At 63.5% G+C, this 54,692-nt stretch carries 57 protein-coding genes and 1 pseudogene (2 of these 58 cut by a window edge); 34 read left to right on the top strand and 24 right to left on the bottom strand.

Annotated elements, in window-relative coordinates:
• Positions 1 to 163, bottom strand: partial view of a glycosyltransferase family 2 protein gene (locus JXQ94_RS10320; RefSeq protein ID WP_421923692.1) — the beginning only. 1,451 nt of this gene lie to the left of the window's left edge; 163 of the gene's 1,614 nt are visible here — the first part of the coding sequence; it begins with the start codon at positions 161 to 163; its stop codon lies off the left edge, out of view.
• 71 nt (positions 164 to 234) lie between these two features.
• Positions 235 to 723 carry a SixA phosphatase family protein gene (locus JXQ94_RS10315; RefSeq protein WP_295691470.1) on the bottom strand — a complete coding sequence of 163 codons (489 nt, stop codon included), beginning with the start codon at positions 721 to 723 and terminating at the stop codon, positions 235 to 237.
• Positions 724 to 858: 135 nt separating this feature from the next.
• On the opposite strand from JXQ94_RS10315, the gene JXQ94_RS10310 reads away from it, so the two are divergent.
• From JXQ94_RS10310 to JXQ94_RS10290, 5 genes are all read left to right on the top strand, one after another.
• Positions 859 to 1,512 carry a peroxiredoxin gene (locus tag JXQ94_RS10310; RefSeq protein ID WP_421923690.1) on the top strand — a complete coding sequence of 218 codons (654 nt, stop codon included), beginning with the start codon at positions 859 to 861 and terminating at the stop codon, positions 1,510 to 1,512.
• A gap of 140 nt (positions 1,513 to 1,652) precedes the next feature.
• A complete protein-coding gene (locus JXQ94_RS10305) occupies positions 1,653 to 1,919 on the top strand; it encodes a hypothetical protein (protein WP_421923689.1) in 267 nt (88 codons plus the stop codon).
• Entirely contained in the window at positions 1,916 to 2,326 is a 411-nt protein-coding gene (locus tag JXQ94_RS10300; protein WP_421923688.1) for a hypothetical protein, read from the top strand. Before JXQ94_RS10305 ends, JXQ94_RS10300 begins: the two co-directional genes overlap by 4 nt.
• A complete protein-coding gene (locus JXQ94_RS10295) occupies positions 2,323 to 2,523 on the top strand; it encodes a helix-turn-helix transcriptional regulator (protein WP_421923687.1) in 201 nt (66 codons plus the stop codon). Before JXQ94_RS10300 ends, JXQ94_RS10295 begins: the two co-directional genes overlap by 4 nt.
• 248 nt (positions 2,524 to 2,771) lie before the next feature.
• Positions 2,772 to 3,224 (top strand): ABA4-like family protein, encoded by a 453-nt coding sequence (locus tag JXQ94_RS10290; RefSeq protein ID WP_421923686.1) that lies wholly within the window; start codon positions 2,772 to 2,774, stop codon positions 3,222 to 3,224.
• Here the strand turns inward: JXQ94_RS10290 and JXQ94_RS10285 are convergent.
• Positions 3,221 to 3,703 carry a hypothetical protein gene (locus JXQ94_RS10285; RefSeq protein ID WP_421923685.1) on the bottom strand — a complete coding sequence of 161 codons (483 nt, stop codon included), beginning with the start codon at positions 3,701 to 3,703 and terminating at the stop codon, positions 3,221 to 3,223. The genes JXQ94_RS10290 and JXQ94_RS10285 overlap by 4 nt on opposite strands.
• Before the next feature lie 50 nt (positions 3,704 to 3,753).
• Positions 3,754 to 4,965 (bottom strand): RtcB family protein, encoded by a 1,212-nt coding sequence (locus JXQ94_RS10280; RefSeq protein ID WP_421923684.1) that lies wholly within the window; start codon positions 4,963 to 4,965, stop codon positions 3,754 to 3,756.
• A 681-nt stretch (positions 4,966 to 5,646) separates the two neighbouring features.
• Here JXQ94_RS10280 and JXQ94_RS10275 point away from each other — a divergent pair.
• The 5 genes from JXQ94_RS10275 (at position 5,647) to JXQ94_RS10255 (ending at position 10,752) form a co-directional block, all read left to right on the top strand.
• Complete coding sequence (locus JXQ94_RS10275) at positions 5,647 to 7,236, top strand: lysine--tRNA ligase (RefSeq protein WP_421923683.1); 1,590 nt, start codon at positions 5,647 to 5,649, stop codon at positions 7,234 to 7,236.
• Positions 7,237 to 7,366: 130 nt separating this feature from the next.
• Complete coding sequence (locus JXQ94_RS10270; RefSeq protein ID WP_421923682.1) at positions 7,367 to 7,801, top strand: hypothetical protein; 435 nt, start codon at positions 7,367 to 7,369, stop codon at positions 7,799 to 7,801.
• 20 nt (positions 7,802 to 7,821) lie between these two features.
• Positions 7,822 to 8,235, top strand: coding sequence for a hypothetical protein (locus JXQ94_RS10265; protein ID WP_421923681.1), 414 nt, complete (start codon positions 7,822 to 7,824; stop codon positions 8,233 to 8,235).
• A gap of 2 nt (positions 8,236 to 8,237) precedes the next feature.
• Positions 8,238 to 8,456 carry a helix-turn-helix transcriptional regulator gene (locus JXQ94_RS10260; RefSeq protein ID WP_421923679.1) on the top strand — a complete coding sequence of 73 codons (219 nt, stop codon included), beginning with the start codon at positions 8,238 to 8,240 and terminating at the stop codon, positions 8,454 to 8,456.
• Positions 8,457 to 8,589: 133 nt separating this feature from the next.
• Entirely contained in the window at positions 8,590 to 10,752 is a 2,163-nt protein-coding gene (locus tag JXQ94_RS10255; RefSeq protein WP_421923678.1) for a TonB-dependent receptor plug domain-containing protein, read from the top strand.
• On the opposite strand, the gene JXQ94_RS10250 is transcribed toward JXQ94_RS10255, so the two are convergent.
• Positions 10,749 to 12,134 carry a cytochrome P450 gene (locus JXQ94_RS10250; RefSeq protein WP_421923676.1) on the bottom strand — a complete coding sequence of 462 codons (1,386 nt, stop codon included), beginning with the start codon at positions 12,132 to 12,134 and terminating at the stop codon, positions 10,749 to 10,751. The two genes, JXQ94_RS10255 and JXQ94_RS10250, sit on opposite strands and share 4 nt — an antisense overlap.
• 97 nt (positions 12,135 to 12,231) lie before the next feature.
• Between JXQ94_RS10250 and JXQ94_RS10245 the strand changes: the two genes are divergently transcribed.
• Positions 12,232 to 12,999: a hypothetical protein gene (locus tag JXQ94_RS10245; RefSeq protein WP_421923675.1), complete on the top strand. Its 768-nt coding sequence runs from the start codon at positions 12,232 to 12,234 to the stop codon at positions 12,997 to 12,999.
• Between the two features lie 6 nt (positions 13,000 to 13,005).
• Here JXQ94_RS10245 and JXQ94_RS10240 read toward each other — a convergent pair whose 3' ends face one another.
• On the bottom strand, positions 13,006 to 13,632 hold the full coding sequence (locus JXQ94_RS10240; RefSeq protein ID WP_421923674.1) for a S24 family peptidase: 627 nt from the start codon (positions 13,630 to 13,632) through the stop codon (positions 13,006 to 13,008).
• Positions 13,633 to 13,712: 80 nt separating this feature from the next.
• Between JXQ94_RS10240 and JXQ94_RS10235 the strand changes: the two genes are divergently transcribed.
• Together JXQ94_RS10235 and JXQ94_RS10230 are read left to right on the top strand one after the other, a co-directional pair.
• Positions 13,713 to 14,072 (top strand): DUF952 domain-containing protein, encoded by a 360-nt coding sequence (locus JXQ94_RS10235; RefSeq protein WP_421923673.1) that lies wholly within the window; start codon positions 13,713 to 13,715, stop codon positions 14,070 to 14,072.
• Entirely contained in the window at positions 14,069 to 15,100 is a 1,032-nt protein-coding gene (locus JXQ94_RS10230; RefSeq protein ID WP_421923672.1) for a quinone-dependent dihydroorotate dehydrogenase, read from the top strand. Before JXQ94_RS10235 ends, JXQ94_RS10230 begins: the two co-directional genes overlap by 4 nt.
• Here JXQ94_RS10230 and JXQ94_RS10225 read toward each other — a convergent pair.
• From JXQ94_RS10225 to JXQ94_RS10175, 11 genes are all read right to left on the bottom strand, one after another.
• A complete protein-coding gene (locus JXQ94_RS10225) occupies positions 15,052 to 16,419 on the bottom strand; it encodes an MATE family efflux transporter (RefSeq protein WP_421923671.1) in 1,368 nt (455 codons plus the stop codon). The genes JXQ94_RS10230 and JXQ94_RS10225 overlap by 49 nt on opposite strands.
• Before the next feature lie 78 nt (positions 16,420 to 16,497).
• A complete protein-coding gene (locus JXQ94_RS10220; protein ID WP_421923670.1) occupies positions 16,498 to 16,854 on the bottom strand; it encodes a UrcA family protein in 357 nt (118 codons plus the stop codon).
• Positions 16,855 to 16,990: 136 nt separating this feature from the next.
• Positions 16,991 to 17,371, bottom strand: a complete 381-nt coding sequence (locus JXQ94_RS10215; protein ID WP_421923668.1) for a thiol-disulfide oxidoreductase DCC family protein — start codon at positions 17,369 to 17,371, stop codon at positions 16,991 to 16,993.
• Between the two features lie 102 nt (positions 17,372 to 17,473).
• The gene (locus JXQ94_RS10210) at positions 17,474 to 17,797 is read right to left on the bottom strand and encodes a UrcA family protein (RefSeq protein ID WP_421923667.1); all 324 of its coding nucleotides are present in this window, start codon (positions 17,795 to 17,797) and stop codon (positions 17,474 to 17,476) included.
• Between the two features lie 208 nt (positions 17,798 to 18,005).
• Positions 18,006 to 18,437, bottom strand: coding sequence for a PaaI family thioesterase (locus JXQ94_RS10205; RefSeq protein ID WP_295691432.1), 432 nt, complete (start codon positions 18,435 to 18,437; stop codon positions 18,006 to 18,008).
• On the bottom strand, positions 18,434 to 18,922 hold the full coding sequence (locus JXQ94_RS10200) for a PaaI family thioesterase (protein ID WP_421923665.1): 489 nt from the start codon (positions 18,920 to 18,922) through the stop codon (positions 18,434 to 18,436). Before JXQ94_RS10200 ends, JXQ94_RS10205 begins: the two co-directional genes overlap by 4 nt.
• 60 nt (positions 18,923 to 18,982) lie before the next feature.
• A complete protein-coding gene (locus JXQ94_RS10195; RefSeq protein WP_421923664.1) occupies positions 18,983 to 19,816 on the bottom strand; it encodes a response regulator in 834 nt (277 codons plus the stop codon).
• 74 nt (positions 19,817 to 19,890) lie between these two features.
• Complete coding sequence (locus tag JXQ94_RS10190) at positions 19,891 to 20,211, bottom strand: DUF6460 domain-containing protein (RefSeq protein ID WP_295691429.1); 321 nt, start codon at positions 20,209 to 20,211, stop codon at positions 19,891 to 19,893.
• A gap of 59 nt (positions 20,212 to 20,270) precedes the next feature.
• Positions 20,271 to 21,101 (bottom strand): mechanosensitive ion channel family protein, encoded by an 831-nt coding sequence (locus JXQ94_RS10185; RefSeq protein ID WP_421923663.1) that lies wholly within the window; start codon positions 21,099 to 21,101, stop codon positions 20,271 to 20,273.
• A gap of 74 nt (positions 21,102 to 21,175) precedes the next feature.
• The gene (locus JXQ94_RS10180) at positions 21,176 to 21,895 is read right to left on the bottom strand and encodes a hypothetical protein (protein ID WP_421923662.1); all 720 of its coding nucleotides are present in this window, start codon (positions 21,893 to 21,895) and stop codon (positions 21,176 to 21,178) included.
• Positions 21,896 to 22,004: 109 nt separating this feature from the next.
• Positions 22,005 to 22,952: a hypothetical protein gene (locus tag JXQ94_RS10175; protein ID WP_421923661.1), complete on the bottom strand. Its 948-nt coding sequence runs from the start codon at positions 22,950 to 22,952 to the stop codon at positions 22,005 to 22,007.
• Positions 22,953 to 23,089: 137 nt separating this feature from the next.
• Between JXQ94_RS10175 and JXQ94_RS10170 the strand changes: the two genes are divergently transcribed.
• Positions 23,090 to 25,564, top strand: coding sequence for a ligase-associated DNA damage response DEXH box helicase (locus JXQ94_RS10170; protein ID WP_421923660.1), 2,475 nt, complete (start codon positions 23,090 to 23,092; stop codon positions 25,562 to 25,564).
• A complete protein-coding gene (gene pdeM, locus JXQ94_RS10165) occupies positions 25,557 to 26,258 on the top strand; it encodes a ligase-associated DNA damage response endonuclease PdeM (RefSeq protein WP_421923659.1) in 702 nt (233 codons plus the stop codon). The genes JXQ94_RS10170 and pdeM overlap by 8 nt, the downstream gene beginning before the upstream one ends.
• 136 nt (positions 26,259 to 26,394) lie before the next feature.
• Here the strand turns inward: pdeM and JXQ94_RS10160 are convergent, their stop codons facing one another.
• The 5 genes from JXQ94_RS10160 to JXQ94_RS10140 form a co-directional block, all read right to left on the bottom strand.
• A complete protein-coding gene (locus JXQ94_RS10160) occupies positions 26,395 to 26,871 on the bottom strand; it encodes a DUF3429 domain-containing protein (protein WP_421923658.1) in 477 nt (158 codons plus the stop codon).
• Between the two features lie 37 nt (positions 26,872 to 26,908).
• Positions 26,909 to 27,766 carry a TIGR02186 family protein gene (locus JXQ94_RS10155; RefSeq protein WP_421923657.1) on the bottom strand — a complete coding sequence of 286 codons (858 nt, stop codon included), beginning with the start codon at positions 27,764 to 27,766 and terminating at the stop codon, positions 26,909 to 26,911.
• 1 nt (position 27,767) lies between these two features.
• Positions 27,768 to 28,703, bottom strand: a complete 936-nt coding sequence (locus JXQ94_RS10150; RefSeq protein ID WP_421923656.1) for a sulfite exporter TauE/SafE family protein — start codon at positions 28,701 to 28,703, stop codon at positions 27,768 to 27,770.
• Between the two features lie 6 nt (positions 28,704 to 28,709).
• The gene (locus JXQ94_RS10145) at positions 28,710 to 31,859 is read right to left on the bottom strand and encodes a peptidoglycan-binding protein (RefSeq protein WP_421923655.1); all 3,150 of its coding nucleotides are present in this window, start codon (positions 31,857 to 31,859) and stop codon (positions 28,710 to 28,712) included.
• Positions 31,860 to 32,190: 331 nt separating this feature from the next.
• On the bottom strand, positions 32,191 to 33,825 hold the full coding sequence (locus tag JXQ94_RS10140) for a hypothetical protein (RefSeq protein WP_421923654.1): 1,635 nt from the start codon (positions 33,823 to 33,825) through the stop codon (positions 32,191 to 32,193).
• A 132-nt stretch (positions 33,826 to 33,957) separates the two neighbouring features.
• Here JXQ94_RS10140 and JXQ94_RS10135 point away from each other — a divergent pair, with 132 nt between their 5' ends.
• The 10 genes and pseudogenes from JXQ94_RS10135 to JXQ94_RS10090 all read left to right on the top strand — a co-directional run bounded on the left by JXQ94_RS10135 (position 33,958) and on the right by JXQ94_RS10090 (position 43,606).
• Positions 33,958 to 34,440, top strand: coding sequence for a MerR family transcriptional regulator (locus JXQ94_RS10135; RefSeq protein WP_295691410.1), 483 nt, complete (start codon positions 33,958 to 33,960; stop codon positions 34,438 to 34,440).
• A 69-nt stretch (positions 34,441 to 34,509) separates the two neighbouring features.
• Positions 34,510 to 36,300, top strand: a complete 1,791-nt coding sequence (locus JXQ94_RS10130; protein WP_421923653.1) for an acyl-CoA dehydrogenase C-terminal domain-containing protein — start codon at positions 34,510 to 34,512, stop codon at positions 36,298 to 36,300.
• 137 nt (positions 36,301 to 36,437) lie between these two features.
• The gene (locus JXQ94_RS10125) at positions 36,438 to 37,604 is read left to right on the top strand and encodes an acyl-CoA dehydrogenase family protein (protein ID WP_421923652.1); all 1,167 of its coding nucleotides are present in this window, start codon (positions 36,438 to 36,440) and stop codon (positions 37,602 to 37,604) included.
• 2 nt (positions 37,605 to 37,606) lie between these two features.
• The gene (locus JXQ94_RS10120) at positions 37,607 to 37,978 is read left to right on the top strand and encodes a hypothetical protein (RefSeq protein WP_421923651.1); all 372 of its coding nucleotides are present in this window, start codon (positions 37,607 to 37,609) and stop codon (positions 37,976 to 37,978) included.
• 47 nt (positions 37,979 to 38,025) lie between these two features.
• Positions 38,026 to 38,157, top strand: a pseudogene (locus JXQ94_RS10115) (acyl-CoA dehydrogenase family protein); the annotation flags it as partial.
• Between the two features lie 528 nt (positions 38,158 to 38,685).
• Positions 38,686 to 39,072 carry a hypothetical protein gene (locus JXQ94_RS10110; RefSeq protein ID WP_421923650.1) on the top strand — a complete coding sequence of 129 codons (387 nt, stop codon included), beginning with the start codon at positions 38,686 to 38,688 and terminating at the stop codon, positions 39,070 to 39,072.
• Positions 39,065 to 39,490, top strand: a complete 426-nt coding sequence (locus JXQ94_RS10105; protein WP_421923648.1) for a hypothetical protein — start codon at positions 39,065 to 39,067, stop codon at positions 39,488 to 39,490. Before JXQ94_RS10110 ends, JXQ94_RS10105 begins: the two co-directional genes overlap by 8 nt.
• On the top strand, positions 39,490 to 40,095 hold the full coding sequence (locus JXQ94_RS10100; protein ID WP_421923647.1) for an FMN-binding negative transcriptional regulator: 606 nt from the start codon (positions 39,490 to 39,492) through the stop codon (positions 40,093 to 40,095). Before JXQ94_RS10105 ends, JXQ94_RS10100 begins: the two co-directional genes overlap by 1 nt.
• A gap of 72 nt (positions 40,096 to 40,167) precedes the next feature.
• A complete protein-coding gene (locus tag JXQ94_RS10095; RefSeq protein WP_295695186.1) occupies positions 40,168 to 41,373 on the top strand; it encodes an acetyl-CoA C-acetyltransferase in 1,206 nt (401 codons plus the stop codon).
• Positions 41,374 to 41,395: 22 nt separating this feature from the next.
• Positions 41,396 to 43,606, top strand: coding sequence for a 3-hydroxyacyl-CoA dehydrogenase NAD-binding domain-containing protein (locus JXQ94_RS10090; protein WP_421923645.1), 2,211 nt, complete (start codon positions 41,396 to 41,398; stop codon positions 43,604 to 43,606).
• 994 nt (positions 43,607 to 44,600) lie between these two features.
• Here the strand turns inward: JXQ94_RS10090 and JXQ94_RS10085 are convergent.
• On the bottom strand, positions 44,601 to 44,750 hold the full coding sequence (locus tag JXQ94_RS10085; RefSeq protein WP_421923644.1) for a hypothetical protein: 150 nt from the start codon (positions 44,748 to 44,750) through the stop codon (positions 44,601 to 44,603).
• 681 nt (positions 44,751 to 45,431) lie between these two features.
• On the opposite strand from JXQ94_RS10085, the gene JXQ94_RS10080 reads away from it, so the two are divergent.
• The 9 genes from JXQ94_RS10080 (at position 45,432) to thiD (ending at position 53,862) form a co-directional block, all read left to right on the top strand.
• Positions 45,432 to 45,656 (top strand): hypothetical protein, encoded by a 225-nt coding sequence (locus JXQ94_RS10080; RefSeq protein WP_421923643.1) that lies wholly within the window; start codon positions 45,432 to 45,434, stop codon positions 45,654 to 45,656.
• A gap of 82 nt (positions 45,657 to 45,738) precedes the next feature.
• On the top strand, positions 45,739 to 46,410 hold the full coding sequence (locus JXQ94_RS10075) for a helix-turn-helix domain-containing protein (protein ID WP_421923641.1): 672 nt from the start codon (positions 45,739 to 45,741) through the stop codon (positions 46,408 to 46,410).
• An 87-nt stretch (positions 46,411 to 46,497) separates the two neighbouring features.
• On the top strand, positions 46,498 to 47,688 hold the full coding sequence (locus JXQ94_RS10070; protein ID WP_421923640.1) for a hypothetical protein: 1,191 nt from the start codon (positions 46,498 to 46,500) through the stop codon (positions 47,686 to 47,688).
• Between the two features lie 79 nt (positions 47,689 to 47,767).
• The gene (locus tag JXQ94_RS10065) at positions 47,768 to 48,883 is read left to right on the top strand and encodes a glutathione S-transferase family protein (protein ID WP_421923639.1); all 1,116 of its coding nucleotides are present in this window, start codon (positions 47,768 to 47,770) and stop codon (positions 48,881 to 48,883) included.
• Between the two features lie 67 nt (positions 48,884 to 48,950).
• Positions 48,951 to 50,012, top strand: a complete 1,062-nt coding sequence (locus JXQ94_RS10060; RefSeq protein WP_421923638.1) for an ankyrin repeat domain-containing protein — start codon at positions 48,951 to 48,953, stop codon at positions 50,010 to 50,012.
• A 109-nt stretch (positions 50,013 to 50,121) separates the two neighbouring features.
• Positions 50,122 to 51,012: a LysR substrate-binding domain-containing protein gene (locus JXQ94_RS10055; protein WP_421923637.1), complete on the top strand. Its 891-nt coding sequence runs from the start codon at positions 50,122 to 50,124 to the stop codon at positions 51,010 to 51,012.
• Between the two features lie 141 nt (positions 51,013 to 51,153).
• On the top strand, positions 51,154 to 52,002 hold the full coding sequence (locus tag JXQ94_RS10050; protein WP_421923636.1) for a hypothetical protein: 849 nt from the start codon (positions 51,154 to 51,156) through the stop codon (positions 52,000 to 52,002).
• Between the two features lie 57 nt (positions 52,003 to 52,059).
• A complete protein-coding gene (locus tag JXQ94_RS10045; RefSeq protein ID WP_421923635.1) occupies positions 52,060 to 53,019 on the top strand; it encodes a tetratricopeptide repeat protein in 960 nt (319 codons plus the stop codon).
• 33 nt (positions 53,020 to 53,052) lie between these two features.
• Positions 53,053 to 53,862, top strand: coding sequence for a bifunctional hydroxymethylpyrimidine kinase/phosphomethylpyrimidine kinase (gene thiD / locus JXQ94_RS10040; RefSeq protein ID WP_421923634.1), 810 nt, complete (start codon positions 53,053 to 53,055; stop codon positions 53,860 to 53,862).
• On the opposite strand, the gene JXQ94_RS10035 is transcribed toward thiD, so the two are convergent.
• Positions 53,859 to 54,692 carry the 3' portion of a DMT family transporter gene (locus tag JXQ94_RS10035; protein ID WP_421923633.1) on the bottom strand. 69 nt of this gene lie beyond the right edge of the window, so 834 of the gene's 903 nt are visible here — the last part of the coding sequence; the start codon falls outside the window, past its right edge — the gene reads right to left on this strand; the stop codon is at positions 53,859 to 53,861. The genes thiD and JXQ94_RS10035 overlap by 4 nt on opposite strands.

The raw sequence follows: 54,692 nt of genomic DNA, 5'->3' as shown, positions 1-54,692 counted from the left end.
GCAGGCCGAGGGCGGCCGTCTCGCTCCAAAGGTTGGCAAGACGGGGTGGCGGCTTTGCGACCCGTGTGGGGCGAAAGACCTGCCCGCCGCGCGGTCGCCAGCGGGGCGCTGTCGCGCCGTCTGCCTCTCTCACGGGCCCCATATCGCTGTCCAGCAGGGCCATGGCACACCTCTCCCTCACCCGCTATCCGGGTAGGAGAGCATAAATGCACTCATAAGGCGAGTCGGGTCGGTCTACGCCCTGGGATTGACGCAGGTCACGAAGCTGGGCTGGCCGAGATCACAGTCGGCCAGTTCGAAGACGCAGGCGGTCGCGGTCGGATAGCCCGCGGGCAATTGGCGCGTCGCCCCGCACAATTGGGCGAGCTTGTGGGCAAAGCCGCCAATGCCCGGATTATGCCCGACCAGAAGAAGCGTGCGCTTTGGCGACAGTACATCGCGCGTGGCGCGTTCCAGCATGTCGGTGGAGGCGTGATAGAGGACCATCGGGTCCTCCAATTGCGGCGCACCGAGTTGCGGCAGCAATTGGTCATAGGTTTGCCGGGTCCGCCATGCCGGAGAAACCAGGGCGATATCCGCCTTCAGCCCCGCCGCGCAGAGGGCATCGGCAGCGTCGGCAGCATCACTGCGTCCCCGCGCCGTCAGGCCACGCTGGAAATCGTCTTCGGCCTCGAGCCGGTCCACAGCCTTGGCATGTCGCATCAGAATGAGTGTGGCAGTCATGGCGTCCGTTCTCCGGATCCTTGGCCGGCTGTTTCACAGTCAGGTGCACCGGTCGCGGAGGGCTTGAACTCCCGGCTGACAAGGCGCACCTACTCCTAAGCCAGTTTCATCGCGTTTTGAACCGAGGAGAAAGACATGGGTCTGCTGTTGGGCGATATCGCCCCGAATTTCCAAGCCGAGACAAGTGACGGTCCGATCAGTTTTCACGACTGGATCGGTGATGATTGGGTGATTTTCTTCTCCCATCCTGCTGACTACACGCCGGTCTGCACGACCGAGCTGGGCTTTACCGCCAAGCTGAAGGACGAATTTGCCAAGCGCGGTGCCAAGGCGATCGCGCTCTCGGTGGATAGCGTCGAGGACCACAAGGGCTGGATCAAGGACATCGAAGAAACCCAGAATGTCCGTATGAACTTCCCGATCATCGCCGATACGGATCGTTCCGTGTCCGAGCTCTACTCGATGATCCACCCCAATGCCGATCCCAAGCTGACGGTCCGTTCGGTCTACATCATCGACCCGAACAAGAAGATCCGCGCCACCTTCACCTATCCGCCCAGCGCCGGCCGGAACTTCAATGAGGTCCTGCGCCTGATCGACAGCCTGCAGCTGACCGATGGCTACAAGGTGGCGACACCGGTCAATTGGGAAGACGGCCAGGACGTGATTGTGGTGCCGTCGATCACCGACGCCGAGGCCGATGCGCTCTTCCCGGCCGGCTACAACAAGATCAAGCCCTATCTGCGGGTCACCAAACAGCCGAACAAGGTGGATGAGCCTGCCGAGTAGGCGCATCCGACACGGTTATGGAGAGGCGTCCGGGGCAACCGGGCGCCTTTCTTTTGGGTTCGGTTGTAAAGCACGCTTGACGACAAGTTTCCTTTACTCCATATAGTCAAGGTCACTTTACAGATCTGAAGGAGGTTTTCATGACAATGCGTGAGTGGATAAAGGATTTTGGCGACGCCGGTGAGCCGCCCAGCCTGGCGTCTCTGGCGCTGTTTGCGGTGGTTTTCCTGCCAACGCTCTTCCTGGCCGGCATCATAGGCCCATCGCTCGACCTGGTGCGGGATGTCATTGGTGGCCTGTCCACGGAAATGAAAATCGCCGGCCTGACCGTCTTCATCCTCGGTCTGATGGCGATTGCCCGGATCTTCACGCTGCTGATCGGCGGCCGCGAAAAGGACGTGTCATGAGCACGGCTGAAAAACAGGCGTCGGTAACCCGTCGCTATTTCTGGCGTACATTCGTGGCGATGATCGCCTTCACGGCGATCCTCGTTGCGATCGACAAGATCGTGAATCCGTCCTTGAACGGCTGGGACGCGATCTCCGCCTGGCCGCTGGTCGCCCTGACCTGCCTGCCCTTGCTTGGCTATGGCTATGAGGTGGTCCGCTATGTGCGCTCGATCGACGAGATGCTGGCCCGCATGCAGGTCCGCGCCGCGGCGATTGCGATGCTGGCGATGCTTCTGTTCAGCGCGATCTTCGGGGTGGCCGAGATCTACGGCATCATGGAACCGCTCAACATGACCATGCTGTTTCCATTGGCCGCCGTCGTGCATTCGCTGGCTGCCGCCGTCCAGCAGGTGCAGGTGCGATGAAGAATCGGCTCAAGGAATTGCGAGGCGAGAAGGGGTGGAGTCAGCAGGCGCTGGCAGAACGCCTCGACGTCTCGCGCCAGACAGTGAACGCCCTGGAGACCGGCAAGTATGACCCGTCCCTGCCGCTGGCCTTCAAGCTCGGGCGTCTGTTCGGCGAACCGATCGAAAGTATTTTCGATGATGAAGGGGCGGGATGAGACCGTCCCCTCAATCGAGCGTCTGCCGATAGCGCAGCATGGCCACCGTCGCGATGACCGCGAAGATCACCATCAGCGGCCATATTTGCGGCCAGACATGGTCCAGCCCGGCGCCTTTCAGCATGATCGCCCGCACCGTCCGGATGAAATGGGTGGCGGGTATCGCCTGACCGAGCAGTCAGTAACAAGATGTATCCCCGAGCGTGACGAATCGGGTTGATCTCGTCAGATCAAAGCGAGGTCGAGACATGTACGATACGATGTTTACAGTCCTGAATGTCTCGGTCGTTCCGGCCTGGCTCCTGCTCATCCTCGCGCCCGGTTGGACGTGGACGCAGCGGCTGGTGCACACGGCGCTGATCCCGCTTGTCCTGTCGGCCATTTATCTGGCCTTTCTGACGCTGGGGATTGGTTTTGGTCAGTCAGACCCGGAGGCCGGCATGTCCAGCCTGGCGGCTGTGCAGGCCCTGTTCTCGCATCCGGTCGGACTGTTGACCGGTTGGGTGCATTTCCTGGCCTTTGACCTTTTCGTCGGTGCCTGGATTGCGCGGGATGCCCGGCGCATCGGACTGAGTCGATGGATCGTGACGCCGGCCCTCATCCTGACCTTCCTGTTCGGACCTGTCGGTCTGCTCATCCATCTCCTTGCCCGCAAGTTCAGCGGCAAGGCTGGCTGGTCACTGGCCGAGCCCGAAAGCTAGCGTCGCCGCACAGGCTTGCCATCGCGTCGCGGGCTTTCGCCGCGCTTGAGCTTCCAGCGTTTCAACAGGCCATCGCGCGGGTGGATGTAGAGCTCGCCGACACGCGGCTGCAAGCCCAGATAGCGCGGGGTGTTCCAGACCCATTCGCCGTCGCGACCGATGCGTGGCCGCTTGACGAAATCGAACAAATGCTCGCGCACATGCTGTTTCACCGTGTGGTCGGGCGACAGGTTTTCGCAGATTTCGGCATACACCTTGTCCCAGGGGCGGCCGACCTGTTTGTCGAGAAAGCGCTTCAACGGCGCGAGATTTTCATTCAGCCATTTGGATTGGGTGCGGTTTTCCTGTCGCTGACGCTTCAGACCCTGCTTCTTTGGAAGAGTGTCGCCAGCCTGGTTGAGCTTGCCACGGCGTAGCTTCTGGCTGCGCCAGCCCGATCGGGGCCGTTCGACGATTACCTTGAACATGTCTTCTCGCATCCTCACCTCCCTTGGTGCAGCGGGCGGCACCGAAGTCCCGCCCGCTTCACTCAGCCTTTCACACACACGACCTGTTTGAGGGTGTGGACCACTTCCACCAGGTCGGACTGCGCCGCCATGACATGGTCGATGTCCTTGTAGGCCATCGGTGTTTCGTCGATGACGCGGGCATCCTTCCGGCACTCCACTCCGTCGGTCGCTTTGCGGTGATCGGAGAGGGTGAAGCTCTGCTTGGCCCTGAACCGGGACATGGTCCGCCCGGCCCCGTGCGAGCAGGAGCAGAAGCTGTCCGCTGCGCCCTTGCCGCGCACAATGAAGGATTTCGCCCCCATCGAGCCGGGAATGATGCCGAGCTCGTCCAGCCGCGCCGAGACCGCGCCCTTCCGGGTCAGCCAGACATCGGCGCCGAAATGGTGTTCCTGCTCCACATAATTGTGGTGACAATTCACCGCGGCCTTGTCGGTCTTGAACCGGCCCAGCGTCGACCGCAGGGCGTGGAGTACCCGCTCCATCATCGCCTCACGGTTTTCCCGGGCATAGTCCTGGGCCCAGCCAACCGCTTCGACATAGTCGTCGAACAGGGGCTCGCCCTCGAGGAAGAAGGCGAGATCCTTGTCCGGCACATGGAAGCCCAGCACCCGCCGGGCGAGCTCTTCGCGGGCCCGCTCGATGAAATAGGTGCCGATCATGTTGCCAGTGCCGCGCGAGCCCGAGTGCAGCATCACCCACACCGAACCGGCCTCGTCGAGACAGAGTTCGATGAAGTGATTGCCGCCGCCCAGCGTGCCGATCTGGCCGTCCACCTTGTGCGTGCCGATCTTCCTGTGCTTGCCCTTGATCACGGCGAGCCGCTCCACGAGGCCAGAGGTTTCAAGCCGTGAATTGACCGAGGCCGGATTGATCCGGTGGTCGCCGCCCTTGCCATTCCCGACCGGCACGGCCCGCTCGATTGCGTCCCGTGTGGCCTTCAGGCTGTCAGGTAGCTGGTGGGCCTTGAGGCTGGTCCGCATCGCCATCATGCCGCAGCCGATATCAACCCCGACCGCTGCCGGGATGATCGCGCCCTTGGTCGGGATGACCGAACCAACCGTCGCGCCGCGTCCGAAATGAATATCCGGCATGGCCGCGACATGGCTGTGCACGAAGGGCAGGCCGGCGACATTGCGCAGCTGTTCGATCGCGGCATTCTCGACCGGAACGCCCTTCACCCAGGCCTTGATCAGGCCGGATGATGTCTCGATGGCTTCATACTGGGTCGACATGGGTGTCTTCTCCGCGCCGGGCGCAGAGCCTTTCTTTCTGTTCAATCGGTCATGCCAAGGAGTTCATGAACCCTTGCGGGAGGGAGCGCGTCGGGGGTCGCACTCCCTCCCTGGGATTTGTATTCCGGCCACCTTTCGGGGGGCGGGGCGGCGCAGAACACAAAAAACCCTCCTCGAGCGGGCGCTCGGGAGGGCCAACAACCGGGACTGTGGGGCCAGTCTACCGGGTGAAAGCGTCATCCTCCGCGCGCACAACCGCCGCCGGCCAATAGACCGGGCGGGAGAGGCGATATCGGGTCTGAACTGAGTTCATGATCGTCTCTTCGTGTGCGCAGGACCGGGAGAGCCGGTCCGGGGCGGGGTTAACGGGAGGCGGCTTATGACCGCCCTGGACTTCGCGTGCAAGGCGAAATCGATCCGGTGGGGTTGGATGGAACAGGGGTGTTGCCTTTCAGTAACGGTGTGGTCGTCAAGCATCGCCCGAGCTCCGTCTCCCGTGGTAGGCGGAGCCTGAGGGGCGGATGAGGGGGTTCAGATCGCCGCCACCGGGATATCCGTATCGCCCGGGCGCGTTCCAGGGGGAGAGAGAAAGGGCGCCACCAAGCCCGGCTTGCTTGACCATCTGGCGCTTCCCCTCTACCTCGCGAGCATCTGTCCTCCTGTCTGAGAAAGTTGCCCGGGATGTCTGTTTCCGATCTTGCCCAAAACGCGAAAGCCTGGCCGTTTGAACAAGCGCGCCTGCTCAAGAAGCGTCTGGACAAGCTGGGACGAAAATCCGGGCCGGTCGTGTTCGAGACCGGCTATGGCCCGTCGGGGCTTCCGCACATGGGCACGTTCGGCGAGGTGGTGCGCACCACCATGGTGCTGCGCGCCTTCGATGCGCTGACCGGCGGGGCCTATGAGCCGCAACTGATCTGTGTCTCCGATGACATGGACGGCATGCGCAAGGTGCCCGACAACCTGCCGCAGCAGGACATGCTGAACCAGCACCTGCAGGAGCCGCTGACCGTGGTGCCCGATCCGTTCGGCACACATGAGAGTTTCGGTGCGCACATGAATGCGCGCCTGCGCGGCTTTCTCGACGGCTTCGGCTTCACCTATACCTTCCAGTCGGCGACTGAGCTCTACAAGACAGGCGCCTATGACGCGATGCTCAAGCGGGCGGCCGAGCGCTATGAAGACATCATGGCGGTGATGCTGCCGACGCTGGGGGCGGAGCGCCAGGCGACCTATTCGCCCTTCCTGCCGATCTCGCCGAAGACGGGCCGGGTCCTCTATGTGCCGATGAAGGCGGTCGATGCTGAAGCGGGCACGATCACCTTTGATGACGAGGACGGCAGCGAGACCACACTGCCGGTGACCGGCGGTCATGTGAAGCTTCAGTGGAAGCCGGATTTCGGCATGCGCTGGGCGGCCCTGGGGGTCGATTTCGAGATGTTCGGCAAGGACCATCAGACCAATGCGCCAATCTATTCGCGCATCTGCAAGATCCTCGGTGCCGAGCCGCCAACGCAGTTCGTCTACGAGCTCTTCCTGGATCAGAAGGGCGAGAAGATTTCCAAGTCCAAGGGCAATGGCCTGTCGGTCGAGGACTGGCTGAAATACGCCCCGGCGGAGAGCCTGTCCTATTACAACTTCGTCAAGCCCAAGACGGCCAAGCGCTTGTATTTCGACGTCATTCCAAAGGCGGTCGACGAGTATATGCAGCATCTCGCCGCCTATCCCGGACAGACGCCGGACAAGCAGCTGGAAAACCCGGCCTGGCACATCCATGACGGCAATCCGCCAAGCGATACCTCGCCGATCTCCTTTGCGCTGATGCTCAATCTGGCGTCGGCCGCTTCGGCTCATAATAGTGAGGTCATGTGGGGCTTCATCGGGCGTTATGTCGATGGGGCCACGCCGGACAGTCATCCCTTGCTCGATCAGCTCGCCGGATTCGCGGTGCAGTATTTCCAGGACTTCGTGAAGCCGACCAAATCCTTCCGTTCGGCCACGGACATGGAGCGGGCGGCGATGGAGGACCTGCTGGTGCGCCTCAAGGCGATGGACACGGACGAGCGCGACGCCGCCAAGATCCAGGATGAGGTCTTTGCGGCCGGCAAGACACAGGAGTTCGAGAACCTGCGCAACTGGTTCCAGGCGCTCTATGAAGTCCTGCTCGGCCAGTCCCAGGGGCCGCGCTTCGGCTCCTTCGTTGCCATTTACGGCGTTGGCGAGACCATCAAGCTGATCGAGTCCGGCCTCGCCGGGGAGCTCGCAAGCGATTGATTTAACGGAAGGCTCGCTCCGGCGGGCCTTCTTTTTGCATTTTTATGTCAGAAATATTTGACATCAAGTCTGCTTGTGCTTACATGGCGTCATGTCAAGAATATCAGACATCAAGAATGGAGTGTTTGACATGAGCTTTCACGAGAAAAGCAATATCGCGATGCTGGTCCTGACGGGCGGCGTCTATGCCTGGTATTTCGCCAGCTCGGCCAGCGTGTTGCTTGGGAGTGCGGTCAGCCCGGAAGAGGCGCTCGACATGACCAATGCGAAGATGCTGGTCACGGTTGGTGCCATCATTGTCGCGTCGATCGTCGCCAATGTTGCCATTGCGGTCGCGGCCCCGTCCGAGGCCAATGACAAGGCTGATGAGCGCGACAAGCTGGTCGAGATGCGGGGCGACCAGCGCGGTGGTTTCGTGTTGGCCATATTCGCCCTTGCGGCAGTGGCCGCGGCGATGACGGCGCAGCCTTATCACCTGATCGCCAATCTTGTCCTGGCTGGCCTGGTCGCCGGCGAACTGGTCAAGGGTGTCTCCAAGCTGATCGACTATCGGAGGGGTGTGTGATGCCCGGCTTCCTCGAAAGAATGAACCGCGCGGTCGCGCTCGGTACGGTCCTGGCACTGGGCTGGTATCTGATCCGGGTCGTCCCCCAGATATTCAGTCGGCCTCTGGATGAGGTCTCCTGGAAGGGCGAGATGATGATCGCGATAGTGGTCTTCGTGGCGACACTGATTGCCGACATTGTTCGCGCCGCCATCTCCAGCCGGAACGAGCTGGACGAAGCAGGTGTCATGGATGACGAGCGTGACCATGCGGCCGAGCGGCGCGGTGATGCCTGGGGCGGACATGCCATGCATGCCGCGGCCTTTGTCGCCCTGATGCTGCTGGTCTTTGAATTCGACCCGTTCTGGGCTGCGAACGCCTTGTTCGTCGGGGCCATGCTGGCCGGCCTTACCAGCACGCTTGTCAAATTGCTGACCTATCGCGGGAGTGTTTGATCATGGCCAAATCCACCCCCATCACGAACGAGATCCGCACTCTGCGCTTTCATGCTGGCGAGATGACCCAGGCCGAGCTGGCCCGGCAGATCGGCGTGACCCGGCAGACCATCATCGCCATCGAACAGGGCAAATACTCACCCTCGCTGGAAGTCGCCTTCAAGATCGCTCGGGTGTTCAGGGTCGGTCTCGACGCGGTGTTCCAGTATCCTGATGCCTAGCGTGCACCTGGTTTTGGCAGGCAATAAGACGCTGCAAAAGATTGCAATTCACACTGGATTTTTGGTCCATTCATCGCAATTCCCTAACCAAATGCGCTGATCTTGGCGCCGAACGGTTTGGCAGGGGCATGAATTGACCACCAAGGTTGCGCAAATTCTGGCTGTGGCTACAGGGCTTTGGCTCGCAAGCCTGGTCTCGGTCGAGGCTCAGGCGAGTGACGCCGAGCCCGGCGTCGAGGTCTATACACCGGCCACTTTTGCAGAATTCCTGCCACGGACAGCCCTGGATCTTGTCCGCCAATTGCCGGGCTTTGGCCTCGATGGCGGTGACGATGTTCGCGGCTTGTCAGGCGCCCAGGGCAATGCGCTGATCAATGGCCGCCGTCCGCCGCGCGGCAGCGGCTCGCTGGAGGGGCGCATTCGGGCGATCCGCGTTGAAGACGTCATCCGCCTCGAGCTGATCGAGCCCGGCGCCCGGGATGTCGACATGCAGGGCTACCCGCTGCTGCTCAACATTGTCACCCGCTCGACCAGTGCGGCCCGGATTGATGGTCGCATCGAGATCGAACCGCGTGAAGATGGCGGCGAAGAATATCAGGGTGAGCTGACCACGGGCTGGTCGAGTGGGCCTCTGGAGCTGGAAGCCCGGATCGACCTCTATGACGAGACCCTCACGGACTATGCCGCAATCCGTAGTTCCACAGCGGATTCGCCCTTTGCGCGGGCCTCGGTCGATGAACTGGAAGGCCGGACCCGCCGCGACTGGCAGGCACTCGCCCGGCTGGCGGTGAATGCGAACAATGATCTCGAGCTGACGCTGTCCAGTGAGCGCAATGATGACTTCAGCCGTCCGACCCCGGCCTCAGCCGCGGAAGTCGGGGCCATCGAGGACGGACGCGACGAGACGCTCGAGCGCTTCGGCTCCGCGCGTTGGCGGCATGCTTTCACCGACCGTATCGACCTGATCGGACTGGTAACCCAGCGTCAGGGCGAGGCGACGTCCAGGGACAGCCTGATCTCTGGCGGGACTGTCAGCGAATCCGCGTCCAGTCGCGAGACCGGCGAGACCGCGGCGCGGGCCGACATGCGGTGGCGGCCGATGGACACGCTGGCCGTCGAAACCGGTCTGACCTGGGCCAGCAACACGCTCGAAGGCTCGTCTTCTGCCTCCATCGACGGGGTGGTGCAGAGCGTCGACGGTGATGATGCCGAGGTCGAGGAAACCCGTTCTGCCATTCTCGCTTCCGCGACCTGGACCCCCAATTCACGTGTGTCTGCGACCGTCGGTGGCCGCGTCGAGCAATTCTCGCTCGACAGTTCGAATGAGGGCGGTGCCTCTCTCAGCCTGACCGATTTGGCCCCGCGTGCCGATCTCAATTGGGCATTGCCCGACGACTGGACCTTGCGGCTGAGCACGGAGCGACGTGTCGGTCAGCTCGACCTTGGTCTCTTCCTGGCGTCAACGGATCTCGACAATGCGCTCAGCACTGCGGGCGCCTCCACGCTGGAACCGCCGCGCGATTGGGTTCACCAGATCACACTCGAGCGACGCTTCGGTGAGCGCGACCTTGTCCGGATCGAGGGCGAGACAGTGCGGTCGGACAATCCTGTCTCGAGCATATTGGACACCGATGGTGAAGTGAGGCCCGCCAATATCAGCGCCGAAACCGTGACCCGCCTCACGGCTGACTTCGAACTCGAGCTGGACCGCTTCGGATTTGTGGGGCTGAGCCTTGATGGGCAAGCGACACATCGTTGGTCGGATCGCGTCGACCAGCTGCAGGGCTTTTCCCGGACGACGTCAGGGCACCGCGATTATTACTACCGGATCGGCCTGCGCAAGGAGTGGGCTGATGGCCGCTATGTCCTCTCGGCCCGGCTCGAAGACCGTGCGCCCGCAATGCATTTCTGGCTCACGGAAATCCGCAAGGAAGATAACGGTCTGAATGTGAATCTGGATGGCGAGTGGCGGCATTCGCCACTATGGCGCACCGGTCTCGCCACGCGCTGGCAGGAAGCCCGCACGGATGTGATCTATGTCTTTGATGGCGTGCGGCGGCCCGGTGTCGGTCCGGTGCTGGTGAACACGCTGGAGCGCTCCGAGGGCGTCTATGTCAATCTGTGGTCGGAATGGGAGGCGCGGCCGTCGACCTTCATCCGCCTGTCATTGCGGTCGGGACGGGACCGATCGGGGACCAGCCGGGTCGACACGCCACAGGGTGTGTTCCGCGACCAGCTTTCGCGCAGCTCTGACAATGTACCGTCCTTCAATGTCCGGCTGCGTTTCCAGCGCTAGCGTCGACGGATCGTCATCGGCATGTCGGTATCCGGTTGCAGCGTGATGCGCATGACCGGGACGGGGTCGCGTTCGCCGGCGAAGTCCAGGCGCAGGCGCCGGGCCAGACTGGCCATGACGATCACCATCTCCATCATCGCAAAGCGCGCACCGATACACACGCGCGGTCCAAGCCCGAATGGAAGGTAGGCGTCCCGCGGGATGGTGCTCGCAGCCTCACCCAGGAAGCGGTCCGGAACAAAGGCGTCAGGCTGATTCCAGATGTCGCGCTGGCGATGTAGGAGCCAGGTCGAGACCAGGACGTCGGTCCCGGCAGGAACCGGCAGGCCGGTAACCAGATCCCACTCCTTCGAGGTCCTTGCCAGCATGGGGGCCGACGGATAGAGGCGCAGGCTTTCTTTCAAAACGGCTTCGGTGAAGGGCAGGTGGCGTGACCAGTCCGCCGGTTCGGTAGTGTCGAGCGGGGCCGCGTCGACTTCCGCCTCCAGCCGCGCCAGAGAGGCCGGGTCGCGCGACAGCAGATAGAGCGTCCAGGCCAGGGAGCGCGCCGTGGTTTCATGGCCCGCGGCGAGGAAAGTCAGAAGATTGTCGATGACGGCTGTGTCGTCGAGACCGGCGCCCAGGAGCAGGTCGAGGAAGTCGGCGCTGCGTCCGCTTTGGTCTGGTGAGGGGGCCATGCGGCGGGCCGCCGCGACGGCTCCGACCTGATTGCGCAAATCCTTGATCACCATGCGCGACCGGCCCTGACCGATCCGCGGCAGCCAGCCGGGCAGGTGCATCAGGTCGAACGGGTGCGGCAGGCCGGAGATTTCCAGCAATTCACAGATGCCACGCGTGAAGCGGGCCTTGTCCAGGGCCTCATCGCCGGAGAAGAGCGTCTCCATCAGCACGTCCAGTGTCAGCTCGACCATCAGGTCGGAGACGCTGATCGTGTCGCCGTCTCGCGCGGCGAGCCCGTCCATGGTGATGTCACATACTGCCCGGATCTGGGGCGCGAACCCATTGACCTTGCGCGGTGTGAAGACCGGGGAAACCGCCTTGCGGGCCGTTTTCCAGACATCGCCCTCCGCCGTCAGCAGGCCGTCGCGCAGAAAGGGGCGCAATACCGCCTGGCGCAGAGGGTTCATGACGTAATTGCCGGCATTGGAGACGAAACAGTGATGGATCGCCGCAGGGTCGCTGACGATCAGGCTGGAACGACCCAGAAAGCTGAACGGGGCGAGACGGATAGAAAAATGATGCTCGCCCCATATCTCCAGCGGGTTTCGCTGCATCGCCCGGAAATAGGTCCAGTAATCAGACAGTTCGAGCTTGCCGACGCCGCTGTAGGTGGCGTAGGGCGGCTTGGGTGGGGTGAAGGCAGTGGGGGCAAGGTCTTCCATAGACTGCCTACCCTAGCCCGATCCGGTTTCGGGGCCAGAGCGCGAATGGTCGCGCTTACCAGTTTTCCTCGCGCCTGACCTGCACTAACGTGATGGCATGATCCGCTTTCTTCTCGCCTCTCTATTGCTCGTCCCGATTGCCACGACCGCAGCGCACGCCGACCAGGCGGATGCGGAAGCGGCTTATGAGCAGGGCGCCTGGGAATTGGCCGCCTATGAGGCTCAGCAGCTGGAGACAGCGGACGGCTATGCCTTCGCGGCCGGGGCGCTGGTGGCAAGATTGATGGTCGAGGATGTCGGTGCGGGTCGCGAAGCGCTGGCCGAGCGAGCGATCGATCTGGCGGAATATGCCTTGCGCCTAGATGAAGACCATGTCGAGGCCCGGCTGCGCCTGGCCAGCGCGCTTGGTTTTCGAGGCCGATATATGAGCGGGTGGCGGGCCTATCTGACACGCTTGCCCCAGCGGGGACGCAACCTCCTGGAAGAAGTGGTCTCGAGCCAGCCGGACAATGCCTGGGCATTGGGCATGTTGGGGGCGTGGCATCTGGAAGTCGCCCGGCGTGGCGGGACCCGGGGTCTGCGGGCGCTCGATGCCTCGGTCGAGGCCGGCATGGGCTATTATTCCCAGGCGATAGCGCTTGACCCGGACAGCCCGGCGCCGCGCTATTTCCTCGCCCTGGGGCTCGCGGCACTCGACGAGCCGGCCTATTCGGGTCGCATTCGGGAGTTGGTGGACAGTGCGCGGCAATTGCCGGCCCGGGATGCTTTCGACGCTGCTATCCTGGGCGAGCTGGATGAGTTTGCACCGCGGCTCGATGACCGCCGTGTGGCGGCGGCCTGGGCGGATGCCCGGCTTGAACGCTGAAACTGTCTACTGACTGACCCAGACAATTCGAGACAACCAGGCGATCTGCGACAGCGGCAGGGTGAGGCTGGCCGCCATTGGATCAAGGGGAGTCAGGCGCACGGACTGGACCAGCTTCTCCGACAAGGTCCAGGCCGAGCGGGTCCCGTCGCGGCGTTGCACCACAACCCGGTCACCGACACGCGTCGGGGCGCTGTTCGAAACAACCAGGCGATCGCCGCGCCGGTAAACCGGCAGCATGCGGTCATCCTCGACGGTCAGGGCAAAGGCCTCGTCTGGTGTCAGTCCGGGAAATGGAATGGCGTCCCAGTCGGGTCCTGCCGGCAGGCCGGCCGCATCAAAGGGAGACCCGGCGTCACCATCGGCGAGGCCACGAGAGGGCAGTGCGCCAACAGTGGGTTTTCCGGATATCAGACCGGCGAAATCATCGAAATCCAGATGGGCTGCGGCGAGTGCCTTGGCAATGCTCTCGGTCGACGGCCAGCGTGGTTTCTTGCCGTCGGCTGAGACGCGTTTGGACGGGTTGAATGTGGTCGAGTCCAGACCGGCCCGTCGGGCGAGTCCGGACGGGCTTGTCTGGGCATGCCGGGCCAGGCGATCAATCCCGCGCCAGATATCGTCATGGGTCAGCATGAGGCCAGAAGGCTATAGGAAAATTGTCCCATACGCGAGTCGCGCTTGCCCGAATCCGCGCCGAGCGCTAGGCCCTCACCATGACCACGAAAACCGCATTCCGCCTCGCCACGCCGGATCGCTGGTCACAGGTGATGGCCGACGGCCGCTTCACCGGTGACCCGCATGATGTCGCCGATGGCTTTATCCATCTGTCCGCGGCCGACCAGGTCGAAGGCACGTTGATCAAGCACTATAATGACCATGAGCGTCTGCTGCTGGTGGAGATCGACCTCACCGCCCTCGGCGAGACGGTGAAGTGGGAAAAGTCACGTGGCGGAGCGCTGTTTCCGCATGTCTATGGCGAGATCCCGGCCAGCGCCGTGCGCGGTCTGCGCCATGTCCGCCGCAATGAGGAGGGGGATTGGATCCTGCCTTCCGAGCTGGAGAGCCGCTCATGATCCATGATCTGGCCACGCGCCTTCTGCATGGTTTCGACCCGGAAACCGCGCATCGACTGGGCATCCAGGGGCTCAAGCTTGGCCTGGGGCCGCGCCAGTTCAGCCGCGATCCGGACATCCTGCACACCCGACTGGCCGGTCTCGACCTGCCCAATCCGGTCGGGCTCGCTGCCGGCTTCGACAAGAATGCTGAAACCCCTGACGCCCTCCTGGCTGCCGGTTTCGGATTTGTCGAATGCGGTGCGGTGACGCCACGCGCACAGGATGGCAAGCCCAAGCCGCGCATTTTCCGGCTCGAGGAAGATCGCGCGGTGATCAATCGCATGGGCTTTCCCAATCAGGGGCTCGACCTGTTCAAGGCGCGACTCGCCCGCCGTTCCGGCCGCAAGGGCGTGGTCGGTGTCAATCTGGGTGCCAATCTGGATAGTGAGGACCGGGTCGCGGATTATGTCGCCTGTCTGCGTGAGCTGCAGGATTTCGCGCAATTCTTCACCGTCAATATCTCCTCGCCCAACACGCCAGGCCTGCGCACCCTGCAATCATCGGGTGCTCTCGACGACTTGCTCGCGGCCGTTGCCGCTGTCGGGGCGAAGGCGCCTGTCTTCCTCAAGATCGCGCCGGATATCGCGGACAGCGAGGCGGAGGTCATGGTTGAGGCCATCCGGCGTCACGGACTGGACGGCATCATTATCGCCAACACCACGATCACGCGACCGGAAAGCCTGATCAGCGACAAGATGGGGGAGGGGGGCGGCCTGTCGGGCCCCCCGGTCTTTGCGCGTTCGACCGAGCTGGTGCGGGTTTTCCGCAAGGCCGCCGGACCGGACATGGCCATTATCGGGGTTGGCGGCGTGTCCTGCGCCGAGACCGCCTACGCCAAGATCCGCGCGGGGGCCAATGCGATCCAGCTTTATACGGGTCTGATCTATGAGGGGCCTGGCCTGATCCAGCGCATCAAGATCGGGCTGGTTGAGCGGCTTCAGGCCGACGGTTTCGTGTCGATTTCCGAGGCTGTCGGCGCCGAGTGAAGTCGGCGCTCCAGGGCCGGATAGGCGCTCATGAGAGCGCCGGCGCGGGCCAGGTAGAAGACCAGGAACGCTGCCCAGACACCGTGATTGCCGAATGCGGGTGCCAGCATGGCATCCGCGATCAGATAGACCACAACTGCCGCGATGCCGGCATTGCGCAATATCTTGCCGCTGGTCGTACCGATGAAGATGCCGTCCATCAGCCAGGCCGGTGCTCCCAGGAAGGGCACGACAGCGCACCAGGGCAAATAGGTGATCGCCGCAGCGCGTGCCTCGGGGTCCTCGATCAGGGCCGTCAGCGCGGCTTCGCCGAACAGCCATGTCGCAATCGCGAAAATCCCGCCAGCGATCAGCATCGGTTCGCCGGTCAGCTGGACCGAGCGCCGCAGATCGCGCACGGATCGCCGCCCGTAAGCGCGGCCGGCCTCGGTCTCGGCAACAAAAGCGAAGGCATCGAGCACGAAAGCCCAGACCGAGATCACCTGCAAGAGCACGTGATTGCCGGCCAGTGCCGCCGTTCCCTGCCGCGCGCCGGCATTGGCAAACCAGGTAAAGCCGATGACCAGTGACCAGGTCCGGATCATCAGGTTCACATTGACCTGGAAGAGCTCGCGAATGGCCGCAGGGTCGAGCAGTTTGACCCGGTCCAGAACGCCTTGAGCCCAGCCGGACTGGCCTCTCAGGACGAAGGCCATGAAGCCCAGGCCGATCACGAGGGCGACCCATTCGGCGATTGCTGTCGCGGCGCCGACGCCGCCCGGTCCGTAGCCGAGACCCAGCACGAACCAGAGGTCGAGAGCGATATTGATGACGCTGAAGGCGACGTAGATCGCCAGGGTCGAGGCATTGCGCCCCAGGCCAATAAGCCAGCCTGACAGGGCAAAGCAGGCAAGCGCGGCCGGTGTGCCCCAGGCACGGGCGAGCAGATAGTCGGCGCCCTTGTCTTCAACACGGGCCTCACCCTGCAGGATGGCAAAACCGGCCAGGGCGATGAGGTCGCGCAACAGGAGGACGAGGAGGCCGAGGGTCCCGGCAATGGCGAGCGCGCGCAGCAATATGCGCTGGGTCTCCGCGAGGTCGCCCGCGCCGTCTGCCTGGGCAGTCAGTCCGGTTGTGCCCATGCGCAGAAAGTAGAAGCTCCAATAGAAGACCGAGAAGAGCGCGCCGCCCAGGGCGACGCCGCCCAGATCCGCCTTGTCGCCAGACAGGCCGAGCACGAAGGTATCGGCGACGCCGGCGAGCGGCACGGCCGCATTGGCGAAGACCAGCGGCCAGGCCCGCTTGATGACGTCGAGCCGGGTCAGGGACGGAATAGACATGGTCCGCACCTAGCCCGCCCGGGCAAGCCGTGCAATAGCGACGCCCCCGCCTAGAGGGGGCGCCGCCGGCGATCCGGGTCAGCGCTGATTTCGCGTCTCGCTGCGGGCGAGGGTTTGGGCATTGCCCTGGTGGTGTTCCAGCGTCTCCATCGCGCGACGAGTCGCGTCGCGTATGCAGGCGCGCAGCATCAATAATCGCAGCGGGTCGCCCTGCAGGTCTTCGCGGCAAACGCGGGTGGCGGCCGCCTCGATCTGGTCCTGCAGGTGGGCAAGCCGCGCAGGGTCGACCAGGTCTTCACGCTGGAAGGGAATGTCGGCTCGGGCCGCCGATGCCGGACTGGCTGTGGGCTGGGCATGAGCGGATGAGCCGAGGCAGATCGCAGCGATCCCGGCCAGAGCGAGGCTGGTGATGAGGGTTTTTGCAAGGATGGTCATGGAAAGCTCCAGGGCTTGATCAAGACATCATGCGATATTGCATGGCGTCAGATGGCCTACTTAAGAAGCTTTTCTGATTATCCTACGGAATGGCAGCTCTGTTCCGAGTCTGGCGCTCATTCATATTTGTATGGGCCTAGTTCGGGCGCTCGCAAACCCCATCGCGGCACCGGTCGCGCGGCCGAAGCGGCGCGAGCCAGAGATAGATCTGGTTCAGTACGATCCGGATCGGAGCGGGTCGGGTCAGCCTTGCCAGCCAGCGCAGACCGCGGCTCTCTTCCGGCATCCGTTCCCAGATGGCCAGGAAAGCGGACCAACCGGTCTCGACCCGACCGTCGGGCAGGCGGACATGCAAGCTGGCAAGGGCCGCGTCGCGATCAATGTCGGCAGGAAGTTCGCCATTGCAGTCGTGCAACCGGATCAGGTCCGGCGCCTTGTTCACATAGGCACCCATCTCGTGCCGGCAGATCGGGCAGAGATCATCATAGTAAGCGGTGACGGCATTGGCGTGTGTCATGGGGGGAGTCTGGCACCCATCACCGGGTTCGGCGATGGGGCAAGGCGTCACAGGCGACCGCACCAGCCCCTAGGGCGGTCGCCCGGATCACCGGGTTTGCGTCTATTGCGCGGAAACGACCACAGCCACACTTCGGCTGTTGGCTTCGGCATATTCACTGTTGAGTTGCCGGATGGCATCCGCATAGGTCGAGTTGAAGCACTCTTGGCGGATACGCTGGGCCACCAGACCACGCAGTCCGTGCGGGCGGCAGACACGTGAGGTCGCGACGCGGATGCGGCTCTCGATCTCATCCCAGCCGGCCTCGCTGCTGAGCTCGTCGGTGTGAAAATGGACGATCTGGGTCGGAACCGTTTCATCGGCGGCAACCGCCAGCGGCGTCAGGGTCAGGCTCGTGGTGAGCACGGCAAGTGATGTAATAAGCATGGGGCTAGTCTCCTCAATGTGGCCGGTCACCCCTCTGTGACCCGTCACCACGATTGGAAGATTGCCCGGTGCAACCTCTCTGCGCCCTGACCGCCAGCCTAAACCTTTGAGAGCTGGCGTTTAGAAACTGTCCGCTTTGTAAGTCGGGTGTAAGCCAGGTTCAGGAAAGTGCGACCAATGGGAGCAAAGCGGCGACGAACGACCCCGCTCAGGCGGAGTCCGCCTCGCTGTCGCTTCGGGCCGGTGTAATGAGAAAATGTCCGTGCAGGGTTGCGACCGGCGCATCGATGCGGTTCTGCCAGGCCTCGACACGGACATTGGCAACACGGCGTCCCGAGCGGGCGACTACAGCGCGGGCATAAACGTCCTGGGCCCGAGCCGGGCGCAGGTAATCGATGGCGACATCAATCGGCTTGGGCAAACGGTCCAGCGGCTGGCTGGCCAGAAGCGAGGCCGAGGCGACGATCTCAAGGAATGCACCGACCGCCCCGCCGTGCAGGGCCGGAATGAGGGGATTGCCGACCAGATGGTCCTCGAAAGGCAGGACACCGGTCAGCTCATTGCCGCGCTGGTCCAGGCGCACGCCGAAGCGCGCGACATAAGGAGCCGACATCAGAGTCTCGATCAGCGCACGGCTCATGACATGCGCCCTTCGGTATAGTCGCGGCGCGCGCGTTCCTGGGCAGCCTTGGAGGCCTTGGTGATCATGAAGGCCGCTTGCGCGATGGCGACCGGGTCTTCGGGATCACCGTCATGTGCCGTCGCCCGGACAAAGGCGACCAGCCCGTGCGACTTCAGCGAATAAGCTTCGGCGGTGACATCCAGCCCCGGCTTTGCCGACCTCAGATAATCGATCCGCAGGTCGAGCGTCGCCGGTGTGTCCCTTGCGCCGAAACCGGCGAATGCCGCCATGCCGCAAGCATGGTCCAGCAGTGCCGTGATGACACCGCCATGCAGTGTTCCGGCATCCGGGTCCCCGATAAGGCTTTCATCATAGCGAGCGCGCATCACAGCCTGTCCCGGCGTCAAGGAGACGAGGGACAGGCCCAGGGCGACAGCGTGTGGCGAGCCGGTCACGATGAGCGGGGCGATGGAATCGAGGCGGGACTGAATGTCGTCGGTCATGGCGATCCTGAACAGGTCTCCCGCCTTGATAAGGCAGCCCGTCCTCTGCCGGAAGGGGGCTTAGCGGCGACCCATGCGCTTGGCGACGACCTGTTCAAGGCCGGTAACCACCGGCTCGCGCAGCGGATTGCCGTCCTCGACCATCCGAACCAGCTGGGCCAGAGCCGCACGATGCATTTCCACAACCTCGGCCTCGACCGGTGTGTAGTCACTGACGGTAGTCAGAAAGCGCTGGAGCGAGCGGCCGACCCGGATGGCCAGACGGTCGCCGGTCAACTGGGTCTCGTTGACGAGGGCGCTGGCTGCTGCGCGGGCGGCAGCCATGGGCGTTGTCAGCTCGGCGTCGACATCGGCGGTTCGCTTGTAGGCCGGCCCGTGAGCCCGGCGTGGCCGGCGACGCCGGTCCGGCCCGGTGAAGCGGGCGGCATTGACGAAGGTGCGTGGGCTCATATCAAGCGACCGCAAACGGTCTTGCAGGGTGACGGGCGCGATTGGCGTGATCAGGAATTCGGACACGCCGGCGTCGCGGGCGCGCTCGATCTCGCGTCGCGAACGTGGCTGCGAGATGAAGACGATCGGCGTATCGCGAAAGGCGGCATTCTCGGTCTCGCGGATGGCGCGCACGAGCTTCAACCGGTCGTCATCGGGATTATCATGGTCGTGCCAGTCAGCGATGATGACGCTGGGCGGGTGTTCGCTGATCTGCTCGATCACCGCCTCGCTTCGCCGGGCGACCATGACATGGTCCGCGCCGGCGTCGCGCAGCAGTCCGATCAGCATGTTGCGAAGATAGCCGTTGGATTCCAGCAGCAGCGGCGCCGCATTGCATGTGAATTCCGCCTCGGGCGTCGAAGCCGTCCGGGAGACGGGTAGGGTTGAGGCGCGCGCGTTCATGCCGAACGTCTAGCAAGGCTTTCTTGCCAACCGGCAAAGGAAGGTGGTTAACAAAATCGAATTGCCGGAAATGTTCAGCGGTTGCGCAAGGCCCCGAGGACACGAACCACGATCCAGATCGGAATGACTAGGATGGCGCCGAGCAGAAAATACTCGATCGCCCAGCCAACCGAATGGGTCAGGAATTCAATGAAGCGACCCCAGGATTCGGCAATGGTGCCAAAGAAGTCGACCCAAAGGCGGCGCGGATTGACGTGAAAGGCAGCCAGCACGAAGCCGGCCAGTACGCACAGGACGACGACCCGAATGATATCGGTCGAGCCGATACGGATCAGGCGCTGGACGAAGGTCGTGCGCTCAGGCGCACGCTCCGCGGATGTGTCTCGATCTGTCATCGGGCCAGCTTACCTTCAAATGAGGCGCAATCGGGGCCGCAGCCCCGATGTCCTTCCGGTCAACCCTTGCGGGCCATGTTGACGCGGTGCGGGTAGGGGATGGAAATGCTGTTCTTGTCGAAAGCTTCCTTGACGTTCTTCATCGCGTCGAAATGCACACCCCAATAATCACCGGTATCGCACCAGGCCCGCGCAACGATATCGACCGAGGATTCGCCATGCGCCGTGACCGCCGTAAAGACGGCCGGATCCGCGTGCACGCGCGCGTCGTCCGAGAGAACCTGGGTGATCACTTCCTGCGCCTTGGTGATGTCATCGCCATAATCGATCGAGAAAACGAGATCGACGCGGCGGGTCGGATTGGCCGAGTAGTTGGTGATCGTGTCACCCCAGGATTTGCCGTTGGGGACAATGATCTTCTTGTTGTCGCCGGTGGCCAGAACCGTGGTGAAGAGCGTGATCTCCTTGACCGCGCCCGACGTGCCGGCCAGCTCGACCCAATCGCCGAGGCGGTAAGGGCGGAACAGGATCAGCATGACCCCGGCGGCCAGATTGGACAGCGTGCCCTGCAGGGCAAGGCCGATGGCCAGGGAGGCAGCGCCGAGCGTCGCGACAAAGCTTGTCGTGGGAATGCCGAACGTGCCCAGCATGGCAATGACGACCATCGCCATGATGCCGTAATAGGCCAGCGAGCCGAAGAAGGCGCCGAGCGTGTCGTCCATCCGCTCGCTCTTGTACACGGCACTGCGGATTGCCTTGCGCACGGATCCGGCAATCATCAGGCCGACGATCAGGATAATGGCGGCCAGGACAACGTTGGTGCCGGCGGCGATTCCGGTCTCCACCAGTGTGGCGAGTGTTTCCGGATTCATGAGGTCTTCGGGATTCATGGCTTCCCCCTTGGGTCTTCGATCCTGAACAAGCTCCTACCACCCTTCATCGCGCTAGGGGAGGGCCGAACCGGCTATTCTGCCGGTGTCTCGACAGCACCGGGTGCGGCGTCCCGCACGATATTGATCTTCTGCCAGATCTTCGCAGACATGTTCGAGGTCAGGGTCTCGATATCATTGACCGAGGCAATCACCACCGGATCTCGAGAGCTCTGGGCATAAAGCGCGGCAATCTTCCCGGCGAGGCTGAGCGCTTCGGCGCAATAATCGAGATAACGGCCGAGTTCGAACTCGCTCATTGCCCGCTCCGGCGATGCGGTGGTGCGCGGGCCCAGTCGCAGGAGCGCGGTGGGGTCTTTGGTCAGCTGATGCATGTCGATGACGTGTGCGATTGACCGCAATTCGTGCAGATCATCGAGCGCCAGCGAGCGTTTCAGGCGCTCTTCCACGCGTGTCAGCGTAAAAATCGCGACCGCGGCCAGGATGACGATATTGAGGCCGGCCTCGACGCCTTCAAAGATGGTGAAGACATCGGCAGCTGCTCCGGTGTCCTGGGCCCAGTTGAAGACCCGTTCGCCGACATAAGCCAGGCCGGCAAGGGCAAGCAGGATCGCGAGAATAATCCCGGCGCGGAGGAAAAGGTAAGGCCGTGCCAGGCGTTGGCTCCGGCGTCGGTCGCGCTTGGCGAGGTCGATCAGCTCGACAACGACATTGTTGAAGCTGGCTGCCGGGAAACGGTCGCGGGTGCGGGCCCCGAGGCGTTCCAGCGTCTGGACAATGTGGTCTGAACTCAATTGTCTGAATGGCACCGCTACCCCCCGGACACGGTTGCGCCTCGAAACAGGCGTGATCTGTCTTAGCGCTTTATCCCAAAGCCTGTCACGCCGGAAGCTCTGGCCGGGGTCATGTCGCGGCGGCGACAGCCGCGGTCGAGCCGGCCACGGCTGCGATGACGGCGGCCTGGGCGGCCAGGATGGCCGCGAGGTCTCGGGCGGCGGCATGCGGTTCGCTTGTTCCGGTCTGGGCCTGGGCCAAACGCATGGCGAGGCGTGCGGCGACCTGGCCCGATGGCCGTGGTCGCAACGCGCGGACGGCCTCGAAACTGGTCACCAACTTGTCGGCAATCTCCGGCCCGCGCCCGCGCGAAGCGAGCACGGCCAGTCCCGTCTTGCCGACGCCATTGCGCAAAACGGGGCGTCCGCGGACGGCGGTGTTCAAACTGGTCCAGGCCGCAGCGAGCTCGCCCGGATCGACTGGCCCGAGGCAGATTTCCTGGGCAGCCCCCTCGACATGATGCCCGGGCACACCCGCCGAACGCAGCGCCAGACGGGCCTTGTCGAGTTTGGTGCGGGCATGTTCCGGCGTATCGCCGAGCGCCGCAAAGGCCGCGGCGAGGACATCCTCACGCGCCGGGACGCGGCGCCACCAGGGCAGCGAAATCTCGTCCAGAATATCGAAGAAATTGTCGACCTGGCCGGACTCGCCACCGGCGACCACGAGCGCGAGCGCCGCGCAGGAACCACCATGACTGAGCGCCCGCGTGCCGCGTTCACGGCGACGGTCATTCAGGGCGGTGCGGACGGTGAAAAAATTGTCGGCAGACCGGTTCGAAGCCGCGAGTGCCGCGGCAAAGACGAGTCGCATGGCGCGGCCCGGGGACTTCCACGTGCCCAGGCCTTCATTGAGTCTGTCGCGGATCTGGAAGCTGCGGTCGGCGAGGGTATCAGAGGTCTCGGACGACGAAATGCTGGCAAGGGCGGAGAAGCGGCCATACAGGCGCTCACCCTTGCTGGCGCGCTCACTGAACGCGGCATCAAGCCGTTGAAACCGTTCAATGACGGCGTTGACCATGACCCAGTTTCCCTCGCTAATGTCACTCTTGCCTGCGAGCATGGCGAAAACGGGGCACAAACGGCAGGGGGACGCTAAGGGCAGCCTTCCCCCCATAGATATGGGGGGCCTCGTTGCGAGGCCGCTAAAGAGAGTCGATGCCGTCAGTGCCAGCCACCGCCAGTCTACCGCCCCGCTTTGCCGACTGGTTCGCCACACGGGGCTGGACGGCGCGGTCCCACCAGCTCGAGATGATCGCCTCGGCCGAGGCCGGAGAGGACGCGCTGCTGATTGCACCCACCGGGGGCGGCAAGACACTGGGCGGTTTCCTGCCCAGCCTGATTGATCTGGCATCTGCAGTCTCGCAGGCCGGACGTGACCGGCCTCATGCGCTACACACACTCTATATCTCGCCGCTCAAGGCGCTTTCCGTGGATGTCGCGCGCAATCTGATGATGCCGGTCGAGGAGATGGGGCTGGATCTGCGGATCGAGACCCGAACCGGCGATACCTCGACCAGCAAGCGCCAGCGCCAACGCGCGCATCCGCCGGACATTCTCCTGACCACGCCGGAACAACTTGCCCTCTTTTGTGCCACGGCCAATGCGGAAGCCTTCTTTCGCGACCTCAGGCGCATTATCATCGACGAAGCTCATGCGATCGCGCCGCAAAAGCGTGGCGACCTGCTCTCGCTCGACCTCGCGACCATCCGTCAATGGGCACCCCAGGCGACGCGGGCGGGCCTCTCCGCGACTGTCGCCGACGAGGGCGGCCTCGCGCGCTGGTTGGTGGCTCAGACGCCTTTGGAAGATCGGTTCGCGCGCATCGTTCGCGGGGCGCCCGGGGCACGACCAGAGGTCGAAATCCTCGACCCCACGGACCGCATTCCCTGGGCTGGCCATTCCGGTCGGCACGCCCTGGCGGATGTCTACGGGCGGATCAAACGCGCGAAGATGGCGCTCGTTTTCGTCAATACACGCTCCCAGGCCGAGCTCACCTTCCAGGAATTATGGTCCCATAACTCCGACAATCTGCCGATCGCGCTGCATCATGGATCGCTGTCGCCGGAACAGCGGCGCAAGGTGGAAAAGGCGATGGCTGAAGGGCGGTTGAAGGCGGTGGTTTGCACCTCCACGCTCGATCTCGGCATCGATTGGGGCGATGTCGATCTGGTGGTGCAGATGGGCGCGCCAAAAGGTTCCTCCCGTCTCATCCAGCGTCTGGGGCGCTCCAATCACCGACTCGACGCGCCTTCGAAGGCTTTGCTGGCGCCAACCAATCGGTTCGAGCACCTCGAATGCCAGGCTGCGCGCGACGCCGTGGCCGAGAATGCCCTGGACGGGGACCCCCTGGGCGCGGGGGCGTTCGATGTCCTCGCCCAGCACATCATGGGGCGGGGGTGCGGGGATGGTTTCTTTGCTGACGCGCTGTTCAATGAGGTGCGCAGCGCCGCGCCCTATTCCCATCTCGACCGCGAGACCTTTGATCGAGTGCTCGATTTTGCCGCGACAGGGGGTTATGCGCTCAATACTTATGAGCGTTTCCGACGGCTGGTTCAGCGCAAGGACGGGCGATGGCTCGCGCGAACGCCGCAGATCGCCCAGCGCTACCGCATGAATGTCGGCACCATTGTCGAGGCGCCGATGCTGGATGTTGTGGTGTCAGCGCGCGGGCGGGGCGGCCACCGGCTCGGCCAGATTGAGGAATGGTTCGTCGAACAACTCACGCCCGGCGACACCTTCATCTTCGCCGGCCAGGTCCTGCGCTTTGTCGGTATCGAGGAAATGACCGCGCGGGTCGTGCGGGCGGCGGAGGCCGATCCGAAAATCCCCTCCTATCAGGGCGGAAAATTTCCACTCTCCACCTATCTGGCAGCCCGCGTGCGCGACATGGTCCAGGATCGGGAGCAATGGGATGGCCTGCCGGACCAGGTCGGTGACTGGCTGCGTCTCCAGGCGGTGCGTTCCCGTCTGCCGGCAGCCGACGGGCTTCTGGTCGAAACCTTCCCGCGTTCTGCGCGCCACTATCTGGTTTGCTACCCGTTCGAGGGGCGACTGGCGCATCAGACCCTCGGCATGTTGCTGACCCAGCGTCTGGAGCGACTGGGGATGAGGCCGATGGGCTTTGTCGCCAATGAATATGCCGTCTCGGTCTGGGGACTGCGTGACTTGTCCGGTCTCGATTTCGATGCCCTCTTCGATGAGGACATGATGGGTGATGATCTTGATGCCTGGCTGGCGGAGAGCCAGTTGATGAAGCGCACCTTCCGCAATTGCGCGGTGATTGCCGGTCTGATCGAGCGCCGCTTTCCGGGGCAGGAGAAGACCGGGCGTCAGGTCACTTTTTCGACTGACCTCATCTATGACGTCCTGCGCGAGCACGAGCCGGATCACATACTGCTGCGGGCAGCTTGGCAGGATGCGGCGTCCGGCCTGCTGGACATTCGCCGCTTGGGCGAAGCCCTCGCGCGAATTCGTGGCCGGGTGACCCATATGCCGTTGGATCGAATCTCGCCCCTGGCCGTGCCGGTCATGCTGGAGATCGGCAAGGAACCGGTCTATGGCGAGGGCCATGACAGCATCCTGGAAGAGGCTGCCGAGGACCTGATTGCGGAGGCCGTCCGGCTTGACTGACACGCTCACCGACCATGAATTCAGCCTCGCCCACACACGTGCGATCGCCGATCGGGACGGTGTTCTGCTCCTGCCGGACAGCGCGACCCTGATTGTCTCGGACCTGCATTTCGAGAAGGGGTCGTCTTTCGGCATGGGCGGCCAGATGCTGCCCCCGTATGATACGCGCACGACGCTGCGCCGTTTGGCGGCTGCCATCAGCCGCCATCGCCCTCAAACCCTGATCGCGCTGGGGGATAGTTTCCACGACCAGCTGGCCGACCGGCGCATGGATGGTGCAGACGCTGAACGCCTCGCCGACCTGGTCGCCAGCGTTTCGCGCTGGGTCTGGATCGAGGGCAATCACGACCCCGCACCACCCCCGCAATTCGGTGGTGAGGTGCGGCACACGCTTCAGATTGGAAGCCTGGTTTTGCGACATGAGCCGACCGAGGGTGTGGCGCCGGGCGAAATTGCCGGCCATCTCCACCCCTGTGCCAAGGTGCGCGGGCAGGGGCGGTCGGTGCGGGCGCGCTGCTTTGCGACCGACGGCCAGCGCCTCGTCATGCCGGCCTTTGGTGCCTATACCGGCGGTCTGAATGTTTGCGATCCGGCCTTTGTGCGCTGTTTCGGCCAGACGCCGAGTGCGCTCGTCATGGGGCGGGCACGGGTCTATCCAGTCGCCGCGCAGACTTGCGTGCCGGATCGCTTCTAGTCTGCAGCCTGGCCGCAGGCGGACCCGGATTGCCAATGTCTGACCCAGTCCAGCAGGCTGCCGGAGATGTCACGGATGAAGGTCCTGCCAGCATGCCAACCGGAAATCTGTCCGGGTTGATGGGTGGGAGGAGCGATCAGCCGGTCAGGGGATAGAGGGCAAGCATCGCAAGGGTCGCTCCAACCGCGCCAGCCGTCAGGATGGCGCGCAGCTGGCCATACCAGGCGGGCAGATCACCGCGCCGACTGGCAGCCAGGTCCCAGCGCCAATGGGTGATGAGGGCAACCAGGATCAGCGCGAAGGCGATCAGTGGCAGGCCCGCCCAGATCAAAAGCGCTGCCGCCAGGCCGGCCAGACTCGGCACGATCGACAGGACGAAGGTCGGGTTGTCGAGTGCCTGGTGCTTGTCCGGAGCCAGTGCCCGCCCCCATCGAACGCCGCCGAGAAAACCGAGAATGATCGCGGCATAGATAACGAAGATGGCAGCTTCAGCGGCGGCGGACCGGTCGGTAACAAGGGCATGTGCCGTCGACAGCACAGGAAGCCAGAACGGTATCCAGCCGGTCAGGCCAAGCCAGAGGGGAATCGGGGGGAGGGAAGCGTGTCTGTCCATACGCCCAATCTAGGCGCGCGGTCGCCGGCGAAAAGGCCTAGCGGCGATTGAAGGCCAGATTGGCGATATAGCCGGCCAGCATCGCCAGCAGCACGCAGAACAGGCCGTACAGGATGGGCAGGTCGTGAGCGAATTCGAAGAAGAAGCGCTCGATACCGGCCTTTTCGACGCGAAGGCTGGCGGACCGGCTGGCGATCGGGCGACCATCGCGGAAGAGATAGACTTCGGCGACGTAATCGCCGACCGGGGTGAGCGGTGGCAAGGCAATTGTGGCCCGGAACAAGCCTCCGTCCAGGATTTCGACACCGCGTTGAGCCTCGGCAAAAACATTGTCGCGGCGTCCGTCCCGGGCGATTGCATCAAGATACTCGCTCACCCGGTCCTGGCGGATCATCGCGGGCGGTTCGTCCAGGCCCGCTCCATCGGGCCGGTCGCTCGGTCGGGCATCAGGGGCTGCGCCGTCGACGGCCGTTGAGGCGCCCAGAAGCCAGCTTGGCTCCATGGCTGTGGCATTGGCCTCCAGCATGGCCTGCAGCCCGATGCCGCTGCGCTCGAGTTCCTCCGGGCCTGCTATGGTTTCCAGCGGCAGCGATGTCGCGATGGCGTAATAGCTCGGCACATCATCGAATTCGAGCGGCGCCGAATTGACCCATATGCCGAAGCTGCGGGCCTTCTGCATCACCCGCAAATCCCGCCCCGGACCCCGCAGCACGACAACGATCTCGTCCTGGATTGTGAGGCCGCGCGTCGCCCCGTAGAGGACCAGTTCGGCCCCATCGAAATCCTCTCGGATCTCGACCGTTTCCTGGGTCAGGGCGGCGACGATGCCAGGGGCCTCGGTCGCGATCTGAGGCTGGCCCTGCAGACCGAGCGCGAGGAGAAGGGCGGCGATCATCTCAGAATCCCTCCCCGGCGCCGCGTGGCAGGATGACGAAAAGCTCAGACGGCGTGACCACCAGGTCCCAGCCCATTTTCAGGCAGACGGCCAGGACAAGGGCGGCCAGCAGGGCGCGCAATTCCTCGGCCTTCACATTCCGGCCGGCGCGGGCGCCGAACTGGGCGCCGATCACCCCGCCTACCGTCAGGAGGAGGGCCAGCAGGATGTCCACGGTCTGGTTCTGGGCGGCTTGCAGGAAGGTGGTCAGGGCCGTGACGAAGAGGATCTGGAAGAGCGAGGTTCCGACCACGACATTGGTCGGCATGCGCAGCAAGTAGATCATGGCCGGTACCATGATGAAGCCGCCCGCCACCCCCATGATGGCGACCAATGTGCCGACAAAGAATCCGATGGCGACCGGCGGGATGACCGAGATGTAGAGCCCCGATGCCGGGAAGCGCATCTTGTAGGGCATGCGGTCGATCCAGCCGCGCTTGCGCAGCGGACGCTTGCCGGCGGACTTGTCAGGATTGGCAGCGCGGATGATGGAGCGCACGCTCTCGACCATCATCAAACCTCCGACAACACCGAGAAAGCCCACATAACTCAGAGAGATGATCAGATCGATCTGGCCCATGCCCCGAAGCAGGGCGAATAATTGTACGCCGGCGATCGAGCCGGCGGAGCCGCCGATCAGCAACAGGACCCCCATCTTGAGATCTAGGGTTTTACGTTTCCAGTGCGGGAAGACGCCCGAAGCCGAAGAGGCCACGATCTGATTGGCGCCGGTCGACACGGCGACGGCTGGCGGTACACCGATGAAGATCAGGAGCGGGGTCATCAGGAAGCCGCCACCGACCCCGAACATGCCCGACAGAAAACCGACGCCCAGACCCAGTCCGAGCAATAGGAAGATGTTGACTGAGATTTCTGCGATCGGGAGGTAGATCTGCACCGCGGATCAACCCGCCGCGGCGCGCTCGAGCCGTTCAACGAGAACGGGGTCGACACGTCCGGTGCGGGGCAGGCCCTGATCGGCCTCGAATGACATGATGGCATCGCGCGTGCGATCGCCGATTTGGCCGTCCAGCGGGCCGGGGCCGTAGCCGAGAACTGAAAGGAAGCCCTGGGCCCGGCGAACCATCACCATGTCCGTGGTGGCCACGCGCTCCCAGGGCAGGTCGGGATAAATGCCGTTGGCCTCACCATCGAGCGGTCGCGGCGTGAATCCGGCGGCGGTTGCGCGCGCGGCCTGAAGGGCCTCCGGCTCGATCATCTCGGCCAGTGTGGACGCGCGTTCGGAAGCTGTCGGGTCGCTGTCGCTGGCGGCAATCGTGAACCAGGCATAGGCGTCCGGCAGGCTCAGCGGAACACCGTCGCCGGTCTCGTAGAGCAGCGCCAGATTGAACTGGGAATCGCGCAGACCGAGCAAGGCCGCCTCCTGGAACCAGCGTGCCGCAGTATCCATGTTCTGCCCGGCACCGGTACCATAGTAGTACATCACACCGAGATTGTGCATGGCTCGGCGGTGACCCGCATTCGCGGCGCGTTCTGTCCAGCGGCGGGCGTCTTCGAGATTGATCTCGACGCCCTCGCCGGTCTCCAGAAGCTTGCCATAGCGGTATTGAGCGGCCGGAATGCCCTGTTCGGCGGCGCGGCGCAGCAGGATGGCCGCGGTTTGCGCGTCTCCATTGTCCAACGCACGGATGCCCAGCTGGTAGCGGGCGACGGGATTTCCATCGGCGGCCGCGCTTTCCAGCGTCACGCGGCCGGGACCGTTAGCCGGGGTTTCAGCCGGGGTCTCTACCGGGGTGCGGACGGGGACCGGAGTCGGCTCAACTGCCGCAGTCGCGGGCAGGCTGGTTCCGGTTGCGTCTGCGACCTGGTTGGCGGGCGGGCGAGCCGGATCACTCGCTGCCGCGGACGGGCGGGCGTCGTCAGAAACCGGGTCCGCGTTCTGCTGAACGGGCGTTTCGCGTGCGGGGCCGGGCGTGGTTTCGGCCGCGGCAAGCTGGGTTGGGTCAGCCGAGGTGCCGGGTGTTTGTTCGGAGCCGGAGAGGTCGGCTTCGACCTGGGCAATGAAGCTGCGTTCGGCCTCGGCCTCTGCAGCCACGCGTTCCCCATCTCCCTGCCAGGCTTCCCAGATCAGGAGGGCACCAGCGCCGGACAGCATGACCAGTGCGACAACAGGCAGGGTGTAGAGCAGGGTACGGCCAAATTTGGACTGCGGCGCCCGGCGCTCGCCGCCTTCAGGTGATTGGCCCGGCACGCCGGCGCGCGTGCGTTCACGGGCAGCGGCGAGGAAATCGGCATCGGCGGTGGCGCCCATGCGCTGCGGCTGGGCCGGTCGGGCCGGCGGCTGGACGGGCCCGCGTGCCTGAGGGGCAGGCCCGGGTGTGGGCTGCGCGGGTGCGGGCGTCGGGGCGGCGGCTGCGGCGGTTTCGCGCAGAACCGGGGCGGCCGCGGGTGCCGCGGGCTTGGTTGCAAGCGGCGCAGCCGGAGGCGCCGGGCTTGCCTGAGCGGCCTCGGCCAGGAATGGGTCATCGCCATCGATATCGAAGCCGCCCGCAGGTGTTTCAGCCTGCGGCGGCGGCGCGAGCGGGGTGTCAAAATCGATCTCGATCTCGTCACTATCAGCGGTGATCTGCCTTTCGGCGGCGGTGTCCGATGGCTCGGACTCGGCAGGCTTGCCGCGCGTCTCAATCGCTTCCAGCCGGTCGGCGAGGGCTGACATGGCACGCTGGACCGGCGACAGGGCCTGCTCGGTCTCGGCACGCACCGCGCTCATGCGATCCTTCACGCCTGACATGGCGTCCTCGATGCGCTGGGCCGTGCGTTCCTCGGACTGGCGCAGACGATCTTCCAGATTGTCGTCACGGCCGGATTGCTCCAGCCGGTCCATCACCTGGCCCATGCGATCGGTTGCGGTTTCCACCAGGGCGGCGGAGCGCTCCTCGGACTTCACAATGCGATCGCCGAGGGCGCGGCCAAGGCGAGTGACCTCCTCGCCCATGCGCTTCATGGAGTCCTTTTGTTCTTGGCGGACCTCATCCAGGCGACGATCAAGTTTCTGTTCCGACTGGCTTTCGCGCATTGCATTTGCTGAGCGGCGTTCGCTTTCAGTCAGGCGGTGATCAATCGCGACGGCGAGTTTCGTAATCTCGTCGCCAAGCCGGGACATGTTGTCGCCCTGGCGACGTTCGGCCCGGTCAATCCGGTCCAGCGCCTTGGCCAGTGTGTCCTCGAGCCGGTCCACGCGCGGCTCCGAGGTCGCCTTGTTGAGGGCCTGGCTGACCTGGCCACGGGTCTCGGCAATACTCCGCGCGACATCATCGGTGAGGCGTTCGAAACGCCGTTCCAGATCGACCGTGTCGGATGAATTGCGGGTTTCCAGTTGGCGCAGACGGTCGTCCAGGCGCGAGAAGGACGTCTCCAGAAGGCGGGCGGCGTCATTGGTGACCCGCTCGGAGCCTTCGATCCGCGCCTTGAGCATCTCGGTCGAGGTGTGCAGGCCGTTCAGGGTCTCGGCGGCCCGGTCTTCGCGCTTCTTGGTCAGGTCGGCAAAGTCTGTGGCCCGGTTTTCCAGGCGGGCGAGGCGGTCTTCCAGGGTCTCGGCGAGATGCTTGGTGTCGGCATCGACTGCGTGCACGCGAGCCGCGGTGTCATTCTCGTGTTCATAGAGGCGGCGGGCCAGCTTCATGATGGTGGTCTCGACCGCCTTCACCGTATCCGGTGATGCGCCGTTACCCGTACCGGACTCCAGGGAACGCACGCGATCGCCAAGCTCATCCTGGCTTTTCTGAACGCGGCTCAGACTGTCGCGTGCCGCATTCAGCTCGCCACTGGTGCGCTCGCCGGTCTTGGTGATCTTCTCGGCCAGCTGGGTCAGCGCCTTGTCGATGCCGCCCAGCGTGCGGGCGGACATCTGCTCGGAATTGTCGATCCGGTCGGACAGGCGGTTGACCATCGCGCGCAGCAGCTTGTCTTCGTCCTCGGTGAGGGATTGCTGGCCACCAAAACCCGGAAAGGCCTCCAGGGCGTCGTCCCAGTGAGCGGAGGCGGTGTCATTGTCCTCGAGGATGACGCGATTGAGCCATTCGCCGAGGGTCATGCCCTCCTTGCGCGCAGCCGTCTTGGCTCTCGCCCGGGCGCGGGGATCAATCCCCTTAACGCTCCATGGACCACCCAAAGACGACATGTGATTCGCACTCCCAGCCAAACCTGCGGAAGGCTATTCCGCAGTTAATATAGTGTAAACCGAGGGTGGAGACCCAATATGTAGTGTTTCCACACCAATTCTCAGATTGACGCGCAAAGCCGCGAAATCCTGAGTCTGAACAAGGCTCTGACTCGGTTAATGGTGGGTAAAATGTGTGGATAAGTCGGTGGTTCGACTCAGTTTTCGGCCGGGCCAACCCGAACATGCCCAGAGCCGGGGGACGTCACTCCGGCAGGTCGGCCCCATCCGTATCGGATTCGTCGTCCCCGGCGTCCTGCGCGGTCTCCGGTACATTCACGAAAAAGCCCGGTGCAAGCGCTTGTAACTGATCACTCATGGCGACAGCTTCGCGCGATGGCGGCAGGCTGCGGGAGGCTGGCAGGGACCGGGCGATATCGAAGAGCAGCCAGGCTGTCTCGACATCGCTCTGGCTGGCGGCGAAGCGGCCCGCATGCCAGAAGGCCAGCGGCGCGTAGGGATCCGCGATCGCCGCACTGGCAAACAGGGTTTGCAGATTGAGCTCCGGAAAGGCATCCGGCTGGGTGCTGCGCAGGGCGGCCAGGGCCTGGGCTGCCAGCAGATTGGCGGCGGCGCCTTCAAGACCGTCGCGATGCAAGTGATCTTTCAAGACATTGAGCGCCGCTGCGCGGTCGCTTTGCATGCGACTGATACCGCTCATCAGGGATTCGAAACCGGCATTGCCAATGCCCGACGCTGTCACCTGGCTCATCCGGCTGCAAACGCGGGAGGTGGAATCGGCGCGGCACGGGCCCTGGTGGTGGGAGATTTGATAGAGAGCGAGATAGGCGCCCGCCGGATCAGCACGGCGCTGGGCGGCCTCGGCGGCAGCGAGGAAGCCGGCTTCATCCGGGGCGGCCGATGGTTGGGCGGCGGCATCAAGTCCGGCCTGCAACAGGCGGCGCACGGCCGGGTCTTCGATCTGATAGCTGTCAGCGCGTGCGGGCATCAGCCCTTCGGGCCAGGGAAAGGCGGCTTCGCCGTCATGCTCGCTCAGGCGGGTCCAGGTTTCGCGACGCCCGTCCGGGCTGGACGGAGAGAAGACCAGGAAGCTGAATTCCTCCGGAATCCCGGTCTCGGCATTGAGCGTCGCCAGGGCGTCGGGATGGATCGGCACGCCATGCTGGAGCCAGCCCCGAAACAGGGCGGCGGCTCGGCCCGCGCCCAACCCGTCATCGCGATGGCTCAGGACCGGCGAGCCCTCGGCGCTGCGGCGGACCTCGGTGATTGCGTCCTCGGTGATCGTCGAGACCAGTTCGGCCTCGCCCAGACGTACACCCATCGCGGCCTCGATCCAGAAGCGATCAAAGGATGTGCCGCCCGGACCGGTGACTTCTGCCAGGGTGCCGCCCTCCGTGTAGTAGGCGAAGGTATTCATTTGCCGGTGCACATGGGAGACGAAGGGCTCGTTGCGCATCACCGGTCCGTCGAGGGCCGGAACGCGGGTCAGGGTGCGGCTGGTGACAAAGTCCTGGATGACGCGTTCGGCCTCACCGGTCTCGGTGACATAACCATCGCCAATGACAATTTCCCGCTGTTCCTCGCCAAGAGCCGTGCCTTCCAGCGCCGTGCGCGTGATTTGCCAGCGCGTCCGCAGGACCACATCGTCACGATTGCCGCGCAGGGCGAGATAGGAATCTCGGTCCAGATGCGGACCGATCACCGTATAGGTTTCTTCCGACAGGTCTGGGGTGGTCTGGTCAGGCGCCCGGTCGGGTGTCGGCTCCGGTTGCGCGAGAATGGAGAAGCCGGGATCCGGCTGTCCGGCCTGCGTCATCGCATGGGCGGGCAGGCCGGGCAGGGCCAGAACAAGGGCGGGCAGAACAAGGGATCGCAACATGAGCCGGACTTTGCCGCGCCCGCGGTGACAATGAAAGGGGCAAAACCGGTGCCGGGGCTTCTCACGGCAAATTCCGTCTTGTCATATATCTGACGTTGACGTTCGCGTAACTTTGTGAACACCATTCAACCCATGATCAAGCCTGTCGCCCCCGATACCGAATTCACCATTCGCGAACTCGCCATGGAGTTCGACATCACCCCGCGCACGCTTCGCTTTTACGAGCAGAAGGGGATGATCCATCCGTTGCGCCGTGGCGCAGCCCGGGTCTATTCCGCTGAAGACCGCGCCCGCATCGAGTTGATCCTGCGGGGCAAGCGGGTCGGTTTCGCGCTCGATGAAATCAAGGAAATCCTCGACCTGCAGGCGATCGACCGAGGTGGCCGCGAGCGCCTCGAGCCGGCGATAAAGCGCTTCGAACACCGGATCACTGTGCTGCAGCAGCAGCGCGAGGACGTCGAGCGCGCCCTGGCTGAGCTTACCGCCGGCCTCGACTGGATGCGCGAGCGTCTGGAAGACCGGACGCCGCCGGACGACGTCCGTCGGAGGGCCCGGGCTTTCGAGGCCCTGGCCAGTGCCCGTCTGGAAGACTGGAGCGGCCTGTCCCCGGGGTGATCCCCGGCGGCCGCACCGACCACAAATTCACAACCCCACAATCCACACCCCGCTCCCCGGAGACCCATCATGACCACCCCGTATCGCGCCCCGGTTCGTGACCAGCGTTTTGTCCTGCATGACGTGCTCAATATCACCCAGTATGGCGATCTGCCCGGCTTCGCTGACGCCGATGCCGACACGGTTGACGCGATCCTCGAAGAGGGCGCGAAATTTTGTGAGGGCGTGCTCGCCCCGATCTCCAAGATCGGTGATGAGGAAGGGTGCACGCGTGACGCGGACGGCAATGTGAAAACGCCGACCGGCTGGAAGGATGCCTTCAAGCAGATGTCGGAAGGCGGCTGGACGGCCCTTTCCTCGGATCCGGAATATGGCGGCCAGGGTCTGCCGCACGTGCTCAATCTCGCCTTCAACGAGATGGTGTCCTCGGCCAATATGGCGTTCGGCATGTATCCGGGCCTGACCCTGGGGGCCGCCGCCGCTCTGGCGACAGGCGGGTCGGACGCGCAAAAAGCGCTCTACCTGCCCAAGATGATCTCCTGCCAGTGGGGCGGGACGATGAATTTGACCGAGCCGCATTGCGGCACGGATCTCGGCCTTTTGCGCACCAAGGCTGTGCCGCAGGCTGACGGTTCCTACAAGATCACCGGCCAGAAAATCTGGATCTCGTCTGGCGAACACGACATGGCGGAGAATATCATCCACCTGGTCCTCGCGCGCATTGAAGGCGCGCCGGAAGGCGTGAAGGGTATCTCTCTCTTCGTGGTGCCGAAATTCATTCCCGATGCGGATGGCAATCCCGGGACACGCAACACGGCCAAGTGTGGCGGCCTGGAACACAAGATGGGTATCCACGGCAACGCCACTTGCGTCATGGACTATGACGAGGCCACAGGCTGGCTCGTCGGCGAGGAAAACAAGGGTCTCAAAATCATGTTCATCATGATGAATGAGGCCCGCCTGGGTGTCGGCCTGCAGGGCTATGCCCTCGCCGAGGCCGCCTATCAGCAATCGCTCGGATTCGCGAAGGACCGCCTGCAGGGCCGTTCCCTGACCGGACCGAAGAACCAGGACGGCCCGGCCGATCCGATCATCGTGCATCCGGATGTGCGGCGCATGCTGATGGACCAGAAGTCCTTCGTCGAAGCCGCGCGTTGTTTTGCCCTGTGGACCGCCCTGCAGGGTGATCTCGAGGAGAAGGCGTCCGACCCGACCATGCGCGAGAAGGCGGGCGACTACATGGCGCTGCTGACCCCGATCGTGAAGGGTTATCTAACCGGCAAGGGCTATGACATGGTCTCTTCCGGCCTGCAGATTCATGGCGGGTCGGGCTTCACCGAGGAGTGGGGCGCGTCCCAGCTGCTGCGCGATGCCCGCATCACCCTGATCTATGAAGGCACGAACGGGATCCAGGCGCTCGACCTGGTCGGCCGCAAGCTGGCAATGAATGGCATGCGCCCGATCACCAGCTTCTTTGCCGAGCTCGACGCTTTCGTGGCCGAAGGCGGCAATGACGAGACACAGCCCTTCGTCAATGCGGTTGGCGAGACCAAGGGCAAGCTCAAACAGGCCACCGACTGGCTGATGAATAACGCGCTCAATAATTTCGACCATGCCGGGGCCGGCAGCCACGACTATCTCAGCCTCTTCGGCCTGACCTGCCTGACTTACATGTGGGCGAAAATGGCCAAGGTTGCCTCGGCCAAGATCGCTGCCGGCGAGACGGACCCGATTTATGCCGCCAAGCTGAAGACCGGCCAGTATTTCCTCGACCGTTGGGTCCCGGAAGCGGCCATGCACCTGGCCAAGGTCGAGGCCGGCGCCGACTCCATGATGGCGCTGGAAGCGGAGGCCTTCTAGGCGCAAGCTGACGTGATTACCGGCGGGACCGGTCCGGCAAGAGAGACCGGCCCGCCACACTATTCCGGTTGATAAGGGGCGACGATCGACAAGCGGTCAGGCCCGTCACAGAACGAACCGTCTGGGGAGGACGTTTCATGTTTCAGGATCCACTCAATGTGCCGCGTCCGGACTTTCTCGAGCGCGAGGATGTCCGGATGTTCGAGGATTCGGTGCGCGGCTTCATGGCACGGGAATGCGTGCCCAATGCCGAACGCTGGGAAGATCAGGGCATGGTCGATCGCGAGATCTGGACCAAGGCTGGCAAGGCCGGGATTCTCTGCCCGTCCGTGCCCGAGGAATATGGTGGCGCCGGTGGTGATTGGGGCCATGAATACGTTTTCCACACAGCGGGCGCCGAGATCGGCGCTGGCGGCTGGGGTGTCGGTCTGCACAATTCCATCATCGCCCCCTATGTCACCCATTACGGGTCGGAAGAGCAGAAGAAGTCCGTCCTGCCGCGCATGATTTCCGGCGAGCTGATCGGCGCCATCGCCATGTCCGAACCGGGTACCGGCTCGGACCTGCAGAGCGTCAAGACGACGGCGGTCAAGGATGGCAATGGCTATCGCATCAACGGCCAGAAGACCTTCATCACCAATGGCGGCTCGGCCAATTTCATCATCGTCGTGGCCAAGACCGATCCGGAAAAGGGTTATGACGGTGTCTCTCTCCTGATGGTCGAGACCGACAAGGTCGAGGGCTTCCGCCGCGGTCGCCTCTTGGACAAGGTCGGAATGAAGGCCCAGGACACGGCCGAGCTCTTCTTCGAGGATGTCTGGGTGCCGGCCGATGCCCTGCTGGGCACCGAAGAAGGCCAGGGCTTCATTCAGCTGATGCAACAATTGCCGCAGGAGCGCCTGCAGATCGCCGTCCAGGGTGTCGGCGCCATGAAGCGCGCCCTGCACGAGACGATCAATTACACCAAGGAACGCGAAGCTTTCGGCCGGTCGATCCTGAAATTCCAGAACACCCAGTTCAAGCTCGCCGAGTGCAAGACCAAGGCGACCCTGGCCGAGGTTTTCACCCATCATTGTTCGGAGCGCCTGATGAAAGGCGAGCTCGACGCCGCCACCGCCTCGATGGCCAAATACTGGGTCTCCGAAGCCCAGAACGAGGTCATGGACGAATGCGTCCAGCTGCATGGTGGCTATGGATACATGCGCGAATACCCGATCGCGAAGATGTGGACCGACAGCCGCGTCCAGCGCATCTATGGTGGCACCAACGAAATCATGAAGCTGCTGATCGCGAGGACGCTTTAGGCATGAGTGAAGGGGATGACAGCGAGCTTCCTGCAGAGACGAATTTGGGACCGATACTTGCGTTTGTCACTTTTGGAGGAATCGCATTGGCCCAAACCTTCGGCGCGTTGGTTGGTGCCGCATTTCTCCCTGAGAGCCTGATCGCACATGGCCCATTGCTTTTTGCCAGCGTGATCGTCGGAGTTGTGGGCTTTGCCCTCGGTTGGAGCCGGTGGGCGCTGACCATTGTTGCCGCGATCATTTTTGCAAATTTGCGCTTGGTTGATACGGAAGTGGTTGGTCTTGGATGGCTAGTCCAAAGTGCCATCATGATCAGTATGCTCGCATTGGGTATTCTTTTGGCAATCGCATTCCCCAAGTGGAGGTCGATCTGATGCTGGGTGTTCTCGCCAAGACCCGTTTCCTCACCGCTCAGCCCGGCTGTCTCGGCCTTGGCGGCGAGGGCGAACGGGCAGAACAGTTCATCGCCCGCACGTGGACCGACAGCCGCGTCCAGCGCATCTATGGCGGGACGAACGAGATCATGAAGCTGCTGATCGCGAGGACGCTCTAGGGATGAGTGAGGCGGCACGGACCAACCCCGATCGCGCGATCTGGTGGCTCGCTTTCGTGAGCGGCTGGACCGTGCCGTTTTTGGCCTTCAGTGTCGTATCCTCGTTCGCGAGTGCATTCGCCAGATTTGCTTGGGAGCCCGTATACGTCCTCCTGTATCCAGAGTTTCAAGTGTTGATGGGCGTGCTGGCGATGGGGCTTCTGGGGTGGATGCTTGGCCGCGCAAACTTGTCCTCCGCAGTTCTCCTCGGAGTGGTAGCCTCCTTCGCCGTCCCTTTTCTTTTTTGGTTGGTGGGAGCGTTGGGCTCGGTCATGGCCGAGGTCACTCTCCCGGACCCAATCGGGCAAGCGCGTCGTGGTGCCGATTTCGGTTATGTTGGTGCCGCGTGGGTTCCGACTGCCGGGCTCGCCATCGCAACAGGTTCCGCGTTCTGGCTTGGATCCATTGCACGCAGGAGGCTGGGCCGATGATCATTCGCATGCGTGCGGGACGCGCCTCTAGCAGTCTGCCGAATTGGAGATCGATATAATGTTGACCCTATTCGCCACGACCCTCCTCCTCACCGCTCAGCCCGGCTGTATCGGCTATGGCGGCGAGGGCACGCTGGAGGAGCAGTTCGACGCTTGCCTCGCCGGGACATGGGGCGAGGAGGGGTGCACGCAGGGGCAGAGCTATGCCTCGACCGGTTTCAGCCGCGCCCAGGGTGAGGCCTGCACCATCTCCTATCTCATCCGGGACCCGCACACCGGCGGTTTCCGCCTGACCTGGGAATGCCACGACCCGGCAAGCGGCGCTCAGACCGACCGCCAGACCGAGGTCTGGATCATCGAGAATGACACACGCATGGTCGGAGACAGTGTCGCTGGCTATCCGATCCGCGACTATCGCTGCGAGGCGGCCGACACAGATGACTGACGCCCGCGACAATGCCCTCCGCTCACTCCTCATCGCCGCCATCGCCGGCGGTGCGGGAACCGTGCTCGCGGCCCGTCTGGGCTCGGGGGTCTGGTTCGGGGCGAGTTTTGCGCTGGAGAGTTATCCGGCCTGGCTGGGGCTGGCCCTGCCGCCCGCCATCGCGACGCTGTTCGCGCTGGGGATGTCGTTTCTGCTCGGTTCGCGCCTGCGGGTGCTGGCGGCGCTGCTCGGTTACTGGATCATCGCCACCGCGCCGATCCTCATTTCCATTCCGGCCCATCTCCTGCTCGGCGGCGAGAATTCGGCCGAGTTTGCGCAATTGCGGCTGGTCTCGCTGGTGCCGATGGTGCTCACCCTGCTGGCGCCCAGCGCCGCCTTCCTTGTCGCCCTCATCTTCGTCTCCGGGAAACGCGCCTGATGTACACGCCCACACATTTCCGGATGGAAGACGAGAGCGAGATGCGGGCGGTGATGCGCTCCTATGATTTCGGTCTGCTGCTGATCCCCGGCGAGCCGGACCTGGCGGCGACGCACATCCCGTTGAAACTGGCCGATGAGCGCCTGGTCCTGATCGGCCATGTCGCCATGGCCAATCCGGCCTCGGCTGCGATCAAGGCCGGCAAGGAGGCGATGGTCGTCTTCACCGGTCCGCACGCCTATATCTCACCGACCTGGTATTCGCGGCCGCACGAGAATGTACCGACCTGGAATTATGTCGCCGTGCACGCCTTCGGCTCGCTGGTCCCGCTGCAGGGCGTCGAGGCCGAGCGGGCGCTGTCCTCGCAGATCGCCGACTTTGAAAGCGAGTGGCGCATCACCCAACTGGAAGAGAAACGCCGGGCCATGCTGGAGCTGGCCATTCAGCCCTTCGAGTTCGAAATTGACCGCCTGGAGGGCAAGGCCAAGCTCTCCCAGAACAAGCCATTGGAGGAGCGTTTGCGTATCGCTCACGCCCTCAATGAACGCGGCGAACACGCCGTTGCCTACCACATGATCGAGGACGAGGCGGAAGAGGATGACTAGTCCCGTGCCGCGTCTTCATCTGAGTATTGAGTCGATAAAGGGAACCACCCCGCCAAGGGAAAGGAAGTGACCATGACAGAAGCCTATATCTTCGACGCCACGCGCACGCCGCGCGGCAAGAAAAAGAACGGGGCGCTCAACGAGATCACCGCGCTGCAGCTGGCCACCCAGCAGCTCGCCGCGATCCGTGACCGCAACAATCTCGACACCGCCCTCGTCGATGACGTGATCATGGGTGTCGTCTCGCCGGTCGGCGAGCAGGGTGCCAATATCGCCCGCTCGGCGGTGATCAATGCCGGCTATGCCGAGACCACGGGCGGCTACCAGCTGAACCGTTTCTGTGCCTCGGGCCTGGAAGCGGTCAATGTCGCGGCGGCCAAGGTGATGTCCGGCGAGGCCGACTTTGCCATTGGCGGCGGCGTGGAAGCCATGTCGCGCGTGCCGATGGGCTCCGATGGCGGCGCCATGGGCGTCGACCCGGAAATCTCCTTCGACAATTACATCGTGCCGCAGGGCGTCTCGGCCGACCTGATCGCCACCAAGCACGGCTTCTCCCGCGATGACGTCGACGCCTATGCGATGGAAAGCCAGAAGCGCGCCGCGCGCGCCTGGGAAGAGGGCCGCTTTGCCAAGTCGGTCGTCGCCGTGAAGGACCAGCTGGGCACCACCATCCTCGCCCATGACGAGCACATGCGTCCGGGTACCGACATGCAGGGCCTCGGCTCACTGAAGTCGGCGTTCAAGGACATGTCCGATTTCGTCGGCTTTGAAGCCGTCGCCACCCAGCGCTATCCCGAGATCGAGTATCTCAACTGGGTCCATACGGGCGGCAATTCGTCGGGCATCGTGGATGGTTCGGCCATGGTCCTCGTCGGCTCGAAAGAGGCGGGCGAGCGCGCCGGTCTCAAGCCGCGGGCGCGTATCCGCTCGATGGCCTCAGTTGGCTCCGAGCCGACCATCATGCTGACGGGACCAGTCCCGGTCACTGCCAAGGCCCTGAAAAAGGCCGGCATGGAAGCGGGCGATATCGACCTGTGGGAGCTCAACGAGGCGTTTGCCGCCGTCGTGCTGCGCCTGATGCAGGCCTATGAGATCGACCACGACATCATGAATGTGAATGGTGGCTCGATCGCCATGGGTCACCCGCTGGGCGCCACCGGCGCGATGATCCTGGGCACCGTGCTCGACGAGCTGGAGCGCACGGGCAAGCAAACCGCCCTGACCACGCTCTGCGTCGGCGGCGGCATGGGCACCGCAACGATCATCGAGCGGGTTTAAGGGTCGAGCAGGAGAAAAGACGATGAAAAACTTCACACTTGAAATCGACTCTGACGGCATTGCCCTGGTCACCTTTGACAGCCCGGGCAAGTCGATGAATGTCATCTCGGCCGATGTCATGGATGACTTCGACGCGCTGACCGACACGATCATCAATGACGACGCCATCAAGGGCGTGGTCATTACGTCCGGCAAGGCAGCGTTCTGCGCCGGGGCCGACCTGTCCGAGCTGGGCGGGTCATCGCAGGCCCTGGCCAAGCTGCCGGAAGAGGAAATGAAGACGAAGCTGTTCGAGCAATGCTTCCGTCTCAACAAGACCTTCCGCGCGCTGGAAACCTGCGGCAAGCCGATCGCTGCGGCGGTCAACGGCCTCGCCCTGGGCGGCGGCTTCGAGATTGCCCTGGCCTGTCATTACCGGGTCATGCCGTCGGACAATCCCAAGGCCAAGCTCGGCCTGCCGGAAGCCATGGTCGGCGTGCTGCCGGGCGGTGGCGGTACTCAGCGCCTGCCGCGCCTGGTTGGCCTGATGAATGCCGCACCGATCTTGCTGCAAGGCAAGCAGCTCGACGCGGCTGCGGCGCAGGCCCAGGGCATTGTTGATGCCGTGGTGCCGGGTGGCGAGCTGGTGGCCAAGGCCAAGGAGCTGGTCAAGGAAGACCCCAAGGGTGCCAAGCAGCCCTGGGATGGTGACAAGTTCCGCTTCCCGGGTGGTGGCCCCTACCACCCCGCCGGTGGCCAGATGTTCGGTGCTGCCTCGCCGATGCTGCGCAAGACCAGCTACGGCAACTATCCGGCCCAGCGCTACATCCTGTCCTGCGTCTATGAAGGCAGCCAGGTGAACATGGATGCCGCCCTGCGGATCGAGAGCCGGTATTTCACCAAGCTCTTGCTGCGCCCGGAAAGCCGCAACATGATCCGCTCGATCTTCCTGTCCAAGCAGGACCTGGACAAGGGCGGACGTCGTCCGGCCGGTCAGGACAAGGGCGAGATCAAGAAGATCGCCATCATCGGCGCCGGTTTCATGGGGGCAGGCATCGCCACGGTGTCGGCCCAGGCCGGGATCGAGATTGTTCTCATCGACGCCACGCAAGAGGGCGCCGACAAGGGCAAGACGCATTGCACCGACCACTTCGCCAAGGGCGTCGCCCGCGGCAAGCTGAGCCAGGACAAGGCTGACAAGCTGGGTGCCCTGATCACACCGACCACCGACTACACCTTGATCAAGGATGTCGACCTGGTGGTCGAGGCCGTGTTCGAGAATTCCGAACTGAAGGCCAAGATCACCAAGATGGCGGAAGAGCAGATCGGCACGACCGCCGTATTCGGCTCGAACACCTCCTCCATCCCGATCACCGATTTGGCCAAGGCGTCGGACCGTCCGGACAACTTCATCGGCATCCACTTCTTCTCACCGGTCGAGAAGATGAATTTGGTCGAGATCATCATGGGCGAGAAGACGGGCGATTATGCCCTGTCGCGCACGATCGACTTTGTCACCAAGATCAAGAAGACGCCGATCGTCGTCTCCGACACGCGCGGCTTCTACGCCAATCGTTGCGTCATGCGTTATATCGGCGAGGGGATGAACCTCCTGGCCGAAGGCGTGAAGCCGGCCCTGATCGAGAATGCCGCCAAGATGGCCGGCATGCCGGTCGGTCCGCTCTCGCTGCAGGACGAGGTGGCGCTGGATCTCGGCGTGAAGCTGATCAAGCAGACCAAGGCCGATCTGGGTGACGCGCACAAGCCGTCCAAGACCGAGCCGATCCTGTTCAAGATGGTCGAGGAATACGAGCGCTTCGGTCGCAAGAACGCCAAGGGCTTCTACGACTACCCGGCCGAAAAGGGCCAGCCCAAGCGCCTGTGGCCGGAACTGGAGCAGTTTGCTCCGGGCGGTCAGTACGCGGCCGAACAGCCGAGTGCGGACGAGATCAAGGACCGCATCCTCTACGCCCAGGCGCTGGAAGCGGCGCGTTGCATGGGTGAGGACATTGTCCAGGATCCGCGCGAGGCCGATGTCGGCTCGATCCTCGGTTGGGGTTTTGCGCCCTATACCGGCGGCACGCTGTCCTACATCGACACCATCGGCGCCAAGGCCTTCGTGGCCCGCGCCAAAGAGCTGGAAGCCACCTATGGCGACCAGTTCGCGGTGCCGGACCTCCTCGTCGAAATGGCCGAGAAGGGCGAGACCTTCTACGGACGCTTCGGCGCGAAACAGCCGGTTGCGGCGGAATAGTCGCTGATCTGACCTGAACGACTGCAAGAAACCGGCGCGGCACTGTCCGCGCCGGTTTTTTCTTGTTCGGAGTGATCCGGGCACACACAATTGATCGTTGGTGCTACGGTGAGGTCTAGTGAACCGGTCATGCCTGAAAATGTGATTGACCCGGATGGCCTGGGTATCCACCGGAGAGCGGTCGTTAAGACTGGGAGTTCAAATATGCAATTGCGAGCGACTTCCAGTGGAATCGCCACCATGCTCGGATTGTTGATGCTGTGCTCGGTATTTGTCGGGTTAGGGTGGTATTTGCTGCCAGCAATTTTAAGTGACGAGCCTTCAAGATCGATATACCCGAAATGGGTATTTTTTATGTCTTACTCATTTTTCTATGGGCTTTTTGTATATTTAGTATTTTTTCTAATTGCTCTACTTTTTCCAGTTGAAGTGAATTCCAAATTTATAACGGTGCCATTTCGTTTGCTGGGCAGGCGATTGAGTGTAAGTAGCATTTCAAGAATTGAGGTGTCTCAACGTGGAGTTCGGTTCGAGGCTAGGACTCCACGAGGTGCCGTGCGGAACTACTTTTTTTCGAGGGTTTTATTCGGCGATGCGGTGACCGCAATCGCCACTGAAATTTCGTCCGCATCAGGCTTAGCGATTTCAAAGTCCGGTTCGTAGTCGAGCAGCTGATGATTAGAATGTTGTATTGAGGCGCGGCTGGGAGCCGCCGGGGTCGCCTACCGTTTTAAACCAGCTATTCTGATCGTCCCGCGCCTCCGGCGCAAACCCCACCCATAAACCGCTTGCCGAGAGATCGCCGTATCCGGTTCTTCAGGTCAAGGGCCGCAGAGCGGCCGCTTCGCGGTTTCACCCTTGAGCTGAAGAACCGGATACGGCCTGCTGGCTGACAAGCGAATTAAGGATGGCTCCGCGCGCGGCGCCCGGCTCACAGCTGACCTTTCGGCGCCGCGGCACTGTCCACGCTGGTTTCTTCCTGTCCGCATCCGGGCTAATCAGGGCGTGAAAACAGGCTGTTGAAAGTTTTCACCAGCTTTTCCACAAAAACTGGAACGTTTTCCACCAATCCTGCAAACTTGTCCACGAAATCGCATTTTCCATGCGTTGCGGAGCCGCGTCCGGCCTGTTTTACTTTGGTCATCGACAGCGACCGAAGCGGTTCGAAAGGACCGGGGATCGCCGGAGAGGATGGCCCGGAGAGGCAGGTTCGCAAGAACCGGTTTTGAACGGGCAGGCAGGAAAGACAGGCTCGCAAGAGCAGGGATTTCAGGTCAGGTTTCGAGGCAAGGGCCCGCAAGGACCGGCGCTGAAGGGCTCACCGACCCGGAGAGACTGAACCGACCGCAAGGACGGGGACCAGGCCGCCAAGATCCAGCGCTGCCTCACCGTGGTGCTGCCCCGGACGAAAGAAAGGGGAAGCCGAAGGCAAAGGTGTCAAAACCGGAACCGGACGCAACACGGCCGCCCGCCTCCTAACCTCTTGCCAGGTCAGGGACGGGCGGTTGGTGCGTTTGGGGGGCCCTGTTACTGGCGCTGGCTTGCCGCCAATCTCCCCACCGTCTTCATCGCGGCTGGCGCGAGTGCCCGCGGGCGGATCTGCGCCGGTCTCTCGCCTGAGGTCCGACGTGATTTCCCCTCACAGGGGCACATCGTATGCGGCTGGCGATGTCGGCGCCCAATTAAGATATTGATATTTATCCGTGATCCCGTCTGGAGCGAAAGCTGAACAAAATATTAATCAAATATGAGCTGCGTTAACCAAATCGATGACGACAATGCTGGGCGGTGGGCAATCCAGCCCGGCAGACGAGACAGGTATGCCATGTTTGCGCGAATTTCCCTTCGCTGGACTCTCAAGTCCTGGCCGGGTCATGCCCGGTCACTGGCACTGGTATGCTGGACCGCCGCGGTCATCATGACAGGCGTTATGGGCTGGTCCGCCTGGCGCGCCATCGACACGGCATCCCACGATGCCGACAGTATTGTCGCGCACCACGAAGCCGGCGTTGTCGCCAAGGGGCGCGATCCCTTGATCGCCCGCCGCTAGCACGTACTCGATTTCGACCCTGACCACACCCTGCGGGCCGGTGGCACTCGCCATGTTCCCTCAGGGTGAATAAGCTGGCCCGATGACGCGGTCGGGTATCCAGAATGTTGAAGTGTTTGAGGTCGGGGCAAGCCTGCCGATTCACAGACATGCCGATGCTTATGCCGCCCTCGTGCTCGACGGTAGCTACGACGAATTCAGTTTCGACGGGCGTTTCGCCTGCCGGGCGGGCGATGTCGTCCTCCACCCGCGAACACATGCCCATGGCAATGCCTTCCCGGAGAGATCGGCCCGTGTCGTCAGCATTCCGTTGCCGGCCGAGCAGGCCGACGCGCGCGGGTTCTGCGTATTCGCCGCCTCAGACCTGCAGTCGATCCTGCGCGAGTTCGGGCGTGATCCGTCGGCCGCCGGCCAGGCCCTGCTCGAGGAGTGTGGTGACCGGCCAGCCCTCGCGCCGCCGGACTGGGTGGTGGCATTTGTCAGCGATGTCCTGCGAGGTCGGAGTGTTGCCGCGAGTGCCGGTGATCTGCGCGTTTCCCCCGAGCATGCCAGTCGGACCTGCCGGGCGTGGTACGGCCTGTCGCCACTTGCTCTGCGCCGGGAGTCCCGGATCCGGGACGCGATCTCCGCGTTGCGTGACGGCGTCAGCCCGTCGCAAGCTGCCCAGATCGCCGGTTTTGCGGACCAACCTCACATGACCCGGGTCCTGCGGGCACAGACCGGTCAGACACCGGGCCGGATTGCCAAGCGATAGCATCAGATTTGTTCAAGACCGATGCCGCCGTGTTGCGATCTTATGGGCGCGCGCCTGGGGGGCGTCATCTGAAACGAGACAAGTCGAATGCGAATTATTCATGTTGCGTGTGCCGGGCTGCTGAGCCTGATGGCGCTGCCACCGGTGCTGTCACAGCCTGCCGAGCCACAAACCACAATGGAAACGGTCATGGTGACCCAATGGCGCGTCAGCCCGGCACCCGGGTTGGACGCCCTCCTGTTGCTGGGCGCCGCCGCCGGAGACGAGCTGCAAGCCGAGTACTACCCGGAGAGTATCGAATTCGTCCGCAGCAACCTTGATCCGGCGGCCCTCGCAGCACTGGATCGGGTTGGTGACCGCATGCGAAGCCGAGGCTCGCTGACGGGTCCGACCCTGGCCCTGATCTTCTCGGCAGGTCCGGTCGCCAGCCTTGAGGACATCATACGGTCCGCAGCCGATCCGGACGCGCTGCTTCGACCCGGCCTGGAGCGCTCACCGTATTGGAATGAGGATAGATACGCCGGCCTGCAATCCTTGTTGCCGGATGTGCTGATCGTGTTGGAGGGCCTGCGTACAATCGGGTTCGAACCCTGGTACGCCGCCGAGATACTGCCGGGCATACATGAAGCGGTAGAGACCAATCATGCTGCAGTGGCGTCCTATGACATCATCCCGGAACAGACGCGTCTCCTGGGCCGCGAACTGGACCCGCAGATCGAGATCCTCATCGTCCAGTTCGCCCAACCCTACGGCATACGCATCGTGGGCCAGCGATTTCTCGCCTATTCAGGCTGGCCGGGCGAAACGCAGTTGCGCATCGCGGCTCACGAGCTGTTCCACCCACCCTTCGATACAGACGATCCCGCGCTGCTGCAGCGGCTGGAGGCCCTGGAAGTCGATCCCTGGGTGCGGTCGATTGTCGAGAACCACAATCCGGCCTTCGGCTACAACTCCTTCATGGGGGTGATCAACGAGGATTCCACCCAGGCGCTGGACCAGATTGTATCTGAACGTATGGGGGTCGCCCGCGACCCGGGCATGCGGTGGCGCCACGCTGACGACGGCATGCATATGATTGCAGCGGCTCTGTATCACGCGATGCGTGAGGATGGATTTGATCAGTCAGGCGGTCGATATTCCGACTGGCTGCAATCGGCGCTGGACCGAGGTCTTCTCTCCCCGACCGAGGTTCGCCGGCGCGCCGCCATCATTGTCGGTACCGATACGGTCGATCATTGGTACGATGTGGCGGAGCGGGCCCCGGACGCCAGCGAGTGACCCCCGGCCCATGAGGATGCGGGCTGGCCGGCCGGCAAAAGCAGGCTAGGCTTCACCGGACATTGTTCGCGGAGCGCCCATGACCTACACGTTGATCGGAACGCCGGTATCTCTCTACACCGGCAAGGTGCGCGGCTATCTGCGCTGGAAGAATGTCCCCTTCACCGAACGCCTTTCGACGCGCGAGGTCTACAAGGCGGACATTCTGCCCCGCGTCGGCTGGCCGGTCATTCCGGTGGTCATCCACAATGACGGGTCCGAGCATGGCGTGACGCTACAGGACACGACCGAGATCATCGATCATGTCGAGGCCAATGCGCCAGGCCCGTCTGTCTATCCGGACACGCCGCGCCAGCGCATGGCGGCCCTGATCCTGGAGCTGTTCGGTGATGAATGGCTGGTGATTCCCGCCATGCACTATCGCTGGGCCTATAATCGCGAATTCGCGCAACAGGAATTCGGCGCTACGAGCCATCCCCATCTTTCTCCCGACGAGCAGTATGCAGCTGCCGAGAAGGCGGTCGGATTCTTCTCCGGCTCTGTTGGCGGACTTGGTGTGAACCCTGATAGCGTGGCGGCAGTCGAGGCGGCCTACGAGGACGTCCTCGCCGTCTTTGACGCGCATCTGGCCAACCAGGCCTTCCTGTTTGGCAGCCGCCCATCCATTGCCGATTATGGATGTCTCGGTCCGCTCTATGCGCATTTGCTGCGCGATCCCAAATCTGGCGAATTGATGCGACGCTTGGCACCGCGCGTCGCAGACTGGGCGGAATATACGCACGCACCGCAGCACAGTCTCACCGGAGACTTCCTGCCAGGCGACGAAATTCCCGATGGTGTGCAAGAATTGCTGCAGCGTTTTGCTGCGCAGCATTGGCCGGTCCTGAAGGCGACCAGCGAGGCGCTTGCGACCTGGGCAAAGGATCGGGCTCCGGGGTCCGAAGTGCCGCGTATACTTGGCTTTCACAAGGTGGGTATCGGGCATGGGGACACGGTCGTCACGACGGACCGGGCGATCATTCCCTATGCGCTCTGGATGCTCCAGCGGGTCACGGAGTATCGCGATGGACTCGCGGGTGGCGCCCGGCAGGCCGTCGATGAAATGCTGCGCAGCATGGGCGCAGCGGACCTGATTGATTTTCAGCTGCCGGTTCGTCTTCAGCGACGCAATTACAAGCTCGCGCTCGCGGACTGATCACAAAATTGTTGGGCGCACCGCGCTGGCCCGCGGTCTAACCTTGCCGCCGGCACGGGAGGACACTATGCGCACACTTTTCGCCCGGATCCGGGCGAGCCTGTTCATTGCCTGCACGGGGCTGGTCACAATGGCCGCCGCCGATGCGGAGATACCTTCTGACCTGCAGGCTGCCCTGCAGGCAGGCGATGCGATTGCGCTGGCCGCCAGCCTCGAGGCTGGCGCGGATCCGGATGCGCGCTCCGACGAGGGGCTGGAAGCGACCGCCCTGATGTTGGCGGCTTCCAATCCCGATCCGGCGCTTGTTCGCGTATTGCTGGAGGCGGGTGCGCAGGTTGATATCGCCGACGCGATGGGCGACCCGGCCATCAACTGGGCTGCTTATTATGGCCATGCTGCTGTGGTTGCCGAACTTTTCCAGGCTGGTGCCAATGGGGAGCAAGTCGGCCATGGCACCGTGGCAGAGATCGCGATCCGGCGCGGCCATCAGGACGTTCTGGCCCTCGCGCTGGACGCGACGTCGCAGCGTCCGGAACGCCCGGTCGCCCATGCGGCCCTGGAGGCCGCCCTGCTGGCGAATGAGCGTGAGACCTTCGCCGCATTGCTCGCGCTGGCTGAGCCGCTCGCGCTCAGGGATTGGGCCGGCCGGCCGCTCCTGCATACGGCCGCACGGGTCGGGCATGACTCGGGGGTGGATGCCTTGTTGCAGGCGGGAGTCGACATCCATGCCACCGACCAGATCGGTTTCACGGCATTGTTCGAAGCTGCGCGTGAAGGTCATGGCGCGACGGTCGACCGCCTGATCCGGGCGGGTGCTGACATCGATCATGGCGCCGGCGAAAACGGAATGGCGCTGACGGCGACACATTTGGCGGCGATAGCCGGGCATGTGGATGTCATCAGGCGTCTGGCCGAGGCCGGCGCGAACCTTGACATGCAGGGCGTCACCGGCGCGACACCGCTCTACTGGGCTGCCTTTGAGGGACAGCGTGACGCGGTCCTTGCGCTCCTGGACGCCGGTGCCGATCCCGCTATCCGCCCGGACGGCACGCCGGACTTTCACACCGTCGCCGGAATGTTGGACTGGCCCGAGGTGGCGGACCGGCTCGACCAGCGGGTCGCGGATTGAGACAGCCGCTACGGTCGGCTGGCGGAATCGGTTTGACTCCCCATATGAATGACGCGGGTTTTGCGATAAATGAGCGGAAACAAGCGCGTCTCTTTCTATTGGGGAATAAATGGACCGGATTGATGCCCTTCGCCTCTTTTGCTCGGTAGCTGAGCTGGAGAGCTTCACCAAGGCGGCCGAACGCGAGGCGATGACGCCCGGTGCGGCGTCCAAGCAGATCACGGCGCTCGAGCAACGTTTGCAGGCTCGTCTGTTTGAACGGACGACCCGGTCCGTGCGTCTCACCGATGCCGGTGAGGCCTTGCTCGATCGGGTCCGGCCATGGCTCGATGAGTATGACGGGCTGGAGCAGGGCGTTGCCGATGCACGATCCGCCCCGGCTGGTGTGCTGCGCGTCGCGGCACCGGTCGACTTTGGCGCCCGGCGGCTTCTGCCGATCGTCACCCGGTTCATGAATGAATGGCCGGGGGTGGAAGTACGCCTTTCCTTCGCCGACCGTATGGTCGATCTCGTCAATGAAGGTTTCGATGTCGGTGTGCGGATCGGAAATCTTCCCGACAGCGCGCTGATCGCCAAACGCCTGGCTGCGGCCTGCATGACTGCCGTGGCCTCGCCGGACTATCTCGCCCGGGCGGGGACGCCTCAACATCCGTCCGACCTGGCCAAGCATGAAGTGGTGATCGACCGCAATAAACCGGCGCCGCACATGCTCAAATTCCTTCGTGACGGGGAGGAGGTCGACGTTCGGGTCAATGGCCGTCTTACCCTCAACGGCGCAGTGGCTGCGGTCAGTGCGGCAGCGGCCGGTGTCGGTATTGCCTGTTCACCGCGCTGGGCGGCCGAAGAGGCCCTCGCCGATGGGCGAGTGGTGGAAATCCTGACCGACTGGGACGCCGACCTTCGTTTCCTGTGGGCGGTCTTCCCGTCAAACCGGTATCTGGCGCATCGGGTCCGTCTTTTTGTGGATTTCCTGGCTGAGCAGTTCCCTGAACGGATCTGACCCGGTGGTCGGATTTTTGCCGTCCGGTCCGGATCCTCGCGCTCGGCGCCTTTCCTGTGCTAGACAGGAAAAGGGCCAGCGAGGGACAGGGCGCCGGGTCGACAGGCTGGGCGCCTGACTAATCAGGGGGCATTGGACCAGATGTTTTTGCGCACACTTATTCTTGTACTGATCGGGACGAGCCTGGCCGCATGCGCCACGACGGATTCCGGGTCGGGCGGCGGCCCGCTCGCCAGTTCGGCTTTCAATTATGCACCGTCGGATCGCGCGCCTGTGAACACGGCCGGCTACGACCTCCAAGGTAGCGAATGGGCAGGGCGGCTTGCGTATATCGACGATGAGGGCGATGCGCGTGCGCTGCTACAGATGACGTTTGAAGACGGTCGTGCCGTCACCGCCTATCTGGACATCGCCATGCCCTATCTCGATGGCGGGTTGCGCCAGTTCAATGGTGAGGACAGCGAGGGGCGCCTGGTACATCTCGAGCTTCAGGCCGGTCCGTGCCGGACGACGAGCGGCGACACGTTGATCTATTTCGCCGACATGTCGATTGGTCGGCGGACCGCGAGCGGCTGCGGACGTGAAGTCGGCGGCGAGCTGGACCGGTGGTCCAATTATCTCATCGACTATCTGCCCATTATCGATCTTTGCCTGGCAGAATTCCGGGATCGCGCCCAGCATGTCTCGATCGCCTACACGATGAGTGGCGGTGAGACCGGCGTGCGCATTGTCGATGTCGATACCCGCACCTGGGAATGCGCCACACGCGAACAAGGCTCGGCGATCAATTCCGTCCGTCCCCTCGATGCGGCTGATGCCATGTATGGCGAGGGCGACCCGATTTTCGTTCGCGGGGATATGCCGACCTTCGGTGAGGGATGCTATGTCTATGAAGCGGTACGCGAGGCTGACCGGACGCTGATCGGGGCCTTTGGCTTTGATGCGTGCAATGCCGGCCCGATCGCGGCGCTCGACCCCGGGGTGGGTTGAACGGGACGACGATCCGCTTAACCCGGTCTTTACGCGAAGCAGAGCAAGGCCATTCGCATGCGAGCCTTACTTCTGACTTCCCTGCTCAGCCTTGTCCTGACCGCGCCCGTCGCGGCCGAGATTGTCGATCTGCGTGCCCGTGTTGATGGCGGCCACGGACAGATATGGATTGCCTTCGACGAACAGCCGTCCGGGGTGACCGCCGAGGTAACCGAGAGCGGGTTGAGCCTCACTGTGTCCGGCGTGGAGGTTCGCGGTCGCGTCATCTCGCCGGCATCGGACACGCTGGTTGCCGCCGTATCTGTCGACCCGCTCGAACAGGGTGGCGTTATTCACCTCTATGGCAGCCGGGCCTGGACCGGCGCGCGTGCAGAACTGCGCCAGGGCGGCGTTCTGGTCAGCATGGAAGTCGGGCCGGAGCAGAGGGTCCGTCTGGTTGACGCCGGGCGCCGTGATGGGGCGCCTGCCAGCTCCGGAACCGGGGTCGGTACTGGTGGTGTCGCTGATACCGGCTTTGGCTCTGACGCCGCAGCTGTCCACGCGATGGCAGACCCCATGGCCAGCGATGCCGGTGCGGGTTCCGCCGCCGGGCCGGGCGTGCCGGCTCAAAGCTCGGAACCGGCAATGGCCCAGGCGCCTGCGGCCCGGGCTCCGACCCCCTTGTTCGCGCAAAGCGACACGTCGGCTCGCAGCAATGCGGCGGTCGCGCCGCCGGGTAGCTGTGTTGCCGAGGCCGCGGCCGTCGAGCAAAGCCCGTGGGATGACGAATTGCTGCATGCGCAGGCTGCCTGCCTCGGGGCCGAGGGCCATCTGGCCTCCGCCGCGTCGATCTACGAGCAAATGCTTGCTTTCGAGCCCGAGAATTTCCGCGCCACTGTCGCGCTGGCCGAAATCCGGGTCGAGCAGGGCGATAGTGAGGCCGCACGGACACTCTATGACCAGGCTGCCTCACATGCGATATCCGATGCCGAAGCGGCGCGGGCGCGCTCTCGGCTGCGCGCCCTGCGCGACCAATAGGTCGACCAACTCAGCCATCCGGACGGACCATTCATGGATATCAGCGAACCGAAAGGCCGCGTTCTGGTCATTGCCGGCTCCGACAGCGGCGGCGGCGCCGGCATCCAGGCCGACATCAAGGCGATCACGGCAATGGGCGGGTTCGCCGCGACAGCGATCACTGCAATCACCGTTCAGAATACGCTCGGCGTTTCGGCCATTCACCCGGTACCGCTCGACATCCTCAGGGGCCAGATCGATGCTGTCCTCGATGACATCGGTGCGGATGTGATCAAAACCGGCATGCTGGCGAATGCGGATGTCGTGACACTCGTTGCCGACAGGCTGCGCGCCTGTGAGCCGTCCGTCCCGCTCGTGCTGGACCCGGTGATGGTGGCGACCTCGGGTGATGCGCTGGTGGATGACGGGACCGAAGCGGCCATTCGGGACCGGCTTCTGCCTCTGGCCTTTCTGGTTACCCCCAATATTCCGGAAGCCGAAAAGCTCACCGGTCTCGTGGTCGAGGATATTTCCGGTCAGCTGGACGCAGCCAACCGTCTGGTCGAGATGGGCGCCCGAGCGGCGCTGGTGAAGGGTGGGCATCTCAAGGGCAATGTCGTGACCGATGTGCTGGTTTCGGCACGCGGCATGGAGCTGATGGAGCGGCCGCGCCTGCCCGGACGGAATACTCACGGGACGGGCTGTACGCTGGCGTCGGCAATTGCCGGCCTGCTGGCCGAGGGTGCAGCTCTGCCGGACGCCGTGCGTCGGGCTGGCGATTATCTGCACGAAGCCATCGCGCGGGCACCCGGATTCGGTGCCGGTCACGGTCCGGTCAATCACGCCTGGGTGATGCGACCCTAATCGATACGCCGGCCGCCACGGGCCAGCCAGACGCCTGACAGGATCACAGCGAGCGCCAGCGCGACCGTCCAGCCAATGGTCTCGCCGATCAGCAAGCCGGTCAGCAGGGCGGCGATCGGGGTCAGATAATTGGCGATGGCGAGGAAGTTCGGACCCGCTGTTCGTGCAACCTGCATCAGGATCACCGAGGCAAAGGCGGTCGGGCCGAGGGCGAGCCAGGCCGCAGACGCCCAGGCACTGCCGGCCACATTCTCGACCTGCATCAAATCCCAGATACCCAGGGGCAGGGCAAAGATTGTTGCCATGATCAACATGCCGGCCGCGGACACGGAGGGCGGCGTCTCCGGAAGGAGGCGGGCCTGGATGGCGTTGATGGCGTAGCAGACCGCTGCGCCGATGATGGCGAGCTGGGCCAGCGTATCTGCCCCGCCGAGTCCCGCCAGTGCCGAGGGGCCGAGCAGCAGGATCACCCCGGCAAAGCCGACGACCAGACCCAGCACGGCGCGCAGGGTCATGCGTTCGCCCGGGACGAAGATATGGGCCAGGCCAATGGTCGCCAGCGGCATGGTCGAGACAAGGATCCCCGCCAGCGCACTGTCGATGAATTGCTGCGACCAGCTGACCAGGAAGAAGGGTAGCGCATTGCCGAAAAGGCCCAGTCCGGCCATCCACAACCAGCGCCGGTCCGACAAGGGCGGAAGCCGCCGGCCGCGGGCATGGGCCCAGATTGTCAGGGCCAGGGCAGCGAGGCTCAGGCGGACGAAGATCAGCGCGCCTGGCGGCAGCGTCTGGACGCCATGCTTGATGAAGGCGAAGGCCGAACCCCAAAG

The organism is Maricaulis maris (assembly GCF_049116555.1).
In the GTDB taxonomy this organism is placed as follows: domain Bacteria; phylum Pseudomonadota; class Alphaproteobacteria; order Caulobacterales; family Maricaulaceae; genus Maricaulis; species Maricaulis maris_C.
Note: the sequence above shows the minus strand (reverse complement) of the source record. Positions and strands in the feature narration are given on the sequence as shown.

What these genes read in the sequence shown, in the direction of transcription:
- JXQ94_RS10315 (WP_295691470.1), bottom strand. Translation starts at nt 723, where the DNA reads ATGACTGCCACACTCATTCTGATGCGACATGCCAAGGCTGTGGACCGG.
- JXQ94_RS10310 (WP_421923690.1), top strand. Translation starts at nt 859, where the DNA reads ATGGGTCTGCTGTTGGGCGATATCGCCCCGAATTTCCAAGCCGAGACA.
- JXQ94_RS10305 (WP_421923689.1), top strand. Translation starts at nt 1,653, where the DNA reads ATGACAATGCGTGAGTGGATAAAGGATTTTGGCGACGCCGGTGAGCCG.
- JXQ94_RS10300 (WP_421923688.1), top strand. Translation starts at nt 1,916, where the DNA reads ATGAGCACGGCTGAAAAACAGGCGTCGGTAACCCGTCGCTATTTCTGG.
- JXQ94_RS10295 (WP_421923687.1), top strand. Translation starts at nt 2,323, where the DNA reads ATGAAGAATCGGCTCAAGGAATTGCGAGGCGAGAAGGGGTGGAGTCAG.
- JXQ94_RS10290 (WP_421923686.1), top strand. Translation starts at nt 2,772, where the DNA reads ATGTACGATACGATGTTTACAGTCCTGAATGTCTCGGTCGTTCCGGCC.
- JXQ94_RS10285 (WP_421923685.1), bottom strand. Translation starts at nt 3,703, where the DNA reads ATGCGAGAAGACATGTTCAAGGTAATCGTCGAACGGCCCCGATCGGGC.
- JXQ94_RS10280 (WP_421923684.1), bottom strand. Translation starts at nt 4,965, where the DNA reads ATGTCGACCCAGTATGAAGCCATCGAGACATCATCCGGCCTGATCAAG.
- JXQ94_RS10275 (WP_421923683.1), top strand. Translation starts at nt 5,647, where the DNA reads ATGTCTGTTTCCGATCTTGCCCAAAACGCGAAAGCCTGGCCGTTTGAA.
- JXQ94_RS10270 (WP_421923682.1), top strand. Translation starts at nt 7,367, where the DNA reads ATGAGCTTTCACGAGAAAAGCAATATCGCGATGCTGGTCCTGACGGGC.
- JXQ94_RS10265 (WP_421923681.1), top strand. Translation starts at nt 7,822, where the DNA reads ATGAACCGCGCGGTCGCGCTCGGTACGGTCCTGGCACTGGGCTGGTAT.
- JXQ94_RS10260 (WP_421923679.1), top strand. Translation starts at nt 8,238, where the DNA reads ATGGCCAAATCCACCCCCATCACGAACGAGATCCGCACTCTGCGCTTT.
- JXQ94_RS10250 (WP_421923676.1), bottom strand. Translation starts at nt 12,134, where the DNA reads ATGGAAGACCTTGCCCCCACTGCCTTCACCCCACCCAAGCCGCCCTAC.
- JXQ94_RS10245 (WP_421923675.1), top strand. Translation starts at nt 12,232, where the DNA reads ATGATCCGCTTTCTTCTCGCCTCTCTATTGCTCGTCCCGATTGCCACG.
- JXQ94_RS10240 (WP_421923674.1), bottom strand. Translation starts at nt 13,632, where the DNA reads ATGCTGACCCATGACGATATCTGGCGCGGGATTGATCGCCTGGCCCGG.
- JXQ94_RS10235 (WP_421923673.1), top strand. Translation starts at nt 13,713, where the DNA reads ATGACCACGAAAACCGCATTCCGCCTCGCCACGCCGGATCGCTGGTCA.
- JXQ94_RS10230 (WP_421923672.1), top strand. Translation starts at nt 14,069, where the DNA reads ATGATCCATGATCTGGCCACGCGCCTTCTGCATGGTTTCGACCCGGAA.
- JXQ94_RS10225 (WP_421923671.1), bottom strand. Translation starts at nt 16,419, where the DNA reads ATGTCTATTCCGTCCCTGACCCGGCTCGACGTCATCAAGCGGGCCTGG.
- JXQ94_RS10220 (WP_421923670.1), bottom strand. Translation starts at nt 16,854, where the DNA reads ATGACCATCCTTGCAAAAACCCTCATCACCAGCCTCGCTCTGGCCGGG.
- JXQ94_RS10215 (WP_421923668.1), bottom strand. Translation starts at nt 17,371, where the DNA reads ATGACACACGCCAATGCCGTCACCGCTTACTATGATGATCTCTGCCCG.
- JXQ94_RS10210 (WP_421923667.1), bottom strand. Translation starts at nt 17,797, where the DNA reads ATGCTTATTACATCACTTGCCGTGCTCACCACGAGCCTGACCCTGACG.
- JXQ94_RS10205 (WP_295691432.1), bottom strand. Translation starts at nt 18,437, where the DNA reads ATGAGCCGTGCGCTGATCGAGACTCTGATGTCGGCTCCTTATGTCGCG.
- JXQ94_RS10200 (WP_421923665.1), bottom strand. Translation starts at nt 18,922, where the DNA reads ATGACCGACGACATTCAGTCCCGCCTCGATTCCATCGCCCCGCTCATC.
- JXQ94_RS10195 (WP_421923664.1), bottom strand. Translation starts at nt 19,816, where the DNA reads ATGAACGCGCGCGCCTCAACCCTACCCGTCTCCCGGACGGCTTCGACG.
- JXQ94_RS10190 (WP_295691429.1), bottom strand. Translation starts at nt 20,211, where the DNA reads ATGACAGATCGAGACACATCCGCGGAGCGTGCGCCTGAGCGCACGACC.
- JXQ94_RS10185 (WP_421923663.1), bottom strand. Translation starts at nt 21,101, where the DNA reads ATGAATCCCGAAGACCTCATGAATCCGGAAACACTCGCCACACTGGTG.
- JXQ94_RS10175 (WP_421923661.1), bottom strand. Translation starts at nt 22,952, where the DNA reads ATGGTCAACGCCGTCATTGAACGGTTTCAACGGCTTGATGCCGCGTTC.
- JXQ94_RS10170 (WP_421923660.1), top strand. Translation starts at nt 23,090, where the DNA reads ATGCCGTCAGTGCCAGCCACCGCCAGTCTACCGCCCCGCTTTGCCGAC.
- JXQ94_RS10160 (WP_421923658.1), bottom strand. Translation starts at nt 26,871, where the DNA reads ATGGACAGACACGCTTCCCTCCCCCCGATTCCCCTCTGGCTTGGCCTG.
- JXQ94_RS10155 (WP_421923657.1), bottom strand. Translation starts at nt 27,766, where the DNA reads ATGATCGCCGCCCTTCTCCTCGCGCTCGGTCTGCAGGGCCAGCCTCAG.
- JXQ94_RS10145 (WP_421923655.1), bottom strand. Translation starts at nt 31,859, where the DNA reads ATGACCCTCGGCGAATGGCTCAATCGCGTCATCCTCGAGGACAATGAC.
- JXQ94_RS10140 (WP_421923654.1), bottom strand. Translation starts at nt 33,825, where the DNA reads ATGTTGCGATCCCTTGTTCTGCCCGCCCTTGTTCTGGCCCTGCCCGGC.
- JXQ94_RS10135 (WP_295691410.1), top strand. Translation starts at nt 33,958, where the DNA reads ATGATCAAGCCTGTCGCCCCCGATACCGAATTCACCATTCGCGAACTC.
- JXQ94_RS10130 (WP_421923653.1), top strand. Translation starts at nt 34,510, where the DNA reads ATGACCACCCCGTATCGCGCCCCGGTTCGTGACCAGCGTTTTGTCCTG.
- JXQ94_RS10125 (WP_421923652.1), top strand. Translation starts at nt 36,438, where the DNA reads ATGTTTCAGGATCCACTCAATGTGCCGCGTCCGGACTTTCTCGAGCGC.
- JXQ94_RS10120 (WP_421923651.1), top strand. Translation starts at nt 37,607, where the DNA reads ATGAGTGAAGGGGATGACAGCGAGCTTCCTGCAGAGACGAATTTGGGA.
- JXQ94_RS10110 (WP_421923650.1), top strand. Translation starts at nt 38,686, where the DNA reads ATGTTGACCCTATTCGCCACGACCCTCCTCCTCACCGCTCAGCCCGGC.
- JXQ94_RS10105 (WP_421923648.1), top strand. Translation starts at nt 39,065, where the DNA reads ATGACTGACGCCCGCGACAATGCCCTCCGCTCACTCCTCATCGCCGCC.
- JXQ94_RS10100 (WP_421923647.1), top strand. Translation starts at nt 39,490, where the DNA reads ATGTACACGCCCACACATTTCCGGATGGAAGACGAGAGCGAGATGCGG.
- JXQ94_RS10095 (WP_295695186.1), top strand. Translation starts at nt 40,168, where the DNA reads ATGACAGAAGCCTATATCTTCGACGCCACGCGCACGCCGCGCGGCAAG.
- JXQ94_RS10090 (WP_421923645.1), top strand. Translation starts at nt 41,396, where the DNA reads ATGAAAAACTTCACACTTGAAATCGACTCTGACGGCATTGCCCTGGTC.
- JXQ94_RS10085 (WP_421923644.1), bottom strand. Translation starts at nt 44,750, where the DNA reads ATGACCAAAGTAAAACAGGCCGGACGCGGCTCCGCAACGCATGGAAAA.
- JXQ94_RS10080 (WP_421923643.1), top strand. Translation starts at nt 45,432, where the DNA reads ATGTTTGCGCGAATTTCCCTTCGCTGGACTCTCAAGTCCTGGCCGGGT.
- JXQ94_RS10075 (WP_421923641.1), top strand. Translation starts at nt 45,739, where the DNA reads ATGACGCGGTCGGGTATCCAGAATGTTGAAGTGTTTGAGGTCGGGGCA.
- JXQ94_RS10070 (WP_421923640.1), top strand. Translation starts at nt 46,498, where the DNA reads ATGCGAATTATTCATGTTGCGTGTGCCGGGCTGCTGAGCCTGATGGCG.
- JXQ94_RS10065 (WP_421923639.1), top strand. Translation starts at nt 47,768, where the DNA reads ATGACCTACACGTTGATCGGAACGCCGGTATCTCTCTACACCGGCAAG.
- JXQ94_RS10060 (WP_421923638.1), top strand. Translation starts at nt 48,951, where the DNA reads ATGCGCACACTTTTCGCCCGGATCCGGGCGAGCCTGTTCATTGCCTGC.
- JXQ94_RS10055 (WP_421923637.1), top strand. Translation starts at nt 50,122, where the DNA reads ATGGACCGGATTGATGCCCTTCGCCTCTTTTGCTCGGTAGCTGAGCTG.
- JXQ94_RS10050 (WP_421923636.1), top strand. Translation starts at nt 51,154, where the DNA reads ATGTTTTTGCGCACACTTATTCTTGTACTGATCGGGACGAGCCTGGCC.
- JXQ94_RS10045 (WP_421923635.1), top strand. Translation starts at nt 52,060, where the DNA reads ATGCGAGCCTTACTTCTGACTTCCCTGCTCAGCCTTGTCCTGACCGCG.
- thiD (WP_421923634.1), top strand. Translation starts at nt 53,053, where the DNA reads ATGGATATCAGCGAACCGAAAGGCCGCGTTCTGGTCATTGCCGGCTCC.